Below are 57,671 nucleotides of genomic sequence, written 5' to 3' on the forward strand. Positions count from 1 at the left end.
GCGGTGAAATCAACGGTCAAACCGCCCTCTTCATCCGTTAAGGTGAACGTGCCCATTACCGTGCCAGCAACCGTGCTGTGCTCGGTTGCGCTGCCATTAGTGAGGGTAAGCGTTTCTACGTCATTGATTAACGTGGTGCTCACCGTGTTGGTTGCACTCACGCCATCACTGGTAGTGAGGCTGATACTCGCTAAAGTGTTACCGGCATTGAGATACGCGACACCTTCCGCGGTTAAGCGTACTTCGTTGCCGACTAATTCATAGTGGCCGTCACTGTTAGTGCCAGCAGTGAAATCAACGCTTAAGCCGCCTTCTTCATCCGTTAAGGTAAACGTGCCCATAACGGTACCGGCAGCCGTGCTGTGCTCGGTTGCGCTGCCGTCGGTGAGGGTGAGCGTTTCAACATCGTTGACCTCAGTAACGATTGGTGTAGCTAAAGCAGTACTAGACAATGGCGTCGCGTTATTATCGGTGACTTTAAGATCAATTGCGTCGAGCGTGCCACCCGCGTTGATGACATCAATACCCGCTTGTGTCAGCAGTATATTACCGTTTACTGTATCTAAAGTGTAATGAGTACTTGCCGTATTAAAGGTTACCGTTAATTGGTCGCCATCACCGTGATCATCGGTGGTGTAGCTACCCGCAATGCTGACCCCCGCAGTTAAGCCCCCAGCATCTTCAGTAAAGTCATTAGCCGTTATTTCAATAGTAGGAGTGTCATTGACTCTTGTGACGGTTAAACTGGCAACCACCAGCCCTTTACTAAATGCCGTAGTTCCACCACGATCATCTGCTGAATTAAAAGTATTCGCTTTTTCGCCATGTACTCCTGATGTTTGATCCCAGGCAACGTAAGTTAAAAACTCTGTACCATTCCAATCAGGGTTGGGTACAAAACGTATTCTGTCATCAGCACCCAGTAAAAGTGATTCACTTTCAGACACGGATTCTATTGTTACCCAGCCGTCACCAATGTCGTATTGCCAATAACCGTTGTCACTTGACAGAGCGCTGATCGCGATGCCTTCTAATGCTCCGCTATCTGCATCACTAATAGAATCTGGGTCAGTATTTGAACTTGCGAGTATCTCAGAAATCAAGTTGCCAACGATATTGTCTTCATCCATATCTTCGCTAATAGTGGTTAGGGTAATTCCAATATTCTGTTCTATTACTGGCGCATGGTTGTCATCATTCAAGATAGTTGCAACAGCGCTGTCTTGAGTACCAAATTTGATATTTTGTTCACCCGCTACCCTTTCAAAAGCGAATAGGATAGTTTTATCATCTTCAGGGATCTCGTCATCGTTAAGGGTAATGGTCTGCGTTTGAACAACTGAACCAGTGTAATCACCTGCTTTAATGGTAATAGTGATAGGTCCTGAGAAGGTATAATCATCGCCAGAAGTCGCTGTACCGCCATTGATGGTAAAGGTAAACGTTTTATCTGTAGTACTGACCACATCAGAGGTGACCGTATAGCTGATGACTATCGACCCATCACCTTCATTTGCAGTGTACGTGGCTGATGTGAATTCAACAGTGACAACACTGTCGCTACCTGCATCTGTAATTGTCCAGCCTTTATCGACTAACAATTGCCTGTCTACAGCATCGCTGTAGTGAAGTCCCTTAGCACCAAACGTTACGTTAGCCTGCACAGTTTGTTTTGACCAATTAATGAGCGTCGCATCATAATTGCTAATAGATAGATTACTATTATCCAGCATGTATGACATGTTGCTAACCTTGGATATATCCCAACTACCGATATTTTGATCAAATGAAGTGGCATTTTCGAACATTCTGGCCATATTATTGACACTGGAAGTATTCCAACCACCAATATCTTGATTAAAACCCTCTGCCTTACTAAACATTTGGTACATAGTGGTTACACTTGAGGTATTCCAGTCACTAATGTCCTGGTTGAAAGCAGTCGCACCAGAAAACATACTACCCATGTCGGTAACTTTTGAGGTGTCCCATGATGTTTTATTAGTATCTGGATTAATTGCAGTATTGATATTTTGATTAAATAAAGAGGCACCGGAAAACATGCTTTTCATATTGGTAACATTAGATGTATTCCATGCACTAATATCTTGATTAAATTTGTTTGCATCATTAAACATGCTTTGCATGTTGGTAACACTAGATGTATTCCATGCCCCTATATCTTGGTCAAATAAATAAGCTTTAGAAAACATATCTTGCATATTGGTAACACTAGAAGTGTTCCATGCCCCAATATTTTGGTTAAATGAAGCCGCATTACTGAACATGTATGTCATTGAAGCGACTTTAGATGTATCCCACAACCCAATATCGGCATTAAACAAGCCAGCTCCGTTAAACATGTTAGCCATATTAGTGACTTTTGATGTATTCCATGAAATTTCACCGGTATTTGTATTTGTATTTGTATTAATATTTTGTTTAAACGCTGATGCTCCTTGGAACATATTCTGCATGGTTGTAACGTTGCTAGTATTCCAATCACCAATATCTTGATTAAAAGATGATGCGTTCTTAAACATACTTTGCATGTTAGTGACACTTATTGTGTTCCAATCACCTATATCCCCATCAAACTTAGTCGCCCCAGAGAACATGCTTATCATTGATTTGACGAGAGAAGTATTCCATAAACCGATATCTTGGTTGAATGCACTCGCACTATTAAACATTTGTTGCATGTCATTAACATTACCGGTATTCCAAGAACCGATGTTTTGATTAAAAGCAGATGCGCTAGCGAACATATATCCCGTGCTGGTGACACTTGATGTGTTCCATTTACTAATATCCTGATCAAAGACTTTTGCACCATTAAACATGCCATACATAGTCGTGACTTTCGAAGTATCCCAGCCACTAATATTTCCATTAAATGAGGTAGCATTTTGGAACATATTTTTCATATTAGTGACGTTAGCGGTATTCCAATATCCAGTTTCCGAATTAAAATTGATATTTTGATTAAACGCAGAAGCACCACCGAACATATTACTCATATCAGTGATTTTGCCTGTATTCCAGCCACCTATATTTTGATCGAAAACCTTTGCATTATAAAACATGTTGTTTATGAGGGTGACACTTGAAGTATCCCATAGACCAATATATTGATTGAATATTGTTGCACCGTTAAACATACTTCTCATATCAGTAACACTTGAGGTATTCCATGACCCAATATTTTGGTCGACCGAACTCACTCCGTTGTTGAATGAACTCGCGCCGTTGAACATGTAACCCATGCTGGTAACCTTAGACGTGTTCCAATCACCGATATTTTGATCGAAAGCACTTGCATTACTGAACATGTAAGCCATGTTAGTAACTTTCGAGGTATCCCAATTACCAATATTTTGATTAAAAACTTTAGCCCCGTAAAACATTTGGTACATTGTCTCAACATTTGAGGTATCCCAACCACTAATATCCTGATTGAAAGCAGTGGCACCATTAAACATACTTCTCATATCAGTAACACTTGAAGTATCCCAATTCCAAATGTTTGATTTTGTGCCTTCATTAGTAATCTTAGTTGCATCTTTGAACATCTCAAATAAATTAGTTATTCCAGATAAATCAGGCGCATCTGTCGCATTAATAACAAGATTATCCGCACCTTCAAAGGCATCATCTAAATCCTGCCAAGCGATATTGCCCCATTGCTCGATGGTTAATAGCTTGTCGGCATCACCGCTACCGTTGAAGTTTATGCCGGGAAAATCGCCCACGATGGCAACGGTATAGGTACCGGCATTGGTATAGGTGTGACTCGCGGGCCCAGAGGTATAAGTCGTTGAAGTTCCATCTCCCCAATAAACGGTAAACTTGGTATCGCCTGTGCCAATTGGGATGGTGATAGTATTAGTAGCGGATGTGCCTGAGTTATCTGTCTTCCAAGTGGTCACAAACCCCGTATCAAGGGCTGTACTTTGATCATCACCTACGCTGAGATCGACAGTGCCGGTATCGCTGTTACCATTGCCGTCTGAGACCACATAAGCAAAACTATCATTTCCAGCACTGCTGACGGTAACCTTGAGACGACCATCGGCGCGCAGTTCAATCACTGTACCGGATGCTAAGGTTATGGGTGTCCCTGTAATGAGAGCATATGACTTATTACTATCTTCAATATCGATGATGTGAGTAAGCGTTAAGCTGTCGCCGTCTACATCGATATCATTACTGAGCGGATTGATGGTGACCGGGACGCCTGCCGAAACAGTAAAAGCATCATCACTGGCCTCAAGATTTAGGTTAGTGACTGTCACCGCCAGATCTTGAACATCTGTCGCATTATTACTGTCTGTGACAGTAATCTGAACGTTATAAATGTTATCTGCATCGGTATCAGTAGGCGCCTCGAAATCAGGTGCCGAGTTAAAGGTTAACTTTCCTGTTGCACTATCGATGCTGAATAATGACGCATCTGTACCACCAGTAATGGTATAACTAACAGTATCCCCATCAACGTCAGTGCTAGTGACAGTGGTAACCTCAACAGTATTTTCTTCTACTTCTACGCTAATGGAGGGATCAGAGGTGATGCTTGGCGCATCGTTGACGGCTGTAACTGTCAAATTCAAGCTAGAACCTGTAGAACTGAATGCTGTGTTATGTCCGTACGAACCCGAATCACTTAAGTCAACAGTACTTCCAGCTACACCTGACGTTTGATCCCATGCTTGAAAGCCAAGAGAACCATAATTAGTTCCATTCCAGTCTTCATTTGGGACAAACCGTAATGTATCAGAGTCTCTAAGCAAAAGAGTATTCGAGAAATTTTGATTTCCTACAGTAATATTTATCCAATCGGCGTTATCTGAGGAGTATTCACCCAGTACATATTGCCAACTACCATAAGTTGTATCCGCAGTATAAATTGCGATCCCTTCTAACGCACTAGCATCAACATCCGTAAATGTATCTCCATTTGTACTCGCGATGATTTCGGAGATTAGAGTACCTTTATTATCCTCATCAGAAACGTCTTCAAGAATAGTTAAGTTAATGCCAGTTGTAATAGCTATGACCGGCGCATCATTAACCGCCGCAATCGTCCCGATCGCACTGTCTATTGTCTCAGTACCGCCGTCATTAATAGTGTAATTAAAGCTCACAGCACCGTTATAATCAGCATCGGCGCTGAAAGTGATATTACCGTCTGCATCTATATTGACCGTACCATTGGTGACCGTGATGCTTTGTGCTGTACCTTGCGTAAGTATTGTTCCATGAACCGCAGTTATGGTTGCAACATCACTATACCCTTTAAGCATGTCAGTATTTAAAGACGCAGTCGTAGAGTCTTCATCACCATCGAGTAAGTTAGCAATATCAGCTAATAAATAACCCCACTCTTGCTGGGTATCGACATCAATAACCACATCGGTTTCTATTGTTCCCGACTGATATTCAAGCGCCCAGTCGCCACCAAGGTCAGCATGTCCAGTTGCATCATCGGAAGCAGCCACATCGGCATTGGTTAATTGTGATAGCGTATCAATAAACGCGATACCCTGCGCATCGGCGGCCAAGTCACAGCCGTAGATAAGCCAATCACCCTCGGCTGAAAATGCATTACCCCACTGGCTTATTGTCTGTGAGTGTTGAGTTAATTCGCTTTGGCTTAATTGGCTGTTACCAACCTGCACTGAACCTGATGACCCATGGGTAATAAGGTGCACAGCATCTAGGTTTTGTTGGTCTGCGAGGATTTCACTGATTTGCTCAATACCATTACGGTTTGAGTCTAGAATGATGACCTCAATGGTGGTATTTTCATCCGCTTGCGATTGCAAGCTCTCAACTAACGTTGAATAGTCTTCTACGGCCGCATCGATAATAACAAGCTCGTGGCGAATATCATTTGCTTGCGCCGTGGGCTCAACCAATGCATCGACATTATCATCTTGATGGTGCTCAACAGATACAGCACTTTGCTCAATCGCTTGTGCATCTAAGTTTTCAAACTCAGCATGGGCGTCGCGTAAAATAGCTTCCGTTGTGACTTCATCCGGTAAATCTAGGTCACTACCAGAGATGTCTAACCCAGGTAAATCCGCTGACAGCAAAATACGCGGCTCAAGCCCTTCAATGATAGGGAACCCAGACTTACGCTTATTTCGATGTATAGATGATGTCATAACAAGTAAAGCCCCTGTCCGAACGAATAAATAAAAACGCTCGTCGCTGCTGAATAAAACTTAGTTGCACTATCATTGAGTAATTAGCGCTCGATGGGAGCGCTTTGTTACTGTGGTAAAACGATTAAAATCTTATCTAGTCGACTTAATTACTGTTGACTACGGTATGATCATTTTCGGTAACAGCATTATCAGAAATCAATTGATGATCGCTAGGATGCATGGTTGGTTGAGTCGCGTTAACAGTTTGTGCTTCATCACCATTGTGATCCTGAATAAAGCTGACTTTACAACGAAGCCCTGCGGGTATTTGATAATCTGGATTATCTAAAGTGAGACGCACCCCATAGGTACCACTCGCCACATCGGCAACACGATCGATACGATTCACTTTTGCTTGCCACTTTTGCCCAATAGCATCTGCCCAGACGTCAGCTATCATGTCTTTATTCACTTTACCCAATAGCTCTACCGGGATGATCACTTCAACGTTTAATGGAGAAAGTTGTGCAACCCTAACGATAGGTTGGTCGTCAACATACTCACCTAATGTTTTAAAGCGTTCCATGACAAACCCCGTAATAGGGCTGCGAATGGTATGGCGATCGACCACTTCCTTAGCCCGAGCGTATTCAAGCTCTGCGAGTTTGCGATTATCTAGCGCCTGATCAAGTTGCAGTTGAGTTAATCGAGTTTCTGTTTCTGTTTGATCCATCTCTTTGCTCGATATCATTGAGCGATTATAGAGATCAGCAATACGTTTACTTTGCCGTTCACCAAAAGCAGCATTAATACGGCGTAATTCTATCTCCGCCGTCAACGAAACGCGTGTTCGTGCAAGCTCGAGCGACGCCTGATCAACACTTGATTCAAGTATCGCAATCACGTCACCCGCATTAACAAAGTCACCACGATCCACTTCAACCGATTGCAACACTCCTGGTACATGACTGCCTAAATCAGCAACAACGCTGGGGTCAATCACGCAATCAAGAGACTCTAACTCATTGGGTGGCGGCTCAATGGCCGCCGATGCAAATGCCGATAACAATGTTAGTGGCAAAAGCAGTACTAAAAATTCACGTTGTAGTCTAAAACGACCCATAGCTTTTTCTCGCATATTTATCTGGTATTTTGTTGGTACTTACTCAGACAAACTGTCAATATTGACATGGTTAACATTAGAGTAAAAACCAACTATCTTTATGATATTAAATATATTTAATTACTTTACGCATTAACGAAACCACACGAATTCGTCCTATGCAGTTAACGGGAGCAAATGCCTTAAAAATAAGTGCTGTAGGCTTCTCATCCACTGCCCCCACAAAGACTCTGAACCATGGTTAAAGCGCACATAAGCTCTACCGCCAATCCCTGTCACTTTTGTTCCCTTAGGGAGCGCAATGTCTAACTGAAAAACATTTTCTGTCGCGGTTAATCCGGTTTCATCACGCATATCGACACTGATCTCGCCACCGCCGAGTGCACCAAGTGCAATACTCGGTAAGGTTGAGCTGCCAGCAGGCACTTGGCGTATGAGTGTTCCTTGGATAGGTGTATCTAATTGACCGGGCAGAATCACCTCAATCAAACCGGGCCGTGAATTCAATAAGTCAGCATACTCTTGCTTTACAACCGCCCGTAAAATGGGCTGTTGCTCTTGAATCACATAACCTAAAATGGCTCCCTGATGCACAAACTCACCTCGTAACTGATGTGGGTCATGCAAAATAAAGCGTCCATTAACCGGACTGGTAATCAGCAACGCGTCTAATTGCTCATTGAGTTTATTTAATTCTGCTGTCACGGCGTTAATATCGTCTGCAACCATTGCGCCACGCACCCGACTATTATTACGTTCTAAAAGTCGTTTGGTGTGTAACTCGCGTAATCGAGCTTCCAAGATAGTCCGCTCAGTAAGCAGTTGTTTGTCCTCTAATCGTATAAGCAAATCACCCGTGCGGACCTCACTCCCCGAGGCAATTAGCACATCTTGCACAAAACTATTCGAAGGACTAAAAATTTGTCCATTATCATCAAACCACACAACCCCTTGCGCTTGTGTTGTGAGCGCTACGGGTATCTGCAGTAAGCCAGCACAAATAATCATCACAAAACCAAGAGTCGATAGCGCGCGCACACGCCGCGCCTCAAGACGCGGGCTCGTAAAAAGGAAATACAATGTCTGTAATAACGGCTTGAGTATTTGCTTAAATATCGCCCAACTCGCCAAAATGATGCCAATCACAAAAAATTCACTGGGCAAATACATCGCAATACCAATCAACACTAACAACCGATACAGCGGCGATGCTAAACCATAAAATAAGAACCAGGCTGATTCTCCATCTGCCGTTATTGGTGAACGCAGGCCTTTCATGCCAAGCGCATATTTTTGCATAAGGTATAAATAAAATTGATGAGCCCGTGAGGCTAAATTAGGTATTTCAATCAAATCCGATAACACATAGTAGCCGTCATAGCGCAATAAGGGATTACCATTAAATAGCAAGGTTGAGACACCGCTAATCAACATGGTATTGAACGCGATGTCGTGAACAATGCCAGGCTCACTCAGCAACCACACAAATAGGCCTAGAGAGGCCAAAAAGAGCTCGACTAATATTCCGGCCGCGCCAACGAGGGCTCGGCGCCGTTTATCTCTAAATGCCCAGGACGCTGACGCATCAATATAAGGAACGGGCATAAATAACAGCAAGGTAATGCCGGTTTCATGGGATTCACCACCACCGGCTTTGACAGCCATACCATGGCCAAGCTCATGCAAAATTTTGATAATGGGGTAAATCAACCAAAACGCTAGTAATTCAGAACTACTCAGTGTTTTAGCGCCCACCGCAGCCACAATATCTTGCGTATTTAACACGGCTAAAATCATTGCTGTCGCGAGAGTAAATAGCCAAACCCAAAAGCCTGCCGCAGAAAAAATCACTCTTGCCAACGGCGTTAAATAGTTAAGAAAACGATCAGGGTCAAACAACGGAATACGAATAGCGAGCGGATTCCCCAACGCTGAACGTTTTGTTTGCTGTGATTGAGTGTATCGGTTTAGCACATCTTGCTTACCGGCAGGGAGACCATCGCGTAGCACTTCTGCACGTTGCAATTGTGCCAAAATATTAATGATGTCGTCGGTTTCAAGTTGTTCATCAGAAGGACGCACTTTATTGACGAGATAGAGGATTTCTTGCATTGAGAAATCACCATTTAAACGCCCTATCACTTCATAAGCGGTAGCATTAAAACGGGTAAATTTACCACTGGATTCGTCGTGTAAAAGATACCAGCGCTCACCGCGATAATCTTGTACCAATATTTGTACGTGTTTACGTAAATATGGTCGTAATTCAGCGACATACTGCCACATTGATGAGGGGCTACGCTCTTTAGTCATCGATTATATCCCCAAAGACCAAGCCCAAAGGCGTAATCGAGATAACAGGGAGTCACTCCAGACGCTTAATAGGCTTCCACGCCCCACAACAATCTTGGCGGTGCCTTGCATACCAGGACGTAAACCTTCGGGAGGATCAATGATGTCAGACTCAACACGGAAATTATTACTTCCCTGTGCCACTAATGCGATAGGAAAAATCTGTGAAATACTTAATTGGATCGATTGTTCCGACAGTCCGGTTAGTCGTAAATTAGCCCGCTGTCCCGAAGTCAAATTTGCAACATCATGCTCATCAACTTGCAGCGTAACACGATAATTTTTAGCGGGTATGACCTCAAACAATAACTGACCTCGCTCAATAGGCGTACCCAATGCTTGGCTCCAATCTCCACTCACCAATAAACCACTAAACGGCGACCGTAATTGAGTATGTTGTAATTTCTCTTCGACGCTGTTCAACTGGGCATCTGTTTGTGCAATGCTCGCCAGTAGAATACTGATTTGAGCGCGATCACGCAGGGCTAATGCCTGATGATATTCTTTAGCTTGCTTGTCTCGTTCACTAGACCATTTATCATATTCAAGCTGCAAATCTCGATCATCTAACGTCGCAAGGATTTGGTCTTTTTCAACCAGGTCGCCAGCTCTAGCATGAGTTGTAGCAAGGTAACTGCTAAAAGGTGCGACAATAGCTTGCTGCATTTTTCCTTCGACTGAAGCTTGTGCAGTAATAATGTGGTCAGTTTGTACTAACGTTAATAATCCCACCGCTATAATGCTAGCAAGCGCGAACATTTTGCTACGGACATACCCTGGACCAATAAGTCGATGGATCTGCCCTTTCATACTTTTTTGTATTCTTGCCAAAACCGGCAAAGCATTATTAATATTTAAACCAATAACTGGAGCGGCATGATTGGCAATCGTCATTAAGCGTTTTATCGTATCATTATCAAAACCATCGCTTCGATTAGACACCAAAGTTAAAACACCAATTTGCATTTCGCCATCGTGTAAAATAATAGAACAAACAGCCTCATTATCATCATTGAGTAAATGTTGAGTGTGTGTCTGAATAACGGCTGAGGTTTCAGTTAGTGGCGCAGGAATAATAATATTTTGGTTTTGCTCAATGCATTCCTCCATTGCAAACTCAACCAGTCTTATACGCTCAATACGACGGTCAAAATGAAGTTGATGTGACACACTTAATATTTGCACCTGTAAGCCTTTACTCAGTCCGAGTTGTACTCTGGTGCAATTGAAATGATCTGCAAGGAAATTACAAAAATGGTAACCCATAACAGCTAAAGGTTCTTTCACGGTAAGCAATGCAACGGCATTAAGCGCTATGGCAGCATCATCACTATGTTGTTCATTAGCCTGTTTGAGTAATTTTTCCAGAAATACAGTACCCCACTGCAATAATTGCAGTACGGCTTGGCATTGTTGCTCCGAACGCACGTCGAGCGCCAATACCACCACTCCGACGACTTTCCCTTGGCGGATTAATGGTTGAGTAACATAATCAATGGGATGCGATTCTTGCGTAACAGCTTTATTCACACCACCGACACCACTTTTAATGGTACTAGTAGCAATAACCTGAAGCGTTGAGGATAGGGGATTAGACTGAGGCCAAATGGCGATATTTTGAAGCACATCTTCAACGGAATGCGAAGTGAGATAAATCCCTCCACATTGAACACCTGAGATCATGCTACATTGCCAATCTAACCAATGTGAAATCTCGTTGGGACTTGTTGGTGTAATCGAAGTTTTAGCCACTAAACGCTCTCTTTACCCTTTTATTCAAAGAGTTGTAAACCGATGATATTCCCTACATTTTCATTTAATAAAACAGTCCATAGTTCAATAATTTTATCATGACTTCGCCTAATTTAGTTAATATTAATAGTTAAATAAACGCTGAATTGTGAACTCTATTCAGACTTGCTTTCATTAATCCTAAAAATACTTATCGGCTTAACTTACGATTTCTTTTGATAAATCAGTAAATATTGCATTTTCATGTTGAATATAAACAAGTAAAAACAATCAAAATATAGTTGGAATTCAATTCCAATGATGGGCAATATTAAGGTCTAATGAATGCTTTTTTATTCATAATGCAAAATATCGTATCCAGAAAACGAGGCCATCTTGGCAGATGAAAACCGAAGGTTTTAAATCATAAAAACACATAACTAATAGTTCGCTTTATTTGTAGGTTGTTAAACGTGTGGCTATGAATATGATTCCTTCAAAAAGATGAATCAATAATGAAGATACCGTTCACTGTTATTTTAAACGGCGTGCAGTGGAAGATGTTAAGTACCCATGATAAAAATAGCACATTTCAATCATGCATAACTGCTGCGCTAATACCCTCAAAACATGGTATAAACGATAAAATGGCAAAGGGAGAATGCGTTGGCTGTTATTGATACATCACCTTCACCGAAGGATGAATATGTTATTTTACTGCACGGTTTAGCAAGAACGCATCGTTCGATGACGACTTTAGCCTTGGCCTTAAATGCGGCTGGCTATCACACCATTAATTTTTCATACCCGTCGACCCAATATCATATTGCAAAATTAGCTGAAGATGCCATTACTGCCGCGCTTGCACAGTGCCCCAAAGGCAGTAAAGTTCACTTTGTTACCCATTCAATAGGTGGGATTTTAGTTAGGCAGTATCTGCATTTACACACGATTGAAAATTTGGGTCGAGTGGTGATGCTTGGGCCTCCAAATAAAGGAAGCGAAGTCGTAGACCGTTTAAAAACGCTCCCCGGGTTCAAACTGATTAATGGCCCTGCGGGTATGCAGCTTGGCACCCGCTTAGTTGATCAACCTCGCATGCTTGGTGCGGTTAATTTTGATGTTGGGATTATTGCCGGCACTCGCAGTTTTAATTTATTGTTATCAAGTCTTTTGCCAACGCCAAATGATGGCAAAGTCTCAGTGGTCAGCACTCTACTTGATGACATGAGCGATCATATCGCCATCGCTGTGACTCACACGTTTATGATGAAAAATAAAATCGTGATAGCACAAGTGCTGCACTTTTTAATGCATGGAAAGTTTAATCACTAGTTGAAACCTTTATCGATAAAAGCCAGCTTAAAAGGCACCATAAGGACAAACAACTATCTTGAAAAAGCACCGCTATTCGAAAGTGTACAAAAATATAACTACCGTAAAACAGCAAATGCCTACTGTTCAGTATTAGCTCACGAGGAGTGGCACTCAATGCATAAAGTCAGTTTGTTATTAATAACCTTACTCTCAATAGCTTCAGCCCCAATATTGGCAAATGACGCTACACTAACCGATAAAATGAAAGCATTGGATACCGCAGTGTTTGATGCCTTTAATCAATGCCAACAACCCGAAGAACTAGAGAGACATGCGAGCTTTTTTGCAGAGGATGTTGAGTTTTATCATGATAATGGTGGAGTGACATGGGATCGCGATAGCATGATTGCCAATACGCAAAATAATGCCTGTGGGCATTTTACTCGCAAACTGGTAGAAGGGACGTTTGATGCCCACGCGATTAAAGATTTTGGCGCTATAACAGAAGGCGTGCATGTATTTTGTCAAAATAAAACCAACAAATGCGAAGGTAAAGCTGACTTTGTAATGATTTGGCGTAAAGTGGGTAATAAGTGGGAAATCACTCGAGTATTAAGTTACGGCCACCGTGAAAATAATTAAAGGATAATGATAATGTATAAACAAATAACCATACTGTCACTCAGCATGATGCTATTAATGGGTTGTTCTGGCACAGTGCCAACTCTGGGAGTTAATGATGGCCAATTTATGCCCTGCCCTGATTCACCTAATTGCGTGAACAGCCAGCAAGCAACTGCAGATGAAGAGCATTATATTGAACCGATTGAATTTAGCGGCACGTCTCAACAAGCTCAAGTAGGCCTATTGCACGCCTTAAAATTAACAGAGAATGCCAATATTGTAGTGGTTGAAGATAATTATATTCGGGTTGAATTTACCTCGCAGATTATGCGCTTTGTTGACGATGTTGAATTTTACTTTCCACCCGCTGAGTCAGGTAAAATCATGATCCAGGTGAGGTCGGCTTCGCGTGTTGGTCACTCAGACTTTGGCGTTAACCGTGAGCGAATTGAATCGATTAGAAATAACGTTAAGTTATAAATCTACATAAAAATCAATCAGTTCGATGGCAAATTAACTGATGTCTGTTCTTTTGGCTAGAAATGAACTCGATGGAAGCTCTCATACCTCAGAAATTGGTCTGGGAGCTTGTATTAAGAGCCCTCATAAATTGCGTTAGTTTCGCGTTATCTATTACGACATTATCTATTGCGACATTATCTATTGCGACATTATCTATTGCGACATTGTCTATTGAACGTCATCAACAGTCGCATTATTAGTGCCGCCTCATCAAAGTCTGGAGTTAAAGTGAACAGTAAAATTTTTGGGATTGTACTTGTTATTGCAGGTATTTTTTTAGCGTTGTGGGGTTACAATATTTATGATTCAGCAAGTTCTCAAATTACCCGAGCGATAAGTGGTGATACACCTATTGAAGCCTGGGCAGGAATGGCGGGGGGTATTATTGCGGTTCTAATCGGTATTACAAAGTTGAAATAATGAATTGTGATTAAGCGTTAATGCAAAAATATTCAACCATAATGGCTACCAGCTGATGATTATTTATAGGTAACGTTATTATCTCCCAAACCAAATTATGACACGTAAACCGCAAATGACTATTGGCTGTTACTTTTTAAATTTCAATATTATTGGTATTGGTAAAGGTTGCAGTAAATGATCACTGCAACCTTATGTTAGATGTCACCCAATGAGCCTTACTCGGTCAGCTTATCGTTAAGTAATTCGAGTCTATCCTGGCCCCAAAATGGCTCGTCTTGATACACGTAGGTCGGCACACCCAACAAACCTTTTTCAATAGCAGCCGTAGTATTAGCTTCATATATCGCTTCAATTTCACTCGATGATGCCTGCTCGATAACCTTATCAGCATCAAGCTGCATAGACGCCAGGATCTGTGCAATCAGTGCAACATCGGCAATGTTTTGATCTTTTGACCAGCATGCCGCCAGTACATTGACAACAAACTCACTTGGGTCTTGTCCCATTTGTTGTAGCACAATGGTGCATCTGTCGGCCAAGCTTGGGTCTGCCGGGAAAAAAGCCGGATGAAGGTTAAGCGGTAATTGGCGTTTTTTAGACCAGCGTGCTAACTCGATTAAACGGTAATCTTGCCTGGCTTGCGGGCGTTGCTTTACTGGTAACACGCCTCGCTCGGCAAACAGTTTGCCGAGTTTTATCGGCTTATAGTCAATGGCGGTGTGATGCTCTGCTGCAATGGCTGTAAACGCATAGTGACCTAAATAGGCATAGGGAGAAAGGCTGGTAAAGTAATACTCAATGGCTGTTTTCATGTTTCGCGTTACCTATTAATGGCAGTATTTGATAGCAAAGATTGATGGCGATAAGTCATGTCAAAAACAACGTCGATAAAAATGACGTCACAATAAGCGCTGAAATACAGATTCACTGCCAAAAACATAACGTTAGCGTGCAACACCTTACGCAGTCTAGTATTGATTTGTGAGCAAATGTTCTACTTGGGACAGTCTCAATAAACAGTGTAAAAATACTGATATCTTACGTTGATTTTATGCTGTCTCTAAACTGTAAATATGCCTCAGTGATAGCAGTGGCATCTTCTACTTGAGGATAATGACCTAATGTCGGTAAGGTGGTGATATTTGCATTGGGGATTAATTGACAATAGCGATCGATCATATGCTGGCCCGAGATCGGATCTAATGCTCCTGCGATCAGTTTGACTGGTACAGGGCTGTTCACCAGAGCCCCCACCCAACGTTGACGATGTTGTTTGCGTTGCGTCATATAGGTGATGAGTTTGTGCATTATTGCGATACCATCATTATGGGTTAACAATTGCCAAAGCGTATCGACTACCTCTGGCGTTGGTGGGGTTGATGGACCAAATATATGCTGTAAGTTGGCTGCAAATTTTGGCTTGGTGATTCTTTTCGCCACAAACGATCCCAAGGGTGATAATAATAACTTTTGAATTAATACCGGTTTGTGGGTTTCAGGAAACAAGCCACCGTTTAATAAACACACGCTGTTAATGTGTATTTTGCTATCACCATCAACTTGCCTTGCCAATAACTCTTGTGCCACGGTATCGCCATAATCGTGGGCTAAAATATGATATTCATTCACGCCTAACTTGGTTAGCAATGCCTGATAAATATCAGCTTGCTGGCTAATTAAATACTCGCCATTTTTAGGTTTATCCGACAAGCCAAAACCTAACATATCAAGGGTAATAACATAATATCGTTCAGTGAGTTGTTGCCACATGCCTTCCCAGTCCCAACTGGCGCTGGGAAAACCATGAATGAGCAATAATGCCGGCGCTGAGGGATCCCCTCCTGTACGAGTGAAGATTTGCTGGCCATTAAATTGCTCAAACTGTCCGTGTTGTTGCCATTCACTCAAGGTTATCATGGTGAAATTATCCTTAACTTATACTCACTGTGTTGCATCATACTGGCGGGGTTTTCTCGTCAGCACAATAGCTAGTAGCGATAATTGATTTGCTATACCTGTGGCGGCAGTGATTGGTATTCCGCTATACATCCGTGCAGAAGCGGTTATTCCGTTAAGTGCTGCATTAGCGGCAAAAGGTATGGGGCTGGGTGCGGTTATGGCACTGATTATTGGCAGTGCTGGCGCCAGTTTAACTGAAATAATTTTGCTCAAATCTATTTTTAAAAATACCCTAATCGTGACTTTTCTTGTGGTGATTTTATCAATGGCTGTGTTAGCAGGTTACCTATATGAGTTTTTATTTTAGGTCTAAATCAGCACTGATGACGAAGCATTATCATTAAATCGATACCGTGTATAACTAAAGATTCTATTGGTTGCGCTTTATTTAACATAAAGTGCAACTCACTTATTTTAATAATATTTTTTAATATTTCAACGCTCAGGCAACTCCATAAATACTGATTTTTAGGTTAAAAACGCTGCCTGAGTAGTTTTTTTAAACATCCGCAGTATACTTATTGCTTAATCATTCATCGTGACGGTAAAGGTGTTCATGACGACATTGGTAGACCCACAGCTCCTGCATGACCACCTAAAATTGTTATACCGTAGCTCCATTCCTGGTATTGGTATTACCATTATTGCCTCTGCAGGATTAGCATTTGGCTTTGAAGATCAATCTGCTGCCCACCTCAAATTACTCTGGTGGTTATGTTTATCTGGGTTAATGATACTGCGTGCTATCGACGCTTTCCTTTGGGTTGTACGGACGAATAAAGGCACACTCGGATGCCAACATGACTTATATCGTTTTAGCGCAGGTGTAATATTAACGGCGGTTTTCTGGGCATTTTATTGCCTGTTTTTTTACTCTATATTGAGTATTTACGAATTGTTTTCCGCACTGGTTATCGTCTCTGCCATGGCCGGTGGCGCAGCGACAATACTCTCTGGCAATAAACTCGTATCGCAAATATACGCCTCTTTGTTACTGGCCCCCTTTTCAATCCAAATGATCATATCCGGTAACCCTGAACACCGCATATTGGGTTTTTTGGGCCTTGCTTATACCATTGTGATGTTTTCTATCGCCAAAACGGCGGCTAAATTTACTGCGCATTCTATTAAGCTACGGAATGAACATAATCAATTATTAAAAAGTATGGAGCAAAAGGTCATACAAAGAACCAAAGAGATTATTCAATTAAGCCAACGAGATCCTCTTACTCATTTATTAAATCGACGCGCTTTTGTTGAGGCTGCGAATCAACAGCTCCAACAAGCCGAATCCGACGTTAAATATGCTATTTTCTTCCTTGATTTAGATGGTTTTAAGCAAGCCAATGATAATTTTGGCCACCGGGTTGGGGACGAAGTATTAACCGAAGTGGCACAACGGATACAACAGACTTGCGAACATGGTGAAATTACCTGTCGTTGGGGGGGTGACGAATTCATTATCATGGCGCACCAAACCAAACATTACCGCTTTGAAGAGCTCGCGATTAGGCTAAAAAGACAAATCAACATGCCTTTTGTAACGACTCAACATGTCCTTAATATGGACTGTTCTATTGGCATAGCCAAATATCCTGAGCACGGCCAATCACTCTCCGATTTAATCAGTTTAGCGGACTTGTCTATGTACAGCCGAAAAAGTGGGGGTTCTGACGATTTTGTTATGTTTAGCGGTGAGTTAGAGCAAAAAATAAAACACGAAATACACCTCAGTAAAGGTATTGCTCAAGCGGTTTCTGCGGGGCAGTTAAGGCTAGTGTTTCAACCTATTATCAAGTCAAATACTGGTGATATTGCATCAGTTGAAGCACTACTCAGATGGGAATTTGAAGGTGTGACTGTATCACCCGATGTGTTTATTCCATTGGCTGAGAAAAATGGCGCCATCAAAGAAATCGGTTATTGGGTAATAGACGAGTCGATGTGCAAATTGTCTGCATTACATAAGCAATATAAGCCCTTGAAAATATCTGTTAATGTGTCGGTTATACAATTTGAGGATGCCGACTTTGTTAATCAAGTTTATACCATTGTAAGTCAGCATAATGTGTCGCCCAGTGATGTGCATATTGAAATTACCGAATCGGTATTTTCCCAGGATAAACACAAGCTAATTGGCATGGTTAACGACTTTCAAACGCTCGGTTTTTTAATTTCAATTGATGATTTTGGCACCGGTTATTCATCACTTTCGGTCATTCAAAATTTACACATAAACATTGTCAAAATTGATCGCTCATTTATTGCTAACCTTCACCTTAATGGTATTGATATTGTCAAAGCCGTCATGGTGATGTCGCATGGATTGGGTTATCGTATCGTTGCGGAGGGGGTTGAAAACAGACAACAAGCAAGCACACTCACCACCTTGGGTATCCATTACTTGCAAGGGTATTTGTTTGATAAACCCCTTGAGTTTGATGTATTAGTTCAACGACTCGCTAGCCACACCACAGAGCAACAATCTCCAGCACTATTACGCTCCGCTAATTCTTAATGGTTAGCGCTTATTATCCCTCGCGAATTGATATCCTTAAATTTGCTTGCTCAATACCATTCGCTCAGTGCACTATGAACCTCTCAAACATTTAATGACAAGCTCAGTTAATCGACAGAGAGAAACATGTTAACCGATCCAATATTTTGGCTTGTCGCCATACCAGCCGTACTCATTACCGGTATCTCTAAATCAGGCTTTGCAGGTGGCGCAGGCGGCTTAACGGTGCCGTTATTGGCTCTCGCCATTAGCCCAGCTGCGGCGGCAGCGGTCATGCTCCCCTTACTGGTTTACATGGATTTTTTAAGTGTCCGCTCGTGGTGGAATAAACAAAGTAATCGGCAATTATTGATTTTATTACCTGCGGCCATGGTCGGTATTGTGGTGGCTTATTTATTATTTGATCAACTCAATGAGCAGTATCTTCGCGGTATTTTAGGTGTTATTTCGTTAGGCTTTGGCATTTATGGATTAACGTTTGGTGAGTGGTCTCAGCGAAAACCGTCTGCCCTAATTGGCCGAATATGCGGTACGCTTGCTGGGTTCACCAGCTTTGTCGCCCATGCCGGAGGGCCACCATTAAATGCTTATTTAATCCCACTACGATTAGAAAAAACACAATACCTTGGCACCGCCGTGATGTTTTTTGCCGTTATTAATGCAGTAAAATTGATCCCCTACACCATGCTAGGACAGATTAATCTGAGTAATTTACTGGTTTCAGCCATGCTTGCCCCTATTGCTTGGATTGGGGTAAAACTAGGGCTACGCATTCAAGATAAATTTAATGAAAAACAATTTAAGCAGATCATTCTGAGTTTAATGATCGTAGTAGGTTTACGTTTATTGTGGACCGCATTGATGCCGTCATAAAAAGGGACATGTAATGAGCACTGAAAATCGATTTTTTTATGAGCCGAGTAAAGGCCATGGCCTACCGCATAATCCATTAAATGCGATTATTGGCCCACGCCCTATTGGCTGGATTTCAACGCGTAATGCCCAGGGACAGCGTAACTTAGCCCCTTACAGCTTTTTTAACTGTTTTAACTACGACCCACCCATTATTGGTTTTGCCAGTACAGGTTGGAAAGACAGTGTGGCTAATATCGTCGAAACGGGCGAATTTGTGTGGAACTTAACTACCCGCAGCTTAGCCGCGCAAATGAACCAAACCTCGGCGCCATTAGCTCACGGTACTGACGAGTTTGAATTTGCAGAATTAACACCTATAGCCGGTAATATTGTCGCGGCAGATAGGGTCGCCGAAAGCCCAGTCAACTTTGAATGTAAATTAACCCAATGCATTCAGCTCACTGATGCGAATGGCAATAAAATTGATACCTGGTTGGTACTCGGTGAAGTGGTCGCGGTACACATTGAAAAGCACTTACTCAGTGCAGAAGGCATTTACCAAACAGCCTTAGCAGATCCAGTGTTACGTGCTGGCGGACCCTCGGCGTATTATGGTATTTCAGACGAGCAGCGTTTCGATTTACATCGTCCTACGCTATAAGCACGAAACAATTAAGGCTACCCGTTGGTAGCCTTAATTTTCTTGATAAACAGCTCGAATAAATTGTTAGAACTGGTAATGTAAACCCAATGCTAATTGCTCAATTTCAGCATCTATATCATCAACATAGCCGTACTCATCAATATCAAGATCGCCTTTGCTCATATCGTAACTTAACCGAAGGTTAAGGTTTTCAGTTATTGCTGCGTTTAGACCTATGCCATAAGTTAAACCAAAACCCGAAGCGGTAAAGTCATCATAGTAACCATCAACAACAACCGCCATTGATGCCACACCCACTTTAGCAAAAACCGAAAATGTCTCATTGAAACGCGCAGTAAATGTGGGAGTAAAGGTGAGTGCACCAGCGACCACATCAAGGCCATCTTCACCCACATCAGCGGCAAAAAAGTTACTTTCTAAACCAAACCAGTCGTTAAATTGATAACCACCGTATATCCCAAAACCTGTCGCATCGGCTGAGCCACTGGCATCACCAGAACCAAGTTCTGTTTTATTCACTGCACCACCGATATAAAAACCGCGGTTATCTGATGTTGATGAGAGGGTATCGGTGTTGGCAAAGGCAGGAGCAGCTAAAACAGCACACAAGGTTGTGGCAAGAAGAGACATTTTGTACATCATTGTTCCTTAATGATAGTGAAAAAATCTGGCGAATACTATCACAAAGAATATTAACGCAAACAGTTAATATAACTATATTTTTATCAATAACCCCCGACCATGTACAGCAGCGTTAAACAAGCATCATATAACCAATTTATGTGGCGTGATTAAAGCAGCAAAAAGCCCAGGAGATCATCTGAATAAGATTAGCACCTGGGCTTTTTAGCGGGGATAATTAATCTTTAATGGTTTACTTTCACCCTCAAAGATCGACGGCCCTTAAACGTTATATTAAAGATTAACGCCTAATGCTTTTACCGTTTCGATATTGATGTACTTATCGGTTGGTAAGTTATTATCGTTTTGGAATGCATTAACAGCTTTGATGGTATCAACACCCACTACGCCATCAATCTTACCTGGGTTATAGCCTTTTGTTGCTAATGCCTGTTGTAGATCGGTAATGGTTGTACGCGTCATGTTGGTTTCACATAAAATTGGACGCCATTCCATAAAGCCATCTTTATCAATACGGCTCAGTGACACTGTTTCAAACTCTGCAGGCACTTCAGAACGCATCTCTTTCGCAGCAGACACTAACTTAGTCACACTCATGGTTTCATATTTTGCAGCAACATCTACGCGCTGAGTTGATGCAGGGCTTACCACAACACGGCGACTAACCGTTTCAAATTCAGCTGGCGTTTCTGTCAAACAAATCTTGTTGCCAGTGCGAGTTGCTTTTGGGTGTTCGTCGTTATGCACTTCATGCCAAACAAACTCAACATCAGCGACTTTTTGAGTGACCTGAACGTCTTTATACTTAGCAGGCACTTGTGTACGCACTTCTCTTGCTTCGCTCACTAACTCTTGCACGCGAACTGTTTCGTATTCTTCAGGAATATCGACAGTGCGTGATGTTGCAGGAGACACCAATACGCGTTTTGTCAGTGTTTTATAAGTGGCTGGCACTTCAACTAAACACATGATTTCGCCAGTTGCTTCATCAATTTTCTGAATTGGGCCAACGCCTTTTTTCCAGATATTGTGAGCCGGTACGTCTACAACGTCTTCAGTAACCGTTTCATATTGTGCAGCCACTTCTTCCATACGAGTACTGGCTTCTTTAACTAGGATACGCTTTTCAACCCAACGGAATTCTGCAGGAATGGTTTCAACGACATCATATGCTTCAGCAACCAGTACAGACTCACCTTTTTGCTCATAACGTGCAGGCATGTAATGTTCATGGAAACACATTCCAGCCGTAGCATTATTAAGATTAATACCGTGCTCTGTTGCGGCTTTCAATAATTCAGCACTTGCAGGGGCACTGCCCTTACGTAAGTCGACTAACCACTGCGAACCTGCTGCACGTATTAGTTTTTGCTCAGTCACAACATCGTAAGTTGCAGGTACTGCGACCATGTTAAAGCTAGCAGGTTGTACTTCAATGGTTTCAGTGGCCTGTTGATATTGTGCTGGCACAATACTCACATTTTCACTGGCTTCTTTTACCATGACGGTTTCTGTGTAATTTTCGTAAGTAGGTTCTACCCATACACGCGCATAACATTCACCAGGTTTAGCATTAGGCGGAAGTAACTCACCTTCTGGGCTCGTTTTACCGGCTATAGCATCTTGAGATTGAGCTTCGCGCTTAGCGACCGCTTTTTCTCTTTCTAGCAAGGCATTGTTTCGTTGCGCTAACTCTTCTGCGTTGTATACAGATACACTGGCTGGTTGTGACAAGTTACTACATGCAGTCAATAAAATAGCAGCAGAAAGTGTGCTCAGTTTGAAAATGGTTGTCCTTGCAATGGCCATGATTACTCCTGGATCGATTAAGCGGATTTGCTAATATAATGTAACAATATGTAAATCTTTGTTACATTTTGCGCACAGGATACCGTCAAATTACTGACTATTCAACAGCTGAACGTAAAACCGCAAGCCTAATATAAACAATAGCTTGCATTAAACGCGACATTACATCGTCACTTTAACGTCACAATAAATGAAACAATTGTTTCTGAAATAAAACCAATCGATGTTAATAAAGTGTTTTAAAACAAGTGTTAGGTTGCTTATTAAAACATCAGCATGCCCACCGGCATGCACCACGATCAACCGCTTTTTTACGCATAAAAGATACATTAGAAAAAAATTATAAATTTTTACACTCTCACAATAGATCATCATAAATGCGCATTAATACTGAGAGATAAATAAAGGCATTGCAGATAAAATGAACATCGAGGAATAGTTAAGCCTATATTTGAAGTTTGTTACAATAGGGCTTAGTCAATCACGCCGAGACACGCTTACACATGCCAAACCCACCAGTATCAGAGAATGTTTTACAACGCATTAGTCATGCTATTGGTGCAAGTCATATCAGCCATGTAGAACTCATACAACCACTTTGGGGTGGTTATGGTCAGCTATTCAGAGCTTATGTTTGTGGGACATCCTATCCGTCTGTCATTGTAAAATACATCCGCTTACCGCAACCGAGTTCGCACCCGCGAGGTTGGAATACGCCTTTGTCACACCAACGAAAATTGCAATCTTACCTCGTTGAAGTGAATTGGTATCAACATTATGCCAACGCACATTTACAACAACCATTGAGCCCTTTACCTCATTGCATGCATGTAGAACAGCGCGCTGACGAGACCTTACTCGTATTGCAAGACTTAAACACGATTGGGTTTACCCGGGTTAATCCTCATGTGACCCCCTCGGTTGTGCGGGCGTGTTTAACCTGGTTAGGTTATTTCCATGCACAATACATGTCAGCCAACCCCAACGGGCTTTGGCCAATAGGCACATATTGGCATTTAGACACGCGCCCAGATGAATATGCCGCGTTACCTGATGGCCCGTTAAAGTCAGCGGCGGTTATGATTGACCGTGTATTAAGCCAATGTCCATTTCAAACTCTGGTCCACGGTGATGCAAAGTTAGCTAACTTTTGCTTTAGTGAAGACAACCGAGCTGCGGCAGTCGATTTCCAATACATTGGCCAGGGCTGCGGCATGAAAGATGTCATTATGTTGCTTAGCAGTGTCTTGAACTACCATGAACCAGAAAGCATGATTAATGCTTATCTTGAGCATTACTTTAGCGAATTGACTCACGGACTAAGTCAGTTTCATCCTCATATTAATCCGCAAGATGTTTTGCACGCTTGGCGGCCGTTATATTGTGTTGCATGGGCTGATTTTCAGCGGTTTGTAAAAGGCTGGAGTGTGGAACACGTTAAAATAAATGCTTATACCGAATCACTAACAGCATTAGCAATAAAGCAACTCACAACATCCACCTAGGCTTACCCTCTTTTGACTTAGTGTCGTGAACCTAATTTATCGTTTTTGCTGCTTTATTAACCACACAACTTATAATTCCTGCTCACCATTGGCTAAGCTCTATATTGCCGTCTACAGTTGATTAACACCTTATTTTTAAACGCTAATTCGTTAATCCGCTCGCGCTTGTTAGGCTGTGTGTTGCCTATACCAACTCAATAAGAAGACGGCATATGGAAAGTCCATTTACGTACATTTTGATCACTTTATTTTTTTCGAGCATTTTGTTGGCGATTATTTTTTTCATGACATGGCAAACCATGGGGAAACAAAAGTACGCGTTGATGTTTTCATTATCTTTTTTAGCCTCAACCACTCTTTGGGCAAACTCCCTTTTTAAAAGCCTGTTTTTATCGCACAATTTGTATTGGATGATTGGCTGTAGCGTGTCGATTTTGTCTGCCGTTCTGAGCACATGGGGGCATTGTTTACGCACTAAAACGCCAATTTCCCCTGTGACCTTATTGAGTTTAGGCATAGTGGGCGTCGTACTAACCTACTATTTTACCTATATAGATCCTTATATTGGTTTGCAAATGTCGCTGTATTTATTCATTGATGTGATATTTCTACTCATTACCAGTGTCGTCATCATTAGACATCGAAAAAAATCACGCCCGGCTGAAATCGGCGCTTCTGTGATGCATTTTGTGTTTGCGATAAGTTTGTTTATTGCAGCCAGTATCGCCTTATCACAAGGGCGTAATATGGATGTTGAGCTCATAAAAATGTATGCCGTAGTCAATTTTACTGCCTTACCAGCAGCATATGTGGGCATGTCGGTGTTTGTTATTTATATGCTGGCGTCTGATTTAGCAGAAGAAATGAAACTGCTGGCCATGACGGACACGCTGACAAACTGCTTAAATCGACGGGGTTTTTATGTGCGTGCCAAACAACAAATACTGGAGCTGCAACAACAAGCACAACATGTGTGTTTGATTTATTGGGACATCGATAAGTTTAAAGCCATTAACGATCAATATGGTCATGCGGGCGGTGATGAGGTGTTGGTCAGTATTAGCCAGATGATTAAACAGCATGTTAAAAAAGACGATTTGTTGGCCAGAATGGGGGGCGAGGAATTTGTTATTTTAATTGGTCGTACTTGCTATGACGACGCTAAAAATGTCGCTGAGCGATTAAGAGCCATGATAAATAACACACCGATCCCGTTCGGCGAGCAACACATTAATATCACCGCCAGCTTTGGTGTTGTCGAACTTGGCTCGCAAGACATTAGCGTAGAGCAAGCAATCGACCTTGCCGATAAAGCATTATACCAAGCCAAAAGCAGCGGCCGAAACAAAGTGGTGTTTAGCTAACCTAAACACCATCAAACTTACTTATATACCCAATCAACGACTCTAACTCAGCACTTATGTTATTCGGCAACATCAATACGGATATTGTCACTTAAGGTTTCAAGCTGAGATATCAGTAATGCAACGGTGACGTTCTCAGGTAATCTTAATATTAATTTAGCACTGTAAACGGTTTTACCTAAACTGGTAACTTGAACGCGGTAACATTCCTGATGATCGACACTGATTTCAAGATCATTTAAAATTTCATTCATGTCATGGGTTAAGCCAGAGCGATCATTACAATCTAATGTGAGCTTGCACTCTGCAGATAAATGAATAGCCTCATGGGCATATTCTGCATAAACAAAAGTCAGTTGGCTAAACTGTTGCTCTAACGCTTGTTTTAACGCCATTTCTTTATCAGCATCAATCATAACCCGCATCATCGCCACAAATTGGCCATCAAGCTTAATGACTTTACTGGTTTCCCAACTCGCACCTATTTCACGGCTAACTTGAGCCAACGATTGCAATAAATTAGGCTTTAATGTGCCCAATACTGTTGTTATAAACTTATGTTGCATAGTGCCTCCATTGAGAAATAACGCTTACTACAGACTATCTATCACCTTAAACCTCGTCTGTGCACTAGAACACAAATCGCACAAAACCTTCGTATAGAACAAGCAGAGTCGTTCACTGCCTTATATTAATTGGTATAAATTATTGATTTTGCACGCACTCACACACTTAGCGTATTTGTGTTGCTTACATCACAAACTTAAGCTGATTACTGCAATCAAAATGACATATTAAGCTGCGCTTAACGTGCTGTTTTTGATTATTGTCACACCAATCAAAACGACTAGCGGTACATCACCCAACAATTAAGCTGCTTTGTATCCAACTGAATTTTAAAGACTTATTAACACAACATTTGCCCAACCAAATCAACCACAACAAACAAACTCATAACCACTTGATTTTAAATGCATTTTTATCTTATAAGCGTTTGTAAGAATACTCATAACGAGTTATTGCTACCTCAGTAAGGTTTCTCTAAGATGCGCGCCTTGCCCAATAAGGCTACAGATTAACTTTTTAGCGGCTGCATGAGCTGTTGAACTTTCCACTAAGGGAACACCATGTCTACAAAATTTGCGAATCCAGCACCATTAGGTTTAATGGGGTTTGGTATGACCACCATACTGCTTAATATTCATAATGCGGGCTATTTTCCAATTGATTCGATGATCCTTGCGATGGGGATTTTTTATGGCGGCATTGGTCAAGTTATTGTCGGTATGATGTGCTTTATGCGTGGTGATACTTTTGGTACCACGGCATTTACTTCATATGGCTTATTTTGGTTAACCTTAGTTGGAATTATTTTAATGCCCAACATGGGTATTGCGGCCAGTCCGGCACACTTTATGGGTTGGTATTTAACCCTATGGGGCACATTTACCGCCTTTATGTTTGTCGGATCGTTACGTTACCCGCGCGCCAAACAGTTTGTGTTTGCTTCACTGACGGTATTGTTTTTCTTGCTTGCTGCTCGCGACTTTACCGGTAATGCCTTACTCGGCACCATTGCAGGATTTGAAGGCATTATTTGTGGCGCCAGTGCCATTTACTTTGCCATGGCACAAGTGCTTAACGCTGAATATGGCCGTACTATTTTACCCGTTGGCGAATTAACGCAAGTTAACGTATCAACTAATACTCACCGCCAACCACAAGCAGTTACTGCAGAGCCTGTCGCGTTACACTCAGTTAACGCATAAAAACGGTTGCCATTAAAACAATAAAAAAGCCGGTGCAATCATTGCATCGGCCTTTTTATTTTGTTTTATCATAATTTAATTAATGACTTGGCACACTTAATCATTAGTGCGCTTAATCATTAGTGCACTTGAATGACTAGTGCACTAGACGGCATCCACACACGGTATTACTCGGTTGAAATAGTACCACTGCATAATCTTTGGTTTCATCACGTTCAAGTACCTGGACACTCAGTGAGTGCATACCGTTTTTGTTTAAGTTGATGCCACTGATATACGATAAATACTCATAATGCTCTGGTGTCGCCTGACCTTTTGCTCCCACATACTCTTTTTTTGTGGTCACTGAAATATCAAACATTTGTCGCTCAGTATCCACCTTATTCACCTTACCTGTCATCGATAACGTTCCTGCGGAGTTACCCTCTAAATCATAATAGCGATAGTTTATTTGGGCTAAGCCATCTTTAGAGACTAAATCGACCAGTAAATAGTGATCACTATCAGCCTTATCCGCTTGATGATTAAATAATTCAGAGCTGCAACTGAGCATAAAATTAGCCGGTTTGGAGGTCAGTGAGTATATTGCTCCTACGCAGCCAAGTAAGCACACAAGTACCACAATATTGATGGCCCATAATCCTTTTCTGGTCATTTACTCACCTCCTCGTGACCGACTTGATAGCGTAATTTGGCCACTTGAAGTGCTGCAAATGTTCAATTTGTCTAACCACTGCGGTGTCACAAATTGCTTTGGCTGACGCAAATCGCTAATTTTTAAATTACGGATAAGAGACTGACCATAATGATCTCCTCTAAGGGTGATATTGAGCACTTGCTTGTCGTGCGATAAGGATAAAAAAATGCGCGTCCATATCGTTACCGGACAAAATTGTAAACCTTGGATCAATTGCTGGCTTTGCTCTATAAGGAGTTCATTATTGGTTTTAGACGGCGAATATAAAATGATATCAACTTGCTGACCTGAGTTTAAGGTGATGGTTTCTACGCTTAATGGCAAAGCAGGGCCAACTGATTCGCTCGTTTGATTAAACCACCAAAAAACAGCGAGTAACACGCTAACAAGAGCCATAACCACCAGCAACATTTGCAGTGGTTTAATCAAAGTTTTTAACCATGATTTGTCAGAATATTTACGGGCACGATGAGGCCTAAGCAAGTAGCCCTGGCCTTTTACAGTTTCAATCAGCGTTTCATATTGTGGGCCAAGAAATGAGCGTAAGGTAAAAATAGCTCGGGATACCGATGCTGAACTTAGCGGCAAGTTATCTTCGTGCCCAGACTCCAGTAATGGTTTAGCCACGACGTTGCCTTGATACTCCACCAATAATGTCAGTACATGTAATTCTGCTCGAGGAAGATGCCACACCACACCAGTGTCTTGGTTAATCAAATCCCCTTTGCCAATATCGAACCTACAATGGCCCAATTGCATTTTTGACCGCCTCAATAATGACTTAAACGTCGACCAATACAGTGTATGCAAAAAATCTGATGAATTCTGTGATCCTGCTATCTAAGCGTTTTATTCCTTAGTAAAAGTCAGTGTTTAAATTTACAATCTCATCAATCCGTGAGCAATATCACTCTATTTACCAGAATTAAAATGAGTAGATTTGCCATCCAATGAGCATAAATGTGATAAATAAGGCGACTTAAGTCACATTTCATATTCGTTTTATGCGATTTTATCGTCAATTAACTGCTGCAATAATCACACTCTTTGTATTTTGAAAACCTCTACTTTTATCTGCTTTGAATCACACCATTAATAACTCCATCACTTATTGTTACCCCATCAAGTTGTTCAGCAGATTTTGCTAACGACTCTATAGCTCCCAACACCAGCGATTGGGAATAATAAAATAACGATGAGTAAAGGGTGATTATTATGAGCATAAACAGACGTCAAGCATTGACACAGATTATTGGTATTAGCACCGCCGCTGCTGGAGCCACCTTATTAGGTACTTCCGCTTTTGCTGCCACAGACGCAGATGGTAACTACACCCTCGCATTAGGTGAAAAGTTAAAATATATACCACTAGATGCCATGGCAACTGCAAAGCTTGCTTATGAAACAGGCGGCGGCTGTATGCACCAGGTGTTTCACGCCATTATCAACATGCTATCGACATCAGCCAGTGCCGATGCCTCTAAATTTGCCACTATTCCTACTGCGTTAGCAGGTTACGGTTGGGCTGGCGTTGTCGGCCAAGGGACCTTATGTGGCAACCTGAATGCTGCCGGAATGTTGATTAATATTCTCGACGATATTAACGGTCAAAATAATGCCATTATTGGCGCCTCGTTCCGCTACTACGAAACGACAGATCTGCCATTATCATCTGCAGAATTTATAGCGGGCATTGGGTCTACCGAAGCTAAATCGCTTGAAGTAGGTACAACGTCAATTGCTAACAGCCCATTGTGTCACTCATCAATCAGTAACTGGTCTGCCGCCTCAGGTAAAGAATTCGCCTTAAAAGGTGAACGCTGCAAACGCCTCTCTGCCAGTATGGCTTACTATATTGTTGATTTACTTAATCGCGCTTACGGCGGAGAAGATATTTCAGCATTAACCATCGCGAAGCCGTCAGTAGAAGCACAAGCTTGTCAGTCATGCCATGGCGTAAGTTCAACAATGGGCTCAGCTGCCAGCGTGAAAACCGATATGGAATGTACGACTTGTCATACAGGGCATTTCAATTAAGGAGCGCATCATGAAGATCAAATATCTTAGCGCCATTTTAGCCAGTAGCTTGCTAATCTTTGGTTGTGGCAGTGATAACGATGACGACGACATCATTACCGTTGAGCCGCCTGTCGTGGTGACACCACCCGTTGTCGTTGTACCACCCGTGGTTGTCGATCCTGTGAGTGAAGGCGTGACTGTTGATGAAGCCACCGACATATCGATGCAGCTTGACTCATTTGATGCGGCAACGGGGGCATTAACGTTCACATTGACCAATGCCGACGGTAAAGCCATTACCAATGCCAGCGATTATGACATTGTGTATTTTGGCTACCCAGACCCAGCATCACCTTCCATTAAGCCAAAAGCCTGGAAGCGCTGGCATGTAACGCAAAGCTTCAAGTGCGATAAAACCGACAGCGACAATTGTGTCGGCCTACTTCAAGAAACTGATGTTGAAGGAAAGTATACCTTTGATGCAACCGACCTCGACCTAGGCAGTAAAGCCGCTGCTGGCGCTGTAGAAGTGTTTAAAGTTGCGGTTCAAATTCATGGTTCAATTGCCAGCAATGAAATCACCCTTATTGCCGCAGATGAATGATGATTCCCCCCACGTTAGTTAGGAACATAGCCAGTTCACCTAACTAACCTTGGACCTCAGCCGCAGGCTCATATCTGCGGCTTTTTTTAACTCTCAATGTTATACCAATTCCATTAATTATCTGGTCATTCAGCGGGAGTTCTGTGTCTTCTAGGCAAGTAATAGAATTGTAGGCATAGTTGTTCTCGGCAACAGCTCCTGCGTTGCTCTACCTCCTGCATCCATGCAGTCGTACGTCAAAATGCTATTAAGCAGCATGGAAGGCACAGAAACCCGCCTTACAGGAGACACTCAGACCGTTCATTTCTTTGTTGCATTGCCTTAAAAGGGAATAACCATTATTTCAACAATGCGCCTCAAACTGAACAATCTGAGTGGCTCTGATTGGTCACATAATTAATAGAATTGGTATTAACCTTTACCCCAACAAAAAAGGGCCTCGTTTATACGAGGCCCTTTGTTTTATGAACGTTTACGATACTAAATTCTCAATTCTCAACACTCTACACTCAACGTTAACGTAGTTGCTGCATTAAATACGCATAAACCATTGAGCTTAACTCGGCTGCTTGAGTATTATCTGCGGCACCCGCGTGGCCACCTTCAATGTTTTCGTAGTACAACACATCAATGCCCATGCCTTCCATTTTAGCGACCATTTTACGCGCATGCGCTGGGTGTACACGGTCATCACGAGTTGAAGTGGTAAAGAACACTTTAGGGTAATTCACACCTTGCTTTAAGTTATGATAAGGCGAGTAAGTTTTAATGTATTGCCACTCTTCGGCAATATCAGGATTACCGTATTCGCCCATCCAACTGGCACCCGCTAATAGTTTGTTATAACGTTTCATGTCTAATAATGGCACTTGGCACACAACAGCGTTATATAGACCAGGACGACGAGTGAACGCTGCGCCCATTAATAAGCCACCATTACTGCCACCTTGAATACCTAAATGTTTGCTTGTGGTAATGTTACGCGCAACTAAGTCTTCGGCAACGGCCTCAAAGTCTTCATAGGCCTTGTGACGGTTTTCTTTTAAGGCGGCTTGATGCCAAGCAGGACCATACTCGCCACCCCCACGAATATTAGCTAACACATACACACCGCCCTGCTCTAACCAGTTTTTACCGACTGTGGCTGAGTAAGCGGGTAAGCGTGACACTTCAAAACCGCCATAAGCATAAAGCAACGTTGGATTGCTGCCATCTAGCTTGATATCTTTGGCCATCACAACAAAGTAAGGCACTTTGGTGCCGTCTTTTGACGTCACAAAGTATTGCTTGGTTTCAAATTTATCAGCGGCAAACTGTTGTGGCATGCCTTTAATTTTGTCTGCTTTTAAGGTTGCACCATTAAAACGATATAAGGTTGAAGGCTCTAAAAAGCTGGTGTAATCAACGAAAAACTCATCGCTGTCACGTTCAACATCAAACACGCTTAAGGTGCCGTTGACTTCAAATGGTGCGGTCTCACTTTTCCATTCACCTTTGTCGTTTTGCATATAACGCACTAGCTTACTTTTAACATCGTCTAACCAGGTCACAAATATGGCACTTTTACTGAAGTTAATTTGTGAGATAAATGCTGTTGTAGTCGGTGATACAAACTCACTAAACTCAGGCTTTTGCGCAATGAGTTTATCAACTGGCGTCATGACTATAGCGCCTTGTTTAAAGGTGCCTTTTGCTGTTACGAGATCGCTTTTTAGCTCGATATACAATTGGCCTTTAAAATAGCCTTTAATGTCTGCATCTTCTGGGAGCGGTAACGGTATCAGTTTGTCATTTTGATATACGTAATGTTTGGCGGTATAAAACGTTAAGCTTTCAGTGATGATGTTGAGCGGTGTTTTGTCATCAAACACGACATAACCAGATGAGGCAACCGATGCTTTATCACCTTTAAAGACGGTCTTAGCTTCAGATAATGGTGTGCCGCGCTTCCATAGCTTCACTTGGCTTGGGTAACCAGAGTCGGTCATGCTTTGATCATCGCCAAAATCAGTCCCAACAAAGACAGTATCTTTATCAATCCAGCTAATCATTGATTTAGCTTCTTTAAGCAAAAACGGTTTCTGCGCTTTATCAACAAAGGCTTTAGTGGTGAGGTCAAACTCACGCACTTCAGCTGCGTCAGCACCGCCACGCGATAACGACACCATGCAACGCTCATTGAGTGGGTATTGGCAGTTCATGCCTTTGTATACCCAGTTGACGCCTTCGGCTTTACCTAGCGCATCAATGTCGAGCACCGTTTCCCATTTCGGGTCGGCTTTTTCGTACTCAGCTAACGTAGTACGACGGTAAATACCGCGAGTGTGAGTTTCGTCTTTCCAAAAATTATAAAAATACTCACCTATGCGGCTGGCATAAGGGATCCGCTCTTTATTATTTAATATCTCAAGGCTGTTAGCCACTAAGGTATCAAAGCCTTTGTAGGCTTTGATATGGGCAGCTGACACATCATTTTGTTGCTTAACCCACGCCATAGGCTTAGCGCCTTCAACGTCTTCTAACCAAATATATTTATCTTCTTCTGCTTGAATAGATGTTGCCATTGTCATCGCACTCGCTACGCATAAAGGTATGATTCGCTTAAGCATTTAAATGTCCTTTTTGTTATTTGCTTGCGGTTTTTTCAAATATGTCACTACTTTATAGGATTTACACAGATGTTCAATCGTTAAGCTACTGTAAACTGTAACAAGTTATCGCAGGTAAAATAATGCCCAATAGAGTGGCTAAACAGTTATAATCACCACGACATTTTTATCTCTGGTTTCCCCTCAATACAGGCATCAACATGGCTAAAACGGCAGCGGCATTACATATTTTAGTGAAACACCAAACTCAAGCTGAAGATATTATTAAACAGCTTAATAACGGCGCTAAATTTGATGTATTAGCCAAAAAACACTCTAGTTGTCCTTCTGCCAAAAGTGGCGGCAGTTTAGGTGAATTTAAAAAAGGCCAAATGGTGCCGCAATTCGATAAAGTCTGTTTTAACGGCGAACTCATTACCCCGCATTTAGTTAAAACCAAATTTGGCTGGCATGTGGTAAAAGTGCTTTATCGCACTTAGGGCCTATTGAACATGGCTTTATTAGAAGCCACAGTAGACGAAAAGAGACAGTGGATTAGCGACAACGGGCCACTGTCATCAAGACTTATCCATTTGCATATTGACTTATCACTACTACTTACGCAGCTTGATATATAACTCGCCATCGCGAATTTGAACATCCTCAACACCATCGGCGAAGGTATTCCAAAAGCCTCTATCGCCAAACTCACTGACCAAGTTGACGTTTTTCATATTGCCTAACCAGGCATTGGGAATAGGTACGCCCATTAAACTCACACCCACTAATGCCACCACAGGGCGACGATTCGCATCTAAACGAACATCCAAGCCAGTATTTACCCGTAAAATTTCCCCAGGCATTACCGGAAAGTCTTTGGGGATCGGGATCAGCATGGTCGCACTGGCTAAGTTATTAGAAAAATCGATCGCTACGCGCTGGGCAAAATCAGGATTACGACCAATCATCGCATTCACTTCTTTTTCACTAAACGACACTTGTCGGTCGGCATCATATTCACGATAGGCTTGTGGTGTTAGCTCGCCTTTGTCGTTGATAGGGTTGTCATTGGTGTGATGGCTATTGATGGTAGCGCTGTTTTGACTGGCTCTATCACTGTGACCAGAGGCACTGCTTGGCACTTGAGTCCTTGAGTCGAGCGGCCAACCAAGCTGAGTTAGTTTTTGATCTAACTTTTGCTCCTCTTTGGCATTTAAGGTTACTGGAGTCATTGGCGAGGGGAAAATATACGTGCGAATAACAAAAAATGTTAAACCAACCGTGAGCAATATCGTCGCTAAAATAATCAACAATAACTTAACGCCCGAGGCCCCTTTTTGTTGTTTGTAGGGCACAGATAAATGGATATATGAAGCTCGCATAGCATGCTCTTTCGTTATTGATTTTGTTCATGGTAATGCGCGCAAAGGCTAAACAGCAAATAAAACACCACCACTATAAAAATAAAAAACTTGCGCCTACACCATTATAAACACTCAAACTAGTTAACAATCGCGCAAAATTTGAGTTACAAACTAGCTGAGTTGTAATAAAATCGTCAATCGAAAGTACGTAAATCAACCAAATAGGTTTGAGATAAATAAAGGATTATTTTAATGCAGTTACTCTCTCGCAGCACCTTAGCGCCCTTCATTATTGGCACCAGCCTCTTGCTCACAGCATGTGGAGGCGGAGGCTCATCAAGTGATGATAACGATAACACCTCAGGCTCCACTGCACCGCAATGGGTTTCAGGCACTTTTGCTAATTATTCAAGCCTGGCCAATCAATGTAGCGCACCATTAACCCAAAAGCTGTGGTTACGCTCGTGGAGTAACGACACCTACCTTTGGTACAACGAGATCATCGATCGCGATCCCGCGCCTTACAGCGTTGCCGAATATTTTGACCTATTGAAAACCAATGAGCTATCAGACACCGGGAGTCTAAAAGATAATTTCCATTTTTCGATGTCGACCGAAGAATGGAACCTGCTTAATGGCTCTGGCGCATCTGTCGGGTATGGTATGGAATTGAGTTTACGTAATGCCTCTGCAGGCGTGAGCAGACAAGTCACCGTTGCTTATAACGAGCCCAATACCCCTGCAAGTAATGCCGGTGTGAGTCGTGGAGCCGTTATTGTTTCTGTCGATGGGGTTAATGTTGCTAATGCTAACGATAGCGCCAGTATTGATACACTTAATGCCGGTTTATTTCCAAGCACCAACGGTAAGCAAACGGTATTTGTAGTGCGTGATTTAAATGCTCAAACCGATCGCAGTGTCACGTTAACGGCTGCGACAGTAGTATCAACGCCGGTACAAAATACCAATACGATTCAAACGGCTAATGGCAAAGTGGGCTATTTACAATTTAACTCACACATCGCAACGGCTGAAAAAGGCTTATATGATGCGATGACCACCCTGAGCAATGCACAAGTTGATGATTTAGTATTAGATATCCGTTACAACGGTGGCGGACTATTAGCTATCGCGAGTCAGCTGGCTTACATGGTTGCCGGCGACGAAGCCACAGCAAACCACGTATTTGAACGTACAAGCTTTAACGACAAATACCCAACCATTGATCCGGTCACTCGTGACGCCTTAACGCCAATGCCGTTTATTCCTGAATCACTTGGTTTTAATACGTCATTACTCAGAAGCGGCATAGCGTTACCGACATTAAATCTTAAACGTGTATTTGTATTAACGACGCCAGGTACCTGTTCGGCAAGTGAAGCATTAATGAATGCATTGCGTGGTATTGATATCGAAGTCATTCAATTAGGCGACACCACTTGTGGTAAACCTTACGGTTTTTACCCAACAGGTAACTGTGATACCACTTACTTTACTATTCAGTTTAAAGGCGTAAATGACAAAGGTTTTGGGGAGTATTCTGACGGATTTGTGCCATCAACAAATCCAACTGTCGACAGTGAAGTACAAGGTTGTATGCTAGATGATGACCTTACTCATGCGTTAGGTGATAGCAACGAAAGACTGCTTAGCGCGGCATTATATTATCGCGACAATAACAGCTGTCCTGCCACTGCAACGGCTGTAGCACGCGCCCCTGTTAAAAATACCTTTATTGACCCAGGCTTTATGTTGCAAGACACTCGCAATCAAAATGTGTTGTTAAACAACCGCATTTTAATGCCACAGGCTTCGGAGCAATAATGCTAAAACCTCTCATAGGGCTCATTGGTATCGTGCTTATAAGCGGTTGTGTGGCAACAGCAAGCGAAGTTAACGCCTCGCCTCAAGCTGCGACAATCACTAATCCAAATGCGCAAACTCACGCCGAGTTACAGCAAGCAATAGCAAGCTTGTTAGGGGTCAGTAGCGTAGTGATTAGCGACAGTGCCTTTACGCAATACAGCCAAGAAGTGATTGAACGCGCACCGCACAAAGATGCCAACGGGTTATTAATTATGGGCCGCAGCACAGAAATACCTGATGCGATTCAGTTATTAACACAAGGTGATAAATGCCTATTGCAACATGTGCAAAGCGGCAACACGGCAAACTTATCGCAAGTACGTTGTAAGCTTGAAGACGCGCAATAGCAGCATATTGAGTGTTTTGATATAAGCGAATAAACCAAAAGGCCAGAGCATATCTTAATATGCTCTGGCCTTTTATTACGCGTTAATGCATTTCACCGCTAATTTATTTCACCGCTATTTCACTATTAACTCACGATTAACTCACGACACTGTAAAGCCAAGCTCCGCCTTTTAGCATCATGGCAAAACCAATACCCATCATAAATAAATAGCTAAACATAAAACCTATAGCACCGTTTGAGCCTTTTGCAGCGTCAGGGCCCTCTAGCTCCATGATAACGCGACTCATGGTCAATAAAATAAAAAAGTTGATGACGATGCTTAACAAAAAATAGTCACTGATCAAAGGTATTACACCACCAGCAACAGATGCAATAAACAGCAGTAAATCACTCAGTTTCTCTTTAAATGAATATTTTCTCTCTAATATAGACACACACAGTACCGCTAACATGAGTACCAGATAATACAGTGAGCTGGTTAATGCGGAGAAGATCCCTTGCGATACCGTGATGGCATTCGGATCTATTGTTGCATTCAGCTCTGTTGTTGCAATAGTGTCTGTTACGCTTGAGTCAGTAAAAAAACTGGCTATCCAATGACCAATGCCAAAGATGATTAACCATGCAACAGCAAATGACACCAGGCCACCATAATCAATCGGATGACTGGCTTTTCGGTTTACAATCAAGGCCAATAACACACCACATAACGCCACGCCAACCAACACGCCTAACGCGTACCAGTATTGGTCTAAATAAAAAAATGCGAAGCTAGGAGATATCACTAAAAAGGATTGGTAAAACTCATTATCTTTAGTGGTTAAGCCAGTATCTTTATAAAAAGCGAAGTAAACAATGAAGGGTTGTAACAGCACAAGCACAGTGCAGAGGGTAATAATATCCATATCAACGTCCGTAAAAATCCATGTAAAAGAGTTATTAAATCAATAAAACAACACGCTAAAACCTGAACAGTATAAACACCAGGGTAGTAAATTCAATCATTTATCGAATGCCATAACGTATAAATAGTGCTCGGGTCAATCATGTTTAGAGACTCACTAAAATCAAAGCCTATTTAATCTGTTTTTTAGTCCAATTGTGCAACAGCCATCTTGCCCCCAACAGGCTAAAACGTGATAAAATCTCGCCCTACTCACTTCAACCACACAAGGTAACGCAATGAATCCTATTATTGCCATCTTAAAAGAACACAACGTCACTGATGCACAAATTAATGAGTTGTTTCAAACGTTAACGGAAAATCCATTTGCAGCAATGGCAACTATTGGTCAATTAGGTATTCCTGCGGACAAGCTACAACAATTAATGGCCATGGTGATGCAAAACCCAGCCTTAATCAAAGAAGCAGTTGAAGAGCTTGGCCTAGATTTCTCGAAAGTTGAAGCGGCAAAAGCCCAGTTACAGCAGTAAGCGTGCCGGCTCATTACATTAGAAAGGCCAGCATCACAAGATTCTGGCTTTTTTTAACACCTCGAAATAATACCAATTCACTCGCCTTCAAAAGCCGTTAACCAGGTTTTGAGTAATTGGTTTAATGCTGGCACCTCGCTGGCAGATAAGCTGGCAACGAGTTTGTGCTGCACGAGTACATGTTGTTCTATCATCGCATCAATCACTGTAAGGCCTTTGCTGGTTAATCCAACAGATACGCTACGGCGATCTTCAGTGCTGTGTACCCGCGCTATGAGTCCTTTAGCTTCTAGTTTGTCTAGGCGGTTAGTCATGGCACCCGAGGTTAACATCATTGACGACAGTAACATTGAGGGCGTAAGCGTATAAGGCTTACCACTTCGTCTTAATGTCGCCAGCACATCAAACTCACCCATGGTTAAGCCAAACTGCTTATGGCAAGCAGAGATGTCGGCTTCAATGTGTTTTTGTAAACGCAAAAAACGCCCTAGCAATGCCATAGGCACGGTATCTAAATGTGGCTTTTCTGTTGCCCATTGTGCGACCACTTTATCGACATCTTCCATGCTTACTTTTACCTTTTATCAATCAGCAATAAAACTTAACGCTAAGATACTTTATATAAAGTAACTTTACAAAAACAACTTATCAGTTCAAAATCGCCAAGTATCTTCACGTGAAGATAAATTAACACCAAGGTTATTTATGAATATTTTACTTGCCATGATCCCCGCTTTTTTTTGGGGGACAACCTATGCGATGACTCAATATACATTGGCAGACTGGCCCCCCTTATTACTCAGTGCACTGCGCGCTTTACCTGCAGGATTAATATTATTGGCGATAAAACCCAGTCGTCCAGCGTCTGCTGACTGGTCTATTTTAATCAAGCTTGGGGCCGTTAATATTGCGGTGTTTTTCTGTTTGATTTTTGTCATGGCATTGACACTTCCCTCGGCCATCTCTGGGGTTGGAATGATCTCGGTGCCTGTATTTGCGATGCTATTTCATTGGGTTGTAAGTAAAAAACGTCCCAATGCTATACAGGCATTTTGTGGTGCAGTGTTAGTTTTACTCGCGTGGATATTGTTTGACCCAAGTTCAATCACCCTAAACCCAGTCGGGCTCATTGCCATGCTTGCAGCCATAAGTTGCATTATTGTCGGCAGTACGATTACCAAAGCGCTTGGTTCGCGGATTCATTGGTGGACTATTTTAACCTGGCAACTGATTATTGGCGGCGTGTTACTCACCCTGGTGTCTGGCGTACAAGCACTGATAACACCAGAGCCTTATTTCAACGTGATAAGCGGGTTTAATTGGGGTAACGCGTTAGGGATAATATGGATATTGCTGCTCAATACTGTATTGGGCTACAGCATGTACGTGTGGTTATTGCAGCGGATGTCTGTTGTCGACTTTACCTTTGGCAGTATCGCGAATCCGATTGCTGGTATTGCCTGTGGCGCCTTGTTACTCAGTGAATCATACACAACGCATCAATACACCTTGATGGCCGGAATGATATTAGCCTCTATTGCACCGACATTGATTAATCTATTACGGGTTAAGTTACGCAGCTCTGCGTTGATAAAGTAGCCGATCAGTAATGCTTAAAAATTAAAAAAGGATAAGCCATGGCTTATCCTTTTTTGTTAACCCGTATTAACTTAAAGCACTGGCACTTTATAAGGCATAGCACCTAAATAGTCTTTTTTACCGACTTCAACGCCGTTATGACGCAAAATTGCGTAAGCCGTAGTGATATGAAAATAGATATTTGGAACCGCATGCTCAATGGCAAATTCATATCCTGTTAGATACTTACCTTCCCAACGCGGCTGCGACACATGCACCTTGTCAGCATGGCCAAAATCAGCCTCACTAAAACCTTCAAGATACTTTAGCACTGATGCTATACGCTGACGCAATTCTGCTAATGTGGTTTCACTGTCATCGTGCTTTGGCACTGTGTCCATGTTTCCGGTTAAACGAGCTACACCCACTTTTGCCGTGTCGCAAGCAATCTGCACTTGGCGAATAAGGTTAAATTGATCAGGCGCTAGGCGAGAATTTAACAGCACAGCCATGTCGACTTTTTTCAGTGCAGCAAAGGCTTCTGCTTTATCAAGAATATGGTTTAAATTATTCAGCATCTTGCTGAATTGCACTACAGTCAGATCGTAAAGCATGAAAAATCCCTCAATGAAGCTGCAAAAACTGCAGCGTGTAAGTAGTTAGTATTTAGTATTTAGTATTTAGTAATGACGAATCAGTAATAACGAGCTTGATTGCAACAAGATGAACCTATTTTCATGCTCATGCAACACATTACTCCGACGAGTATCGCGAGCTTTACAGTAATGCCCGCAATGTATTAAGCGCATCAACCGAGAAACCCTGATCATAAAAGTAAATCACTTTACCCTGAGGGTTTAACAGCACAACCCGAGCATTATTTGGCTTATCGTTACCGGTAAAAGCTTGTACTTGCTCACCATCTTGATAGACAGTGACCACGCCTTTCCATAGCGGTTTAGGAATACCCGAGCGCATACCGTTGTTTATCAAAGTGCTAAACATCCTCGGAAATAATCCCTGAATAGTCGGCACTTCGTAAACAGGCACTTGAGTTTGGGTCATGTCGAGCCCAATTAACCAACGATCAATATCAAATTGCGAATCTTGTTTATAGCCAATTAACAACAACGATACCGATCCGTTCAAATCGTCCGGCAGTGTCATCGGTTGCAGCTCAAGGGTTTCCCCTGACACAGAAGGGAAAAATTGACCTGTAATCGCCTGGTTTGGATAGCTGGTGCTGCAGGCACTGAGAAGCAATATGGCAGTAATTGTAATTAAAAAACGCATGGTTAAGTCCTTTGATAGCAATAACGATTATTGATATACGCTTACAAGCAATAAAAAGATTGTAGTACCCAAATTCAGTTTAGAAGTGTGATCTGCAACACATTACTTATTATGACTCAAATTAAACTGCTCTTGATATTATGAATGCAATATTGATATTGAATTTTCGGTAATCAGTAACGTTTTTGGTCTAAGTCTATCGACAGTAGCATACCCCAATAATTAACTTACATCTTTTATCGTTTACGATTATATTACTGATTTAAAGTATAATTTTTTATTTACGTCATCTCGATTAGGAAAGTATCGCCATGGAAAGAGGCACGTTAGTTCGCTGGAACGATGAAAAAGGCTTTGGGTTTATCAAACCAGAAGCGGGTAATGATCAAGATGTCTTTATTCATATCTCAGCGTTAAAGCACATGGCCAGAAAGCCCAAGGTTGGTGATGAGATTGTATTTCATCGTGAAGCCCAGCCAGACGGAAAAGTCAAAGCTATAAAAGCCAGCATTGAAGGCGTTGCCGTTGTTGCGAACACCCTGCACTCATCAACCAATAGCACCGCACGAAACACACATCGACCCAGCCAAAAACATCACAATCATCGTAACAGCAGCCCAATACTCGGCCGTATGTTTATGATTATTCTGTTTCTTGGGGTCGGGATTTTCGGCTATAAGCAATATGAGAAAATGGGTATAACCCCTATACAACAACCTGAGACAACTCGAGAAGTCTTTCTGGAAATCAAGCCAGAGGTGCAATACACACCGGTTTGGCGAACCAAAGAGTCTAATTCAACACAACAAAACTTTCGTTGTGAAACAGGCAAAACACATTGCAGTCAAATGCGCTCATATGAAGAAGCAACCTTTTATAACCGTAACTGTCCAGGCACCCAAATGGATGGTGATCATGACGGCATCCCATGCGAACGGCAATTCAATAAATAATTATTAAAGAATGGAGTCATAGAAAGCAGATTCAGATTTAACTGCCGCCGGATCTAAAATCTTAGTATAAGTTGTTAGATTCTAGGTCCGAGGCTTGAGATTCTCACTAGCCTTTACCTATATTACACTGATTGCTTAACGCAGCTTGTTTGCTTGCGATACTGGCTTGGGGTCATCTGTTTGCAGCGTTTAAAGCTGTGGCTAAAATTGGCCCCATTACTGTAACCAAGCCTCTCAGCGATTTCATCCAGGTGCATTGGCGTTAATAGTAAAGCCTCTGCAATGCCGACGCGCACATCGTCTCGCACCTTGCGCCAACTGGTTTGTTCCTGCTTAAGTTGCCGATGCAAAGTGCGAGTAGTGCGGGCTAAATGGGCGGCAATATCTTCCATCGATGCTGTTAAACCTAAATGCACTAGGGTGTCTTTTACCAATTTGGCGACGGGTTTCCAGTTTTGTTTTTGTTGTAATAATTGACTGCATTGCGCTTCGCACAGTCTGGCTGTGGCTTCATTGGCTTTGGTTAATGGCAAATCGAGCAGAGGCGCTAAATGAGCAAAGCCATTGTAATCAGCATTAAATCGAATATTAACCCCAAGGGTTTGCTCAATATCCGCTATTGATAAGTGCGCCGGTGCAGCTGCAGTAAACTGCAGTGTTATCGGTAAATCTTTATGTTCAAAGACTTCGCGCTGGATCATCGCCGCGCCAACCATGTCTCTTACCAACACCAGTTCGCCCAACTTGCCCGGCACGTCACATAAAAACGTCAGCGCAATATCATCATTAAGTTGGTTTAAGGTGATTTGCGAAAACACATAGGTTAAATCTAAATAACGTAAGCCCAGTTCAATCGCTTTTCTGGCGGTACTGCTGGCTAAAAGAGCGTAACCCATGATGCCATAACTGGTTAAATGGTATCGACTGCCTAAAGCTACGCCAGCAGTAAACGGCGACGATGTGTGCTGTACTAGATTATTTAATACCTGTAATTCTTGTGTATCTTCAACCAGTTGGTCGTGATCGTGTAATTGCTCGCTTGTCAGCCCTGAGCCATTAAGTAAAACGCCCTCTTCAATACCCTGCTCAACGCCGTAGGCCACAATAATTTGCACACTGGTAATGCTGCGAAATGCCATAAGTTACGACCATGATGTCTTAAAATCACAAATATACGTCCATTTTAAGCGTAGATCAATTGAGCGAAATTTCCTATGCTGGGGAATCGACACAATTTATTAACAATATTTGCATGCGCATGCAGAATAATAAGACTCACAATAATGATAATAATTGAGGCCCTATGACTCAAACAAAACGCAACCCTTCAGTGGTGATTATTGGCGCCGGTATGACAGGCATTTTAATGACCATTAAACTGCGCGAGGCAGGCATTACCGACATTGTTGTCCTGGAGAAAAAAAAGTCTGTTGGCGGTACCTGGCGAGAAAACACCTACCCAGGCGCAGCTTGCGATGTACCCGCTCACATGTATACCTATTCGTTTGAGCCTAACCCAAACTGGAGTCGTTTTTTTGCCCGCGGGCCAGAGATAAGACAATACTTTGAGCACGTGGTCGATAAATACGATGTCGCGCGTGATATACGTTTTAATGAAGCGGTAACCGACGCCCAATATACCGATGGAAAATGGACCGTCAAAACAAACAAAGGGCAAACCTACATTGCCGATTTTATGGTGTGTGCCACCGGCATTTTACATCATCCCCAATTCCCAAGTATTGCTGGGCTTGACGATTTTAAAGGCGCCAAGTTTCATACCGCACAATGGGATCATAGTGTCGAGATATCAGCCAATACTCGTGTTGGAATAATCGGTACGGGGTCAACGGCGGCGCAAGCGATACCTGAATTGATTAAAACTGGCGCGGCCGTGTCGGTATTTCAGCGTACGCCGCAATGGTTAATGCACCTGCCGGATTTTACGTTTTCACACACCATGCGAAAACTCATGACCCGTTTTCCGATTATTACCAAAATCCATCGCAATACCGGTAAATTCTTTTTAGAGCATTTTTTTACCAAAGCCGTGACCGGCCAGTTTATCCAAAAACATTTGTTGAGTTTTTTGTGTAAAGCAAACTTACGATTAAGTATTAAGGACAAAGTATTACGTGAAAAGCTTCGGCCAAATTATCAAGTCGGTTGCAAGCGAGTCATTATCAACAGCACATTTTATAAAGGCATTCAAAAACCCAACGCACAACTGATCACCGAAGGTATTGAACGCATTACCGAAACCGGCATTATCACCAAAGATGGCAAGCACCACGAACTGGATGTATTAGTGTTATCGACCGGATTTAGCGCATTTAACTTTATGCGCCCAATGAACCTCATTGGCCGCAATAATGTACATATTGATAAAGCCTGGGCACATAAAATTAAAGCTTACCGCTCAATGCTACTTAGCGACTATCCAAACTTCTTTTTAATGCTTGGCCCCAATACTCCCATTGGTAATTTTTCGGTTATCGCCATGAGCGAAGTACAAACAGATTACGTGATCAAATTAATTGATAAATGGCGTGCGCATGAATTTGATGAGTTTGAAGCCAAACCACAAGCCATTGATGACTTTACGGCTTATGTCAAAGAAGGTTTAAAAGGTACCAGTTGGGTGGGTGGCTGCCAAAGTTGGTATTTAGACGCCGATGGCGACCCTATTTTATGGCCATACACCTGGCAGCGGTGGGTTGATGAAATGAAAGAGCCGCAAATGGAACATATCCATACCACCACGTTTTAATTAACGGTTAACAGAATCATTAAATGGGTTTCGTAATGAATAAAAACACCATATTTATTAGCGGCGCGGCTTCAGGTATTGGTCTGGCCACCGCTCAGCACTTTTATAAACAAGGCTACTGGGTCGCCATGGCCGACATCAATATGGTGCAACTAACACAAGCCACCGAAATATGGGATAGAACGCGAATACGCTTGTTTCAACTGGATGTTGGTGATGTTTCACAAGTACAACATGCTATGGCAAAATTTTGTGCTGAACATAATGATTGTTTGGCGATATTGCTCAATAACGCCGGCATCCTAGAAATTGGCGCGTTTGAAGCCGTCTCGATTGAGCAGCATCATCGCACTCTTAATATTAATGTTAACGGGGTGATGAACTTATGCCATGCGGCCTGGCCCTATTTAAAAAACCATGGCAACAGCACTGTGATTAATATGTCATCGGCCAGCAGTGATTACGGCGTACCAGAACTGGCAAGTTATTCGGCCAGTAAGTTTGCTGTAAAAGCCCTGACCGAAGCGTTAGAACTAGAGTGGGCAAAATATGGTATTAAGGTTTGCGACGTCATGCCGCCCTTTGTGGCAACTAACATGCTTAAATCACAACAAAACAGCGCCAAAGTGTTAACTCGCCTTGGGGTGAGTATCACCGTTCAAGATGTGGTCGCTGTCATCGACAAACAAGTTAGGCGCCCAAAAACTCACAGAACAGTCAGCCTGTTTTATGGGATATTACACCGATTAAGTAACGTATCACCGGCGTTTATTAATCGTTTAGTGATGAAATGGTTAAGCCGATAACCCCTTTGAAGCGGATACAATACACATCAAAAAGGCCATAAAAATGGACAACAATAATAAGCCTCAGCCGTCATCTGAGAACACAATATTACACACTGCTAAACTCGAATCGTCACAGTTAAGCGTCGCTAAAATGTTGTCACTACTGCCTTTATATAAACTCCCCGTAGCACTGTTTAGGGTTATCTATGCTGCAATGGATAAGCTGGTTGGGCTGAATAAAATTGCCATGGATAAGGTGACAGATTTAACGATTCCAATCAGCACAGACCTTGGCGACACAAATACCATTAACCTGCGGATTTACCACCCCAGCAGTAACATCCCTAAAAAGTCCTTAGTGTATTTTCACGGTGGTGGTGGCGTGATTGGCAGTATTAACACTCATGACCGTTTTTGCCGGTTTTTGGCTAAGCACGGCAACATGAATATCATCTCAGTGGGGTATCGTTTAGCCCCTGAGCATAAATTCCCTAGCGCCATTTGTGACAGCATCGAAGCCTGGAACTACATTAACGACAACCATCAACAGCTTAATATCAATCCAGAGCATATCGGTGTTGGCGGCGACAGCGCAGGCGCTTATTTAGCCTGCATTATTGGTTTACCGTCATTACACACAACGCTGCCAGTACAAGTCAAAGCAAAGCCTAACTTTCAGTTTTTAATTTACCCCATGGTCGATTTACAAGGGCTCAGCGAGTCTTACCGTTGCTTCAATAAGCAGTTATTGCTAACACGCGATTTAATGGATTTTTTTAGAGGCCATTATGTCAATTCACTCGACGAAGTCACCCTACCCTTAGTCAGCCCACTCCAGGCCGCTGATATAAGCCAATCGCCTAGCACTTACTTATTAACACTTGGGTTTGATCCATTAAGGGATGACGGTATTGCCTATGGTAATCGATTAAAAGGTGCCGGCGTTAACATCCACCACGAGCACTATGACGATTGCATGCACGGGTTTATCTCCATCACCACACTCAGCAAACGCGCCAAACAGGCTTGTCATGATATTGCTGCAGCATTGAAGCGCTTTAATGATTAAATGGCAGATATGAAATAGTTTGATCGCTTATCCCTGCATTCAGATTAGTTACCAAACCAACTTATGCTAAAATGCGCGCTCAGCTTTATGAATGTGCAACCTAACTCATTTGTTTGACTGAACCATCGCCCCAAACAGTAATAACAAATGAGGATATATCATGAGTAAGCTTAATGCAGAAGAGCGCAAAGCGCGCGATAACCAACGTTTTTCACAACGTGTTGATGAACGCAGAGTAAAAGGCGAAGATGTGGTCGGCTATGCACTGGCCAACGAGAAAGCGTTTAAATTTCTGACCAAGACAGAAAAGCACAGCTTTAAAGAACGACAAGCCACGCTTGCAGAAGAAGCAAAATTGAAAAAGCTGCAACAATTTGAGCTTAAAACACAGCAAGAACTAGAAAAAGCGGAAGCGGAATTTACTGATACTAATCAGTAAACGAAGTGTAAACACCAGCCATTAGTCACCATAATGGCTGGCTTGATTTAAGTAAGAAACCTGAGCCCTGGTTAGAGCCCTAGTTAAGTAGACAATCTATTTAGCAACATTATTTACAGGCTCAAAATCCTACCCATTAATGTGTGCAGAATAATGGTTAAAAAGTCATTAGCGAACAGATCTTTTGCACAACAGCCCAAACGCCCACTCAAGCCTTAACTTTTAAACTTCCCGTTTAGTACACACAAACAAGGCATTGCCTGAGGCTAAATCCCACGGGATGATTCTATCGTAATCGTGTTCAAATATTTGCACATCAAAATACGGTGCCAACAATGCTTGTAGCTCAGTAAAGCTTGTGGCGACCATGGAATGAGAGTCTTGCCACATCTGTGTGGCGTCAAACTGAGTTTTGGCAATACTCAAATTAAGAGTCTGCATCTCACCTGCACCGCTGTAATGCCAACCCGACTCAAAAATAAATCGGCTGTCTTCAAAATCAGCACTGTGACGCACTAAGGCATTATTATTAATCTTGTGCTTATCGACAGAATTAAAACAAAATAAACCGCCAGAATTTAACGCCTTATGCACACTGGCAATACAGGCTTTAAGCGCCTCGGTACCTTGTGAATAATGAATGGAATACAAAAAGCAGGTAATTAAATCCAGCTTCTCTTCAACATAAAACTCAGTCATGTTTTGCAAACTAAACAGTGCTTCAGGGCAACGACGCATAGCAATGTCGAGCATAGGCTGATTAATATCAAGCCCGCTGCTTTGAAAGCCTAAGTCGATAAAGTGCCTAACATGCGGCCCAGTGCCACAAGCTAAATCTAAATGTTGTTTACCATTATTGCCCAAAATCTGATGCAAACGAGCTACGCTATTGCTTTGCTGTTGGTAGTTAATATCACAACACATTAAATCGTAATAACCGGACAAATCGGTATAAAGGGCATTGGTAGACATAAAATAGAATCGAAGACAGGCTAAATTTAAGGTGGCGCATCATATATCAATTAGCCTGATTGAGAAATCATTAAAACCAGCCAATCCATCAACAATATTGACGCGCTAAACTTTCGCTCCAGTAAATTTGAACGATGCTGGCAGCAAGCCCTTATTACGGCCGATTTACTCCGTTGATTATCAGCTTAACGATGAGCTAACTCACAGTTAGCGCAACGAATACAAACCACTATTTGTAATACAATATGATTGTTGTATTCTGGTGTTCTGTTTTAGTCATGGTTTTGAGGAACAATCCAATGAGAAAGATCCAACTGAGCTTATTAACCGCCAGTTTACTTGCCGGTTCTGCAGTCGCTTCAATTGAACTTGATACTGCCAAAAAATTTAATCTTGACCCCACCCATGCTCCGGCACAAAACTTCGATCTATCTAAATGGAAAATAACCTTACCGGAACTCTCTACTGAAAAATCAGCCAAGGTGTTAGAAATAGACAAGCAACAACTCAGCGATACCCAAACGCCTTACTCTCATCCGCAGTGGTTTTATACCAATAAAAACACCGGCGCATTAGTGTTTGTTGCGCCAAATGAAGCACCAACCACGCCAAATAGTAAAAATACCCGCAGCGAACTTCGCGCCATGTTGGCCGATAAATATGATGAGCCGACAAACAATTTCGTTGTAGCATCACACTCTAATGCCAGCGAATACGGCGCGATTGGCGGGCAACTAAAAGCAACACTATCAGTCGATAAAGTCAGCAGCAGCGGTAATGACAAAAAGAATGGTGCATATGCTGTGGTTATTGGTCAAATTCATGGCTCAGATAACGAACCGCTTAAAATTGTTTACCGTAAATTGCCAGAGCACGAATATGGTTCTTTAGCCTGGAGTTACGAGCTTAACCCTGAGCCAAAACTACAAGATGCTGTCGACAGTAATGGCAAAAAACTTCGCCAAGATATTCGTCATAATGTGTTTGGTAAATACAACCTGCGCCAGGGTGCTAGCGATCCAAAAGATGGCATTAAATTAGGTGAGATATTCGCGTACGAAGTGAATGTTGAAGGCGATACTATGAAGCTGACATTTACCAAAAATCCAGGCAGCGACAAACCCATCGTAAAGACCTTCGACGTTAACCTGGCCCAGGGGAATTACCAAGACCACAAGGTCGATCTAGGCTATAAAAATGATTGGATGTATTACAAAGCAGGCGTTTATAACCAATGTAATACCAATAAAAGCAGTTCAGATTGCCAATGGCGCGGCATGGAAGCAGGCGACTATGCACAAGCGAGCTTTTATCAACTTGAGTTGAAGCAGTAAGTAACAGGTTATTGATACTCATTGGTTAGCTTAACTTTTTACAATACCCATTATAAGACCATAACATCCCGATAAACTTCGTGTCGGGATGTATCAATGTTTGACATGACGCCACTCAGAAATGTACTTTAAAAGTACTCCAAACCGTAAACCTGCCATGTCACTAAGTACCTAAAAACTCGATACGTTCAGGTATCAAAAATTTCTTAAGCGAATAGTAAAGTAACGCAGTTATCACGGTTTTAGGCAAAGTTGCAATGGGTTCTTACTCAATCAAAAAGCATCTAGAATCAAACGATTATAGTCATTTCCCATATTCTTTGGCTTCATTAAACTGGGTTGAATACATCCATTGTAATAATTGTTTTACTGTACCTTAGTTGTTAAAATTTTAACTTGCTATCGGATTTTTAATTATATGGAGATTGATAATCATGAATAAAAGTGTGCACCTTAAGTAGTTTTCCAATGACGAACTTCTTTTTGATGAAAATGAAACAACCATCATTTTAAAGTTTATATTTATGAATCAGCATGAATTGATAGATGAATTGATTATTACTGATGCTGTGCGTGGTTTTGCTCAAGGATTGTTGTTGGAAGCTGTTGATTCCTCATATGCAATGGGGTTTATTGACGCTTTATTTGGTTCATTGATGAATCCTACTGCAGGAGTTAAAAAAAGTGCTTGTTAAATTTGGCAGAAAATCTCTCAAACATTGGTTTCATCATGCATCAACTAACGACTTAATGCGTATTCAGATTTACGATATCGTGCGTAAGCAGCTATCGGTTAGTTTTCTGACAATATTGAAAATGCATGCGAATGGCATAGCAAAGATAGATACCCCTCACTTTGGAATACTTGCTCTACATGGTAATAATAAAATTGTGTGGGGTTAAATATGAAGCTTAGAACTTTATTCATTGGTGTTGCGGCACTTGTTATAATTTATATCATTGGTGCTAGCTACACACTATCGAATAGAAAGATTGAAGATGTCATTCTGTGTGGTGCCGGTGAAGATGGTCTGTATATTCCTCATACACTTTGTCACACTTTTTTAATTAATTTTAGACTAATGGATTCAGATATCGCAGAGTTGGAATCTAGAGGAGGCATCGCAACCCTATTTGGGATTGTAAATGAAGATAAAAAGTACCTCTATTTAAAAAGATTTATTAACAATGGTTCTTCAGTGAATGCACCAAGTACGATTAGTAGCCTACCGCCACTTCATACTGCGTTATTGCTTAATGATAGTAAATTAGTCAATTTTTTGATTCTTCAAGGCGCAGACCCTAAACAAAAAAATACCCAATTCGACTTGAATGCCTATGACTTCGTTGTTCATTTACAAGCGAAAAAACCTTTGGTCGATAGAAGTGACGTTTTAAAAGCACTGTCTCATTAACCCCCCGCTCATAATAAAATGCGTATGAATGGAACCTGAAAAAATGTTAAAGATTACGTTAAAAACGATGACATAAGTACGCTCTTACAATAAAAAGCCTCAATATAGCTAAGTATTGAGGCTTTTTGCATATCAAAATTCAGATTTTAATCTTTAAATCAAATCTAAAATTTATGCCTGTAATACATTTAACAACAAATAAATCGTGTTAGAAAAAGCACTTATCATGACATTTAGCTTTTAAAAAGGGCACTGAAACAAAGTAGCTATTACCGCTTGCGTCTGATCAACTGACTTAATAATTCAAAACAATCACGTACAAACACCTACCGTACCAAACGCATCAGTTCATTAGCATCTAACACCGCAGGCTTTCTTTTAATGAGTACACCTTGAGAGTCAAACAGAAAGACTTCAGTCAATCCAGCATTATGCTTAGCAATAAATGCTTCCCCCTCTGGCGTTGCCGTTCTGGCAAGTAAAAAGAACACATTATCACCAAGATGATCACGGGCTTCATTCATTTGCTCAGTTTGGGTGATACTCGACACAAGGTTAGGATCGTAAACAAACACAATTGCAGGTTTACCCGTGCCTATTTGCTCGAGATCTGACGTAAATCCCTTAGGCATTTGCGTAACGAGTAGGCTAAACAGCAACACGATTAACGCAATGATACCAATTGCAATCCAGGGCATTTTTCGCTTGGTGTTTGAATTCGCTTTATCCATAATGATAGATCCCTCTTATTGCTGAAAAAATATAACTAGGGCCTGTTGATCTTTGCAGGTTAAATTTTGTTCGAGTTAAAAACGTTTTAATCGAGGCGAATGGATTGATGCCTAGTCATCTAAGCAAAATTCATTCAACAAAGAGTAAAACGTTTTTAGCCGAACCCTTCGGGCAGCGTTTGTTGGCCATTTTTACTGCGTTATCGACTTTTTATGTAGAATAACTACACCTCTAAGTCTCTGCCTTGTAAAAGTGGCCAACAATTCGCTGCAAAAACAACCTTGAAAGATCAACAGGCCCTAATGATTTTAGTTTAATGGGTCAACCTGAGCACTAGATTAAAATAGACTAAATAAATATACACGTCAGCAGGTTATCTTTTAGTCTGCCCTAATAAATCCTTTTATCCTACTAAATAACCTTAACTCTGGATAAATAAGATACGCCACAAAAAGTCTAGCCTGTTACCCTATTGACTTACTGAGGTATTAACAAGCTGTTAGCGCTATTTTCATGAAGAATTTAAGCTGCTACCCAAGGCTGTTTTCAATATTTTAGAGCCGGTAACAGGTTTATTGATTACCACTAAATCTTAGATAAAGCATCACCAGGCTTGCCATAATATGTCAGCGCAGTTACAGTTCACTATCACATTGTTTTACAGCAAATGGCTCGATTGATTTTTAGCGTATTTATTTGAAGGGTTACTATTTTTATGGAACAAATATTTGAAAAATTGATGTATGCATCCCGCTGGATCATGGCGCCGATTTATTTGGGATTAAGCTTAGTCTTACTCGCCTTAGGCATAAAGTTCTTTCAAGAGATCTTTCACATCATTCCGATTATTTTCACCATTGCAGAAGTAGATCTCGTGCTCGTTACCCTGTCACTCATCGACATCACCTTAGTCGGTGGTCTGCTGATTATGGTAATGTTTTCAGGTTATGAAAACTTCGTGTCACAGCTTGATGTCGGCGAAAACAGTGAGAAACTCAGCTGGCTAGGCAAGATGGATTCCGGTTCACTTAAAAACAAAGTGGCAGCATCGATTGTCGCCATTTCATCAATTCATTTACTCAAAGTCTTTATGAATGCCGAAAACATCGAGAACGACAAAATAATGTGGTACCTACTCATCCACATCACCTTCGTATTATCGGCCTTCGCCATGGGATATCTGGATAAGATTACCCGTAAGTAACAGCAGAATTTAAAATAAGCCCCTATCAAATGGGGCTAGTTTTACTACCATTGCTTTAACAAGGTAAAAGATGCTTCTGAAGATAGACGCGTAAGAATGAAGTAATCTACTGAATGGTAGCTCCCACCTTCGACGGTATTACTGGTGCTCAAAAGCATATCCTCAATACCGTCACCATTATAGTCACCTTTAGCTCTTATATTAAGCCTTTGCGATCCTCCAGAATTATCAACAAAAATTGCGCTAGTTTCATCGATGGCTTCAACCTTTACGATGTGACTCATTTCATCCCAATTTGTGGCTACAACCAGACGACGCTCATCATCCTTCGAGATAATTAAAGCTAATTGCGGCGGAACACGTTTGGCAAAGTTTTTGTCCAAATTAACAACACTAAGGTAGCTTTGATGCGACGGCTTAAACAGGGATAATTCTTGCCATGACTTACATATTTTATAATCTATTATAACGGCCCCATAATCCGCAGACTGCGAAGCTTCATACCCTAAATCTATACTCGCAACTAAATCTGCGCAGGTATTAACCGTTAACTTCTTATGGTGATTATGTTTCAGCTCTGTTTCATAACCCCATATGTCTTTATGTAAAAGTTTGAAGTCATCAGCATTGTGTATTTCCCTTGTTTGTTCGAGGAAAAACTCACCTGCATTTAATGGTAATGATGGTGCTATATTTCCCGTTGCACTCACACACCCAATCCCAAATACAGCTACAGATCCTACTACTAACATTACTTTTAATATCATTTTGCATTACTCAATAAATTACGCACATAAAAATTACGATCTGTACTCAGCTGATGTCGATTAGATTCCAATGCCGCTTTTTTGAAATCACTAGCCTTGATATGTATATTAAAATTAACAAATTTATTACTCAACCTTGTCAATCCAAGATTAAAAATCATATCAAATAATGCTAGCTTAACATCGTCAGGGTAAGTCGAGAACGTAGAGTATCCATAGAGACCTTTTAACTCTTTTTCAAAATTTACAATATGAGAGTCCCTAATTACATCAATATCTGTATTAAGAAGTTCCAACTTAGTAAATTTTTTGTAATAAGCAGCATTAGGTAGTTTCTGTGCGCCCTGAACTCTAACCCATTGTGCTTTTATGAGGTTAAACTCATCTTCAATCTGCTGAGCGGTTGCGGGCACACGCGTACTACTAACAACAAAAGGTACCTTTTGAGCAGCCTGAACATCGGTCATCATATGCCCAACACCTACAGTGACTTGACCGACAGTATCTAAATACATATGCGGTACACGCCCCTCATATTTCTCTAGATTTTTCTTCAAAATCACTTTGAGTGAACCTGAAATAGGTACTACTAAAGCCGCCAAATGTGCACTTAATTTTTCGTTAAACTTACGATGGGAGCGACCGTTTACATCGATTTTTCCGTCAGGACGAACCATGCCAACAGATTTACGTTGAAATATCTTAATCGCTGCGACTGTTTTTGAATGCTCTGGACGAGAACCCAATCTACCGTCCTCAACCAGTTTTCTTGTAGGTGGTATAAGTCCTAATAAATTATTTAGTGCTCCCTGCACGGCTTTCACATCATTTGGTGTATTTACACCGCCCACCCCTACAGATTGAGCGATTATTAACTTAGCCATTGTTACTCCTTGTAAATGTCTAAATGTTTTAATGTTTTAATTAGCACTGACTTATAAAATTTGTAACTTATTAGTGCATCTAAAGAAAATCTATAGAAAGAATATACTTGAAATAGTAAACAGGTTAAACTATCAGAAATGATAGCTTTAAAATTAAAAACAATTACTTATGATAGTTTTAGAATAGATTTATTATTCGTCAGGGAATCTCTGAGCGATTGTAGATATCCAAAGCTGAATAGAGCAATCATTTTATTGATCACCTCTCAAAAGGCATAATATTAAATTAGCAGAGGTATCACTAAATCTGACTAAACTAAATTACATTCACTTTATTATTACAACTCAACAGCCTTAACTTCGCTAGCCATATCAAGATAGCGTTCGCACCTTGCCATGAGTTGCTGGCGATAATCAGCCACAAAGGCATGTTCATCTTTATCCAGCGTTGGCAGCATGGCAATCACGTCGTCTATGGCTTGCTCAATTCTGGTTGCCATTTTGGTTAAATTGCTCACTAACAAGGCTCGTGGCAAGCTAAGTTCTTCGGCGAATGAAGCCAGTTGATAAGCATAAATTTTATTAGGGTCGAATTCATCATCGATAGCCATTGCTATCTCCTGCTCGAAATCCTTATACATTGCCACATTGACTAAGTCATACCAGGGGGTCGGTACCATACCTGTGGGAGTCATGAAAAATGAGTAGTTTTTGCCATGGGCGTCAGCATTACCGCTCAGTAAATTAAATAAAGCCCACTGCAGCATATTTTGTTTAGCCGCTGCAGGATTAGTGCACTGACTGGCGAGGCTAAACAAACGAGCAAAGCTTACGCCCTCTCGAATACCTTTCACATCACGACCGGTGCCAAAGTTGCGTTCATATTTTTTGCTCACACTAAAACCAAGCGCTTGGCAGCTATCAATCATGTGCCGTCTCAATACTTTTTGATGCTCTGGGATATAACGACGATCAAAGCGTTCGACACAAAGGGATTTATGTTGACCAAACTCGACAATATCGACATTAGCAACATCGTTACCAATAGCCTTAGCCAAGCTCATGGTAAGAAACTCGTTAATCACTAAATGACGGTATGGCGCAAACTTCAAAATATGTGTGGATGCAAGCGTGCCATCTCCAAAGCCAAAGATCTTACCGTTATAAAACAGGTTTAATTTAGACTGCACCCCTGCGACTGACAGCCTTGATTTTCCATCCCACACTTCCATTGGCCATAGCTGCGGATCTTCAATTCGCTTAATCACTTCATCAGCACTTATCTCCCTTAAGGCTGTTGCCGGTATCAATGTTCCTTTGGGCGAAAAAGCGATGGCACCCGCGGTATCAAGGCCGATACCACGAATAAGGGCAAACGTATTACCACGAGATACCCCTAGCGATTCAATTAAGTATTCTAAGCCTTTATTTTCAGGTAATAGGTTGACTAAAAACATCGCAATTTGATGACTGTTAGCGGTTCCCTCTAAAGGGATCATTGGCGAAAGAGGGAAACCACCTTGTTGCCAACTATGAGAGTATTGGACCGTGAATGTCTCAGTCGCTGGATCAAATGACAGCTCACCAATTATCTGATCGCCCAGATGCATATCTAAAGTCAGTTTTTCAGCGGTACTCATCATTAGTACCACCCACTCGAATCAGCATCACTGGGCTGCGCCGCCAAAATGTTAATACCCAATCCATTAAGAATTTTGAACACAGTTGAGATATAAACATCTTCGCCTTTCTCAACACGGATTAAGGTCTTTTTAGTCACGCCACACAGCATCGCCGCCACATCTTGAGTCAGTGCCGCGTTGTTTCTGGTTTCTTTAATGAGTAAGCCTAAAGATTGTTGATTAAGTGCAGATACCATAACGTTAGTCCAAAGTGTACATTGCTACACTTTAGCCCTGAATGCCTGATATTTCAACAGTGGAGTGTAACAACCTACACTTTATAGTGGTTTACTCTTTTGCTCCTACTAAAAGTGTAACTTTGTACACTTTTTAAATACCTAAACCATTAAATGAACCAAAAGTGTAAATTGTTACACTATCGAATCGATTACGCCTTGCTTTTAAATTTAACACTGGCTTTTTTATCCATATCATAGATATTATGAGATTGATTATTATCAAGTTATGAATGGATGCTGTTGATAAATGATTCTCAAAACTAAATCACTCCAAACGACCTCATCTCCACAGGCTATTGCGGGTCAAAAGCAAGAACAGGATGTGGCCTTCTTTTTACGCCGAGCATTTAAAGATCATCCCGAAATTCTGGTTATCAACGACTTCAAATTCAGCTTTAATGATGAAACAGCTCAAATCGATCACCTGATCGTGTACACCTATGGTTTCGTGCTCATTGAATCAAAAAGCATAAAAGGTCACGTTAAAGTGAACAACCAGGGTGAATGGACGCGTAGCTATAACAGCCAGTGGGCCGGGATGCCCTCACCCATTAAGCAAGTAGAATTGCAACAAGCCTTGTTAAAGGAAATGTTGAAACACCATAAGAGCGAGATTTTAAGTAAGTTACTGGGTATAAAGCAGCAAGGCTTCAATGGACGTTGTTGGCACTATTTATGTGCAGTATCCAGTAATGCTGTCATCGACAGAAAAACCATGCCGAAACAGATTTCCGACAAGCTTTTCAAAACTGAATTTTTGGTCGATGAACTCAAAAGCATCATGAAGCTTAAACACAAATTGATCCGTTTAGTGAACGTCGCCGACACTCGTCCTGAGTTCAACCAACAAGAACTCGATTCAATTGGCCAATTTCTTATTAGCCAACATATCGACTCAAATATTCAGCAAGCTAATCATGCTCTGGTGGAACGAAAGCAAATCCAACCGAGACCATATGCACCAGAGCTTAAACCAGTACTTGAACTAGCGTTAGAGCCAGCATCAGCCCCCACTCATCATCTAGCTCAATCTAATACTGCAATGCCTCAAGCAGTAACCACATTAGCACCAACCCAGCACCCGATACTAAGCTGTAAACATTGTGGCGAATCAACGCAATACACACCAATGTATGGCAAATTCGGTTACTACATCAACTGCAACCAATGCAGTAAAAACACAGCAATGAAACTACCCTGCCCACAATGCGAGAGTAAAAATACCAAAGTCACTAAGCGCAAAGAAACCTACACATTGAGTTGTTTAGATTGTGGGTTTGAAACGCAGATTATTTAATCATT

The 57,671-nt window shown here is 41.7% G+C and carries 51 protein-coding genes and 1 pseudogene; 28 read left to right on the forward strand and 24 right to left on the reverse strand.

The genetic code is table 11. The features are described from left to right. From AC19MX_RS13070 to AC19MX_RS13085, 4 genes are all read right to left on the reverse strand, one after another. Positions 1–6,170, reverse strand: a 6,170-nt coding sequence (locus AC19MX_RS13070; protein WP_498298585.1) for a BspA family leucine-rich repeat surface protein, incomplete at its 3' end; no start/stop codon positions are given. Positions 6,171–6,315: 145 nt separating this feature from the next. Next, positions 6,316–7,275, reverse strand: a complete 960-nt coding sequence (locus tag AC19MX_RS13075; RefSeq protein WP_498298587.1) for an efflux RND transporter periplasmic adaptor subunit — start codon at positions 7,273–7,275, stop codon at positions 6,316–6,318. Between the two features lie 156 nt (positions 7,276–7,431). Next, on the reverse strand, positions 7,432–9,588 hold the full coding sequence (locus tag AC19MX_RS13080) for a hypothetical protein (RefSeq protein ID WP_498298589.1): 2,157 nt from the start codon (positions 9,586–9,588) through the stop codon (positions 7,432–7,434). Between the two features lie 3 nt (positions 9,589–9,591). Then, positions 9,592–11,379, reverse strand: a complete 1,788-nt coding sequence (locus tag AC19MX_RS13085) for an efflux RND transporter periplasmic adaptor subunit (protein WP_498298591.1) — start codon at positions 11,377–11,379, stop codon at positions 9,592–9,594. Positions 11,380–12,024: 645 nt separating this feature from the next. On the opposite strand from AC19MX_RS13085, the gene AC19MX_RS13090 reads away from it, so the two are divergent. From AC19MX_RS13090 to AC19MX_RS13105, 4 genes are all read left to right on the forward strand, one after another. Beyond that, complete coding sequence (locus AC19MX_RS13090) at positions 12,025–12,693, forward strand: esterase/lipase family protein (RefSeq protein ID WP_498298593.1); 669 nt, start codon at positions 12,025–12,027, stop codon at positions 12,691–12,693. Between the two features lie 156 nt (positions 12,694–12,849). Then, on the forward strand, positions 12,850–13,317 hold the full coding sequence (locus tag AC19MX_RS13095) for a nuclear transport factor 2 family protein (protein ID WP_498298595.1): 468 nt from the start codon (positions 12,850–12,852) through the stop codon (positions 13,315–13,317). Between the two features lie 12 nt (positions 13,318–13,329). Then, a complete protein-coding gene (locus tag AC19MX_RS13100) occupies positions 13,330–13,779 on the forward strand; it encodes a DUF1499 domain-containing protein (protein ID WP_498298597.1) in 450 nt (149 codons plus the stop codon). Positions 13,780–14,049: 270 nt separating this feature from the next. Beyond that, entirely contained in the window at positions 14,050–14,241 is a 192-nt protein-coding gene (locus tag AC19MX_RS13105) for a DUF3185 family protein (protein ID WP_498298599.1), read from the forward strand. A 218-nt stretch (positions 14,242–14,459) separates the two neighbouring features. Here AC19MX_RS13105 and AC19MX_RS13110 read toward each other — a convergent pair whose 3' ends face one another. Both AC19MX_RS13110 and AC19MX_RS13115 read right to left on the reverse strand, forming a co-directional pair. After that, on the reverse strand, positions 14,460–15,056 hold the full coding sequence (locus AC19MX_RS13110) for a 2-hydroxychromene-2-carboxylate isomerase (protein ID WP_498298601.1): 597 nt from the start codon (positions 15,054–15,056) through the stop codon (positions 14,460–14,462). A 226-nt stretch (positions 15,057–15,282) separates the two neighbouring features. Continuing rightward, positions 15,283–16,161 carry an alpha/beta fold hydrolase gene (locus AC19MX_RS13115; protein WP_498298602.1) on the reverse strand — a complete coding sequence of 293 codons (879 nt, stop codon included), beginning with the start codon at positions 16,159–16,161 and terminating at the stop codon, positions 15,283–15,285. 88 nt (positions 16,162–16,249) lie between these two features. On the opposite strand from AC19MX_RS13115, the pseudogene AC19MX_RS13120 reads away from it, so the two are divergent. The 4 genes and pseudogenes from AC19MX_RS13120 to AC19MX_RS13135 form a co-directional block, all read left to right on the forward strand. Beyond that, positions 16,250–16,510: pseudogene (locus AC19MX_RS13120) on the forward strand (permease); the annotation flags it as partial. Between the two features lie 249 nt (positions 16,511–16,759). Then, positions 16,760–18,721 (forward strand): putative bifunctional diguanylate cyclase/phosphodiesterase, encoded by a 1,962-nt coding sequence (locus AC19MX_RS13125; RefSeq protein ID WP_498298604.1) that lies wholly within the window; start codon positions 16,760–16,762, stop codon positions 18,719–18,721. A gap of 126 nt (positions 18,722–18,847) precedes the next feature. Continuing rightward, complete coding sequence (locus AC19MX_RS13130) at positions 18,848–19,594, forward strand: sulfite exporter TauE/SafE family protein (RefSeq protein ID WP_498298606.1); 747 nt, start codon at positions 18,848–18,850, stop codon at positions 19,592–19,594. 13 nt (positions 19,595–19,607) lie between these two features. After that, the gene (locus AC19MX_RS13135; protein WP_498298607.1) at positions 19,608–20,237 is read left to right on the forward strand and encodes a flavin reductase family protein; all 630 of its coding nucleotides are present in this window, start codon (positions 19,608–19,610) and stop codon (positions 20,235–20,237) included. 66 nt (positions 20,238–20,303) lie between these two features. On the opposite strand, the gene AC19MX_RS13140 is transcribed toward AC19MX_RS13135, so the two are convergent. Together AC19MX_RS13140 and AC19MX_RS13145 are read right to left on the reverse strand one after the other, a co-directional pair. Then, on the reverse strand, positions 20,304–20,882 hold the full coding sequence (locus AC19MX_RS13140) for a porin family protein (protein WP_498298609.1): 579 nt from the start codon (positions 20,880–20,882) through the stop codon (positions 20,304–20,306). Between the two features lie 273 nt (positions 20,883–21,155). Further along, on the reverse strand, positions 21,156–22,691 hold the full coding sequence (locus AC19MX_RS13145; RefSeq protein ID WP_498298610.1) for a peptidoglycan-binding domain-containing protein: 1,536 nt from the start codon (positions 22,689–22,691) through the stop codon (positions 21,156–21,158). Between the two features lie 503 nt (positions 22,692–23,194). Here AC19MX_RS13145 and AC19MX_RS13150 point away from each other — a divergent pair. Both AC19MX_RS13150 and AC19MX_RS13155 read left to right on the forward strand, forming a co-directional pair. Then, complete coding sequence (locus tag AC19MX_RS13150) at positions 23,195–24,196, forward strand: phosphotransferase (RefSeq protein ID WP_498298611.1); 1,002 nt, start codon at positions 23,195–23,197, stop codon at positions 24,194–24,196. 212 nt (positions 24,197–24,408) lie between these two features. Next, positions 24,409–25,560 (forward strand): GGDEF domain-containing protein, encoded by a 1,152-nt coding sequence (locus AC19MX_RS13155; RefSeq protein WP_498298613.1) that lies wholly within the window; start codon positions 24,409–24,411, stop codon positions 25,558–25,560. Positions 25,561–25,619: 59 nt separating this feature from the next. Here the strand turns inward: AC19MX_RS13155 and AC19MX_RS13160 are convergent, their stop codons facing one another. Then, complete coding sequence (locus AC19MX_RS13160) at positions 25,620–26,126, reverse strand: glycine cleavage system transcriptional repressor (RefSeq protein ID WP_498298614.1); 507 nt, start codon at positions 26,124–26,126, stop codon at positions 25,620–25,622. A gap of 561 nt (positions 26,127–26,687) precedes the next feature. Between AC19MX_RS13160 and AC19MX_RS13165 the strand changes: the two genes are divergently transcribed. Next, on the forward strand, positions 26,688–27,329 hold the full coding sequence (locus AC19MX_RS13165) for an acetate uptake transporter (RefSeq protein ID WP_432401051.1): 642 nt from the start codon (positions 26,688–26,690) through the stop codon (positions 27,327–27,329). A 136-nt stretch (positions 27,330–27,465) separates the two neighbouring features. On the opposite strand, the gene AC19MX_RS13170 is transcribed toward AC19MX_RS13165, so the two are convergent. Together AC19MX_RS13170 and AC19MX_RS13175 are read right to left on the reverse strand one after the other, a co-directional pair. Then, a complete protein-coding gene (locus AC19MX_RS13170; RefSeq protein ID WP_498298616.1) occupies positions 27,466–27,984 on the reverse strand; it encodes a hypothetical protein in 519 nt (172 codons plus the stop codon). Continuing rightward, complete coding sequence (locus AC19MX_RS13175; RefSeq protein WP_498298617.1) at positions 27,985–28,785, reverse strand: winged helix-turn-helix domain-containing protein; 801 nt, start codon at positions 28,783–28,785, stop codon at positions 27,985–27,987. It lies immediately after the preceding gene. 456 nt (positions 28,786–29,241) lie between these two features. On the opposite strand from AC19MX_RS13175, the gene AC19MX_RS13180 reads away from it, so the two are divergent. Both AC19MX_RS13180 and AC19MX_RS13185 read left to right on the forward strand, forming a co-directional pair. Further along, positions 29,242–30,063, forward strand: a complete 822-nt coding sequence (locus tag AC19MX_RS13180; RefSeq protein ID WP_498298619.1) for a cytochrome c3 family protein — start codon at positions 29,242–29,244, stop codon at positions 30,061–30,063. Between the two features lie 10 nt (positions 30,064–30,073). After that, positions 30,074–30,649 carry a hypothetical protein gene (locus tag AC19MX_RS13185; RefSeq protein ID WP_498298621.1) on the forward strand — a complete coding sequence of 192 codons (576 nt, stop codon included), beginning with the start codon at positions 30,074–30,076 and terminating at the stop codon, positions 30,647–30,649. Between the two features lie 515 nt (positions 30,650–31,164). Here the strand turns inward: AC19MX_RS13185 and AC19MX_RS13190 are convergent. Next, on the reverse strand, positions 31,165–33,258 hold the full coding sequence (locus AC19MX_RS13190) for a prolyl oligopeptidase family serine peptidase (RefSeq protein ID WP_498298623.1): 2,094 nt from the start codon (positions 33,256–33,258) through the stop codon (positions 31,165–31,167). A gap of 200 nt (positions 33,259–33,458) precedes the next feature. On the opposite strand from AC19MX_RS13190, the gene AC19MX_RS13195 reads away from it, so the two are divergent. Beyond that, a complete protein-coding gene (locus AC19MX_RS13195) occupies positions 33,459–33,737 on the forward strand; it encodes a peptidylprolyl isomerase (protein ID WP_498298625.1) in 279 nt (92 codons plus the stop codon). 114 nt (positions 33,738–33,851) lie between these two features. On the opposite strand, the gene AC19MX_RS13200 is transcribed toward AC19MX_RS13195, so the two are convergent. Further along, positions 33,852–34,619 carry an arginine N-succinyltransferase gene (locus AC19MX_RS13200; RefSeq protein ID WP_498298627.1) on the reverse strand — a complete coding sequence of 256 codons (768 nt, stop codon included), beginning with the start codon at positions 34,617–34,619 and terminating at the stop codon, positions 33,852–33,854. Between the two features lie 234 nt (positions 34,620–34,853). On the opposite strand from AC19MX_RS13200, the gene AC19MX_RS13205 reads away from it, so the two are divergent. Further along, positions 34,854–36,425 (forward strand): S41 family peptidase, encoded by a 1,572-nt coding sequence (locus AC19MX_RS13205; RefSeq protein ID WP_498298629.1) that lies wholly within the window; start codon positions 34,854–34,856, stop codon positions 36,423–36,425. Beyond that, entirely contained in the window at positions 36,425–36,814 is a 390-nt protein-coding gene (locus AC19MX_RS13210; RefSeq protein WP_498298631.1) for a hypothetical protein, read from the forward strand. Before AC19MX_RS13205 ends, AC19MX_RS13210 begins: the two co-directional genes overlap by 1 nt. A gap of 136 nt (positions 36,815–36,950) precedes the next feature. Here AC19MX_RS13210 and AC19MX_RS13215 read toward each other — a convergent pair whose 3' ends face one another. Continuing rightward, complete coding sequence (locus AC19MX_RS13215; protein WP_498298633.1) at positions 36,951–37,721, reverse strand: hypothetical protein; 771 nt, start codon at positions 37,719–37,721, stop codon at positions 36,951–36,953. Between the two features lie 277 nt (positions 37,722–37,998). Here AC19MX_RS13215 and AC19MX_RS13220 point away from each other — a divergent pair, with 277 nt between their 5' ends. After that, the gene (locus AC19MX_RS13220) at positions 37,999–38,250 is read left to right on the forward strand and encodes a DUF2999 family protein (RefSeq protein ID WP_160056334.1); all 252 of its coding nucleotides are present in this window, start codon (positions 37,999–38,001) and stop codon (positions 38,248–38,250) included. Between the two features lie 77 nt (positions 38,251–38,327). On the opposite strand, the gene AC19MX_RS13225 is transcribed toward AC19MX_RS13220, so the two are convergent. Beyond that, on the reverse strand, positions 38,328–38,816 hold the full coding sequence (locus AC19MX_RS13225; protein WP_160056332.1) for a MarR family winged helix-turn-helix transcriptional regulator: 489 nt from the start codon (positions 38,814–38,816) through the stop codon (positions 38,328–38,330). A gap of 139 nt (positions 38,817–38,955) precedes the next feature. On the opposite strand from AC19MX_RS13225, the gene AC19MX_RS13230 reads away from it, so the two are divergent. After that, a complete protein-coding gene (locus AC19MX_RS13230) occupies positions 38,956–39,849 on the forward strand; it encodes a DMT family transporter (protein WP_498298635.1) in 894 nt (297 codons plus the stop codon). 71 nt (positions 39,850–39,920) lie between these two features. Here the strand turns inward: AC19MX_RS13230 and AC19MX_RS13235 are convergent, their stop codons facing one another. Together AC19MX_RS13235 and AC19MX_RS13240 are read right to left on the reverse strand one after the other, a co-directional pair. Beyond that, positions 39,921–40,442, reverse strand: a complete 522-nt coding sequence (locus AC19MX_RS13235; RefSeq protein WP_432401023.1) for a DUF1993 domain-containing protein — start codon at positions 40,440–40,442, stop codon at positions 39,921–39,923. Positions 40,443–40,605: 163 nt separating this feature from the next. Beyond that, a complete protein-coding gene (locus AC19MX_RS13240; protein WP_498298637.1) occupies positions 40,606–41,121 on the reverse strand; it encodes a hypothetical protein in 516 nt (171 codons plus the stop codon). 311 nt (positions 41,122–41,432) lie between these two features. On the opposite strand from AC19MX_RS13240, the gene AC19MX_RS13245 reads away from it, so the two are divergent. Continuing rightward, positions 41,433–42,074 carry an excalibur calcium-binding domain-containing protein gene (locus AC19MX_RS13245; protein WP_498298639.1) on the forward strand — a complete coding sequence of 214 codons (642 nt, stop codon included), beginning with the start codon at positions 41,433–41,435 and terminating at the stop codon, positions 42,072–42,074. A 122-nt stretch (positions 42,075–42,196) separates the two neighbouring features. Here AC19MX_RS13245 and AC19MX_RS13250 read toward each other — a convergent pair whose 3' ends face one another. Next, positions 42,197–43,213, reverse strand: coding sequence for an AraC family transcriptional regulator (locus tag AC19MX_RS13250; protein ID WP_498298641.1), 1,017 nt, complete (start codon positions 43,211–43,213; stop codon positions 42,197–42,199). A gap of 164 nt (positions 43,214–43,377) precedes the next feature. On the opposite strand from AC19MX_RS13250, the gene AC19MX_RS13255 reads away from it, so the two are divergent. The 4 genes from AC19MX_RS13255 to AC19MX_RS13270 all read left to right on the forward strand — a co-directional run bounded on the left by AC19MX_RS13255 (position 43,378) and on the right by AC19MX_RS13270 (position 47,140). Further along, the gene (locus AC19MX_RS13255; protein WP_498298643.1) at positions 43,378–44,844 is read left to right on the forward strand and encodes a flavin-containing monooxygenase; all 1,467 of its coding nucleotides are present in this window, start codon (positions 43,378–43,380) and stop codon (positions 44,842–44,844) included. Positions 44,845–44,879: 35 nt separating this feature from the next. Further along, complete coding sequence (locus AC19MX_RS13260) at positions 44,880–45,650, forward strand: SDR family oxidoreductase (RefSeq protein WP_498298645.1); 771 nt, start codon at positions 44,880–44,882, stop codon at positions 45,648–45,650. A gap of 43 nt (positions 45,651–45,693) precedes the next feature. Next, a complete protein-coding gene (locus AC19MX_RS13265) occupies positions 45,694–46,701 on the forward strand; it encodes an alpha/beta hydrolase (RefSeq protein WP_498298647.1) in 1,008 nt (335 codons plus the stop codon). Between the two features lie 160 nt (positions 46,702–46,861). Continuing rightward, positions 46,862–47,140: a DNA polymerase III subunit epsilon gene (locus AC19MX_RS13270; RefSeq protein WP_432401009.1), complete on the forward strand. Its 279-nt coding sequence runs from the start codon at positions 46,862–46,864 to the stop codon at positions 47,138–47,140. Between the two features lie 222 nt (positions 47,141–47,362). Here the strand turns inward: AC19MX_RS13270 and AC19MX_RS13275 are convergent, their stop codons facing one another. Further along, positions 47,363–48,112 (reverse strand): class I SAM-dependent DNA methyltransferase, encoded by a 750-nt coding sequence (locus AC19MX_RS13275; protein ID WP_498298649.1) that lies wholly within the window; start codon positions 48,110–48,112, stop codon positions 47,363–47,365. Positions 48,113–48,411: 299 nt separating this feature from the next. Between AC19MX_RS13275 and AC19MX_RS13280 the strand changes: the two genes are divergently transcribed. The 3 genes from AC19MX_RS13280 to AC19MX_RS13290 all read left to right on the forward strand — a co-directional run bounded on the left by AC19MX_RS13280 (position 48,412) and on the right by AC19MX_RS13290 (position 50,861). Beyond that, positions 48,412–49,446, forward strand: a complete 1,035-nt coding sequence (locus tag AC19MX_RS13280; RefSeq protein WP_498298651.1) for a polysaccharide lyase family 7 protein — start codon at positions 48,412–48,414, stop codon at positions 49,444–49,446. 524 nt (positions 49,447–49,970) lie between these two features. After that, positions 49,971–50,141, forward strand: coding sequence for a hypothetical protein (locus tag AC19MX_RS13285; RefSeq protein ID WP_498298653.1), 171 nt, complete (start codon positions 49,971–49,973; stop codon positions 50,139–50,141). Between the two features lie 210 nt (positions 50,142–50,351). Then, positions 50,352–50,861: a hypothetical protein gene (locus AC19MX_RS13290; protein ID WP_498298654.1), complete on the forward strand. Its 510-nt coding sequence runs from the start codon at positions 50,352–50,354 to the stop codon at positions 50,859–50,861. Positions 50,862–51,187: 326 nt separating this feature from the next. On the opposite strand, the gene AC19MX_RS13295 is transcribed toward AC19MX_RS13290, so the two are convergent. Continuing rightward, a complete protein-coding gene (locus AC19MX_RS13295; RefSeq protein WP_432401003.1) occupies positions 51,188–51,592 on the reverse strand; it encodes a hypothetical protein in 405 nt (134 codons plus the stop codon). 716 nt (positions 51,593–52,308) lie between these two features. Between AC19MX_RS13295 and AC19MX_RS13300 the strand changes: the two genes are divergently transcribed. Further along, positions 52,309–52,797 carry a TIGR00645 family protein gene (locus AC19MX_RS13300; protein ID WP_188956336.1) on the forward strand — a complete coding sequence of 163 codons (489 nt, stop codon included), beginning with the start codon at positions 52,309–52,311 and terminating at the stop codon, positions 52,795–52,797. 44 nt (positions 52,798–52,841) lie between these two features. Here the strand turns inward: AC19MX_RS13300 and AC19MX_RS13305 are convergent, their stop codons facing one another. The 4 genes from AC19MX_RS13305 to AC19MX_RS13320 form a co-directional block, all read right to left on the reverse strand. Beyond that, positions 52,842–53,564 (reverse strand): hypothetical protein, encoded by a 723-nt coding sequence (locus AC19MX_RS13305; RefSeq protein WP_498298656.1) that lies wholly within the window; start codon positions 53,562–53,564, stop codon positions 52,842–52,844. After that, positions 53,561–54,448: a peptidoglycan-binding domain-containing protein gene (locus tag AC19MX_RS13310; RefSeq protein WP_498298658.1), complete on the reverse strand. Its 888-nt coding sequence runs from the start codon at positions 54,446–54,448 to the stop codon at positions 53,561–53,563. The genes AC19MX_RS13305 and AC19MX_RS13310 overlap by 4 nt, the downstream gene beginning before the upstream one ends. A 338-nt stretch (positions 54,449–54,786) precedes the next feature. Further along, a complete protein-coding gene (locus AC19MX_RS13315; RefSeq protein WP_498298820.1) occupies positions 54,787–56,088 on the reverse strand; it encodes a HipA domain-containing protein in 1,302 nt (433 codons plus the stop codon). 2 nt (positions 56,089–56,090) lie between these two features. Further along, the gene (locus AC19MX_RS13320) at positions 56,091–56,327 is read right to left on the reverse strand and encodes a helix-turn-helix domain-containing protein (protein ID WP_498298660.1); all 237 of its coding nucleotides are present in this window, start codon (positions 56,325–56,327) and stop codon (positions 56,091–56,093) included. A 289-nt stretch (positions 56,328–56,616) separates the two neighbouring features. On the opposite strand from AC19MX_RS13320, the gene AC19MX_RS13325 reads away from it, so the two are divergent. Continuing rightward, positions 56,617–57,666, forward strand: a complete 1,050-nt coding sequence (locus AC19MX_RS13325; RefSeq protein ID WP_498298662.1) for a nuclease-related domain-containing protein — start codon at positions 56,617–56,619, stop codon at positions 57,664–57,666. The last annotated feature ends 5 nt before the right edge of the window (positions 57,667–57,671 follow it).

This window comes from Shewanella sp. MF05956, assembly GCF_059758055.1.

What these genes read in the sequence shown, in the direction of transcription:
- AC19MX_RS13075 (WP_498298587.1), bottom strand. Translation starts at nt 7,275, where the DNA reads ATGGGTCGTTTTAGACTACAACGTGAATTTTTAGTACTGCTTTTGCCA.
- AC19MX_RS13080 (WP_498298589.1), bottom strand. Translation starts at nt 9,588, where the DNA reads ATGACTAAAGAGCGTAGCCCCTCATCAATGTGGCAGTATGTCGCTGAA.
- AC19MX_RS13095 (WP_498298595.1), top strand. Translation starts at nt 12,850, where the DNA reads ATGCATAAAGTCAGTTTGTTATTAATAACCTTACTCTCAATAGCTTCA.
- AC19MX_RS13100 (WP_498298597.1), top strand. Translation starts at nt 13,330, where the DNA reads ATGTATAAACAAATAACCATACTGTCACTCAGCATGATGCTATTAATG.
- AC19MX_RS13110 (WP_498298601.1), bottom strand. Translation starts at nt 15,056, where the DNA reads ATGAAAACAGCCATTGAGTATTACTTTACCAGCCTTTCTCCCTATGCC.
- AC19MX_RS13115 (WP_498298602.1), bottom strand. Translation starts at nt 16,161, where the DNA reads ATGATAACCTTGAGTGAATGGCAACAACACGGACAGTTTGAGCAATTT.
- AC19MX_RS13125 (WP_498298604.1), top strand. Translation starts at nt 16,760, where the DNA reads ATGACGACATTGGTAGACCCACAGCTCCTGCATGACCACCTAAAATTG.
- AC19MX_RS13130 (WP_498298606.1), top strand. Translation starts at nt 18,848, where the DNA reads ATGTTAACCGATCCAATATTTTGGCTTGTCGCCATACCAGCCGTACTC.
- AC19MX_RS13135 (WP_498298607.1), top strand. Translation starts at nt 19,608, where the DNA reads ATGAGCACTGAAAATCGATTTTTTTATGAGCCGAGTAAAGGCCATGGC.
- AC19MX_RS13140 (WP_498298609.1), bottom strand. Translation starts at nt 20,882, where the DNA reads ATGATGTACAAAATGTCTCTTCTTGCCACAACCTTGTGTGCTGTTTTA.
- AC19MX_RS13145 (WP_498298610.1), bottom strand. Translation starts at nt 22,691, where the DNA reads ATGGCCATTGCAAGGACAACCATTTTCAAACTGAGCACACTTTCTGCT.
- AC19MX_RS13150 (WP_498298611.1), top strand. Translation starts at nt 23,195, where the DNA reads ATGCCAAACCCACCAGTATCAGAGAATGTTTTACAACGCATTAGTCAT.
- AC19MX_RS13155 (WP_498298613.1), top strand. Translation starts at nt 24,409, where the DNA reads ATGGAAAGTCCATTTACGTACATTTTGATCACTTTATTTTTTTCGAGC.
- AC19MX_RS13160 (WP_498298614.1), bottom strand. Translation starts at nt 26,126, where the DNA reads ATGCAACATAAGTTTATAACAACAGTATTGGGCACATTAAAGCCTAAT.
- AC19MX_RS13165 (WP_432401051.1), top strand. Translation starts at nt 26,688, where the DNA reads ATGTCTACAAAATTTGCGAATCCAGCACCATTAGGTTTAATGGGGTTT.
- AC19MX_RS13170 (WP_498298616.1), bottom strand. Translation starts at nt 27,984, where the DNA reads ATGACCAGAAAAGGATTATGGGCCATCAATATTGTGGTACTTGTGTGC.
- AC19MX_RS13175 (WP_498298617.1), bottom strand. Translation starts at nt 28,785, where the DNA reads ATGCAATTGGGCCATTGTAGGTTCGATATTGGCAAAGGGGATTTGATT.
- AC19MX_RS13180 (WP_498298619.1), top strand. Translation starts at nt 29,242, where the DNA reads ATGAGCATAAACAGACGTCAAGCATTGACACAGATTATTGGTATTAGC.
- AC19MX_RS13185 (WP_498298621.1), top strand. Translation starts at nt 30,074, where the DNA reads ATGAAGATCAAATATCTTAGCGCCATTTTAGCCAGTAGCTTGCTAATC.
- AC19MX_RS13190 (WP_498298623.1), bottom strand. Translation starts at nt 33,258, where the DNA reads ATGCTTAAGCGAATCATACCTTTATGCGTAGCGAGTGCGATGACAATG.
- AC19MX_RS13195 (WP_498298625.1), top strand. Translation starts at nt 33,459, where the DNA reads ATGGCTAAAACGGCAGCGGCATTACATATTTTAGTGAAACACCAAACT.
- AC19MX_RS13200 (WP_498298627.1), bottom strand. Translation starts at nt 34,619, where the DNA reads ATGCGAGCTTCATATATCCATTTATCTGTGCCCTACAAACAACAAAAA.
- AC19MX_RS13205 (WP_498298629.1), top strand. Translation starts at nt 34,854, where the DNA reads ATGCAGTTACTCTCTCGCAGCACCTTAGCGCCCTTCATTATTGGCACC.
- AC19MX_RS13210 (WP_498298631.1), top strand. Translation starts at nt 36,425, where the DNA reads ATGCTAAAACCTCTCATAGGGCTCATTGGTATCGTGCTTATAAGCGGT.
- AC19MX_RS13215 (WP_498298633.1), bottom strand. Translation starts at nt 37,721, where the DNA reads ATGGATATTATTACCCTCTGCACTGTGCTTGTGCTGTTACAACCCTTC.
- AC19MX_RS13220 (WP_160056334.1), top strand. Translation starts at nt 37,999, where the DNA reads ATGAATCCTATTATTGCCATCTTAAAAGAACACAACGTCACTGATGCA.
- AC19MX_RS13225 (WP_160056332.1), bottom strand. Translation starts at nt 38,816, where the DNA reads ATGGAAGATGTCGATAAAGTGGTCGCACAATGGGCAACAGAAAAGCCA.
- AC19MX_RS13230 (WP_498298635.1), top strand. Translation starts at nt 38,956, where the DNA reads ATGAATATTTTACTTGCCATGATCCCCGCTTTTTTTTGGGGGACAACC.
- AC19MX_RS13235 (WP_432401023.1), bottom strand. Translation starts at nt 40,442, where the DNA reads ATGCTTTACGATCTGACTGTAGTGCAATTCAGCAAGATGCTGAATAAT.
- AC19MX_RS13240 (WP_498298637.1), bottom strand. Translation starts at nt 41,121, where the DNA reads ATGCGTTTTTTAATTACAATTACTGCCATATTGCTTCTCAGTGCCTGC.
- AC19MX_RS13245 (WP_498298639.1), top strand. Translation starts at nt 41,433, where the DNA reads ATGGAAAGAGGCACGTTAGTTCGCTGGAACGATGAAAAAGGCTTTGGG.
- AC19MX_RS13250 (WP_498298641.1), bottom strand. Translation starts at nt 43,213, where the DNA reads ATGGCATTTCGCAGCATTACCAGTGTGCAAATTATTGTGGCCTACGGC.
- AC19MX_RS13255 (WP_498298643.1), top strand. Translation starts at nt 43,378, where the DNA reads ATGACTCAAACAAAACGCAACCCTTCAGTGGTGATTATTGGCGCCGGT.
- AC19MX_RS13260 (WP_498298645.1), top strand. Translation starts at nt 44,880, where the DNA reads ATGAATAAAAACACCATATTTATTAGCGGCGCGGCTTCAGGTATTGGT.
- AC19MX_RS13265 (WP_498298647.1), top strand. Translation starts at nt 45,694, where the DNA reads ATGGACAACAATAATAAGCCTCAGCCGTCATCTGAGAACACAATATTA.
- AC19MX_RS13270 (WP_432401009.1), top strand. Translation starts at nt 46,862, where the DNA reads ATGAGTAAGCTTAATGCAGAAGAGCGCAAAGCGCGCGATAACCAACGT.
- AC19MX_RS13275 (WP_498298649.1), bottom strand. Translation starts at nt 48,112, where the DNA reads ATGTCTACCAATGCCCTTTATACCGATTTGTCCGGTTATTACGATTTA.
- AC19MX_RS13280 (WP_498298651.1), top strand. Translation starts at nt 48,412, where the DNA reads ATGAGAAAGATCCAACTGAGCTTATTAACCGCCAGTTTACTTGCCGGT.
- AC19MX_RS13285 (WP_498298653.1), top strand. Translation starts at nt 49,971, where the DNA reads ATGAATCAGCATGAATTGATAGATGAATTGATTATTACTGATGCTGTG.
- AC19MX_RS13290 (WP_498298654.1), top strand. Translation starts at nt 50,352, where the DNA reads ATGAAGCTTAGAACTTTATTCATTGGTGTTGCGGCACTTGTTATAATT.
- AC19MX_RS13295 (WP_432401003.1), bottom strand. Translation starts at nt 51,592, where the DNA reads ATGGATAAAGCGAATTCAAACACCAAGCGAAAAATGCCCTGGATTGCA.
- AC19MX_RS13300 (WP_188956336.1), top strand. Translation starts at nt 52,309, where the DNA reads ATGGAACAAATATTTGAAAAATTGATGTATGCATCCCGCTGGATCATG.
- AC19MX_RS13305 (WP_498298656.1), bottom strand. Translation starts at nt 53,564, where the DNA reads ATGATATTAAAAGTAATGTTAGTAGTAGGATCTGTAGCTGTATTTGGG.
- AC19MX_RS13310 (WP_498298658.1), bottom strand. Translation starts at nt 54,448, where the DNA reads ATGGCTAAGTTAATAATCGCTCAATCTGTAGGGGTGGGCGGTGTAAAT.
- AC19MX_RS13315 (WP_498298820.1), bottom strand. Translation starts at nt 56,088, where the DNA reads ATGAGTACCGCTGAAAAACTGACTTTAGATATGCATCTGGGCGATCAG.
- AC19MX_RS13320 (WP_498298660.1), bottom strand. Translation starts at nt 56,327, where the DNA reads ATGGTATCTGCACTTAATCAACAATCTTTAGGCTTACTCATTAAAGAA.
- AC19MX_RS13325 (WP_498298662.1), top strand. Translation starts at nt 56,617, where the DNA reads ATGATTCTCAAAACTAAATCACTCCAAACGACCTCATCTCCACAGGCT.